Genomic DNA, 54,810 nt, shown 5'->3' on the forward strand with positions numbered 1-54,810 from the left:
GGTGCGCGCCGCCACGCACCGCTACGAGACCCACGGCCACGGCGAGCCGACCATGCTGGTCCACGCGGCGACGGCGCCCAACGCGGTGCTGCGCACCCTGCCCGCCCTCCCCGGCGGGCTGTGGGCGCCGAGCCTGGACGCGGCCTGGGCGGCGAGCGCGGCGGTGACGGCGGCCTATGCCCCGGAGCGGCCCCGGGAACCGGTCCCCGACGGGGTGGTGCCGACGGCGGAGGAGCTGTTCGCCCGAGCGGCCGCCCACGGCGACGACCACACGATCAAGTTCACCGACACGGCGCTGGACGTCGGTGACCCGCGCGCCCTGGCCGCCGCGCTCCGCTCGGTGGAGATGAACCCGCCGACCCTGTGATCCGCGGAAACCGCCCCGCCCCCGGCCCACCGGCCGGGGGCGGGGCGCGTGCGCGCCGTCCGTCAGCCGTACTGGAGCGAGCGCTTGGCCAGGCCCATCCAGAAGCCGTCGATCACGCTGCGCCCCTGATCCAGTTCCTGTTCGGCGGCGCCCAGGGTGACGAAGAGCGGGGCGAAGTGCTCGGTGCGGGGGTGGGCGAGCCGGCCCGCCGGGGACTTGTTCTCGAAGTCCAGCAGGGCGTCGATGTTCTGCTCCCGGAGCGCCCGGTGGCCCCAGTCGTCGAACTCCGCCGACCAGCCGGGGGTGCCGCCGGCGTGCCGCAGCGCGGCCAGGTTGTGGGTGAAGAAGCCGCTGCCGACGATCAGGACGCCCTCGTCGCGCAGGGGCGCGAGCTTGCGCCCGATGTCCATCAGCTTCTGGGGGTCCAACGTCGGCATGGAGATCTGGAGGACCGGGACGTCGGCCCCGGGGAACATCTCGACGAGCGGGACGTACGCCCCGTGGTCCAGGCCGCGGTCCGGAATGTCCTGGACGGGCGTACCGGCGCCGCGCAGCAGCTTGCGGACGCTCTCGGCGAGGGCGGGGGCACCCGGGGCGGCGTACCGCACCCGGTAGTAGTGCTCGGGGAAGCCCCAGAAGTCGTAGACCAGCGGAACGGTCTCCGTGGCGCCCAGGGCGAGCGGCGCCTCCTCCCAGTGGGCGGAGACCATGAGGATCGCGGTGGGGCGCGGCAGCCCGGCCGACCAGGCGGCCAGCTCGCCGGGCCAGACCGGGTCGTCGGCCAGCGGTGGGGCGCCGTGCGAGAGATAGAGGGCGGGCATGCGCTCCGCGGTGACTGTCATGACACTCCCCATCCGCTGCTGGTCAAGGTAAGTCTTCTTCTGGGCGTCGAGGTTCAGAAGGAAGCCTTCGGAAGGAACTGTTCTTTAATCTTCAAGTTCCCACCTTCGGAGACCTTAGCTCTATCTAGTTCAACTTTCAAGAAAAGGTCGTACAGTGGAGCACATGACCACGGCATCCACCGATGAGCAGCCTCGTTGGCTCACCGACGAAGAGCAGGGCGTCTGGAGTGCGTACCTCCACGCCACCACGCTGCTGGAGGATCACCTCGACCGCCAGTTGCAGCGCGATGCCGGCATGCCGCACATCTACTACGGCCTGCTGGTCCAGCTCTCCCGGGCGCCGCGTCACCAGAAGCGGATGACGGAGCTGGCCAAGGACGCCAAGATCACCCGTTCCCGGCTCTCGCACGCCGTCGCCCGGCTGGAGAAGAGCGGCTGGGTCCGCCGGGAGGACTGTCCGTCCGACAAGCGCGGCCAGAACGCCGTTCTCACCCAGGAGGGGTACGAGATGCTGCGCCGCTCGGCCCCGGGGCACGTCGGCGCCGTACGCCAGGCCCTGTTCGACCGGCTCAGCCCCGAGCAGGTCGCGTCGCTCGGGGAGATCATGCGCGTCGTGGCCTCCGGACTGGAACCGGAGGGCACGGACGCAGACCTGCCCTGGCTGCGCTGACCCCCTCCGCCCGCGGATCCCCTCCGCCCGTGGATCCGCTCCGCCCGTGGATCCGCTCCGCCCGTGGATCCCCTCCGCCCGTGGATCCCCTCCGCCCGTGGATCCCCTCCGCCCGCGGACAGACCGCCGCCCCGGCCCCGTTCGTACGGGACCGGGGCGGCGTCGCGTCCGGGCGGCATCGCGTCCTGGCGGGTGCCCGGGTCAGTGGGCGACGACCGGGACCCTGACCTCGTCCTCGGCGCCCTCGGCGGTGCCGGAACCCGCGGGGGTGACCGAGGCCTCCGGGCGGCCGGCGTTGACGAAGGTCACCGCGATGGCGGCGGAGGCCACCAGGATGCCGACGGCCCACCAGATGGCTCCGGTGAAGCCGTGCACCATCGACTGGAGCTTCAGCAGCTCCGGGTCGGTGGCCCCGAGCGCGGCGTGCGAGGTGGCGTACGCCGTGGCGGCGGAGGCGGCGATGGTGTTCAGCAGGGCCGTACCGATGGCTCCGCCGACCTGCTGCGAGGTGTTGACCATCGCGGAGGCCACACCGGCGTCACGCGCCTCGACCCCGTGGGTGGCCAGCGACATGGCCGGCATGAACGCCGTACCCATGCCCAGACCCATCAGCAGCTGACCCGGCAGGATGACCGCCGCGTACGAGGAGTCGACCTGCAGCTGGGTGAGGATCAGCATGCCGACGGCGGCGGTGAGGAAGCCGGGGCCCATCAGCAGCCGGGCCGGGACCCGGGTCATCAGCCGGGCGCCTATCTGCGTCGACCCGGTGATCATGCCGACGATCATCGGCATGAAGGCGAAGCCCGTCCGGATCGGCGAGTAGCCCTTGACGACCTGGAGGTAGTACGTGAGGAACAGGAACAGGCCGAACATCGCGATGACGGCCAGACCCAGCGAGAGGTAGACCCCGCCCCGGTTGCGGTCCATGACCACGCGCAGCGGCAGCAGCGGGGACTTCACCCGGGACTCGGTGAGGACGAAGGCGAGCAGCAGCACGGCGGAGGCGACGAACGTGCCGATCGTCAGCGGGTCCGACCAGCCGCTGGACTCGGCGCGGGTGAACCCGTACACCAGCGAGACCAGACCCAGCGCCGAGAGGACGACGCCCGGGATGTCGAGGGAGGAGCGGTTGCGACTGCCGGCGGGCTCACGGATCACGAAGTACGCGCCGAGCGCGGCGACGATCGCGAACGGGATGTTGACGAAGAACGTCCAGCGCCAGTTCAGCGCCTGCGTGAGGAAGCCGCCCAGGATGAGGCCGACGGCGCCGCCGCCACCGGCGATCGCACCGTAGATGCCGAACGCCTTGGCGCGCTCCTTGGCGTCGGTGAACATCACGGCCAGCAGCGAGAGCGCGGCCGGGGCCAGCAGGGCGCCGAACACGCCCTGGAGGGCGCGGGAGCCGAAGAGCATGGCCTGGTTCTGCGCGGCACCGCCGAGCGCGGAGGCCAGCGCGAAGCCGACCAGTCCGACGACGAAGGTGCGCTTGCGGCCCCAGAGGTCGGCGATGCGGCCGCCGAAGAGCAGCAGCCCGCCGAAGGCGAGGGCGTAGGCCGTGATGACCCACTGCTTGTTGGCGTCGGTGATGCCGAGGTCCGTCTGGGCGTGCGGCAGCGCGATGTTCACGATGGTGGCGTCGAGCACGACCATCAACTGGGCGAGGGCGATGAACGCCAGCGCCTTCCAGCGACTGGGGTCCGGGAGTCGGGTATCAGCTGTTTTTGACATGGGGGTAGCCACCTAAGGACGCGCGGAGGCGCGCGGGATCGTGAACCGTGGTCCGGTGCGGACGCGAGGGGCCCGGGGCATGGCCGGGTGAGGGCTCGGGACGGACGCCCGTCAGGAAGCGGGCGCGGGAACGGGAAGAGCGGGAAGAACGGCAGGAACGGGAAGCGGGAGGGTGGGTCGGAAAAGGGTGCGCAGGTGGTCGAGGCGGTGCGGGCGCGCGGCCGGATCCGGTCGGGATCCCGGCGCGGGCGTCAGGTCCGTCGCCTCAGGTCCTCCAAGGTCGCCGCCGTTCCGGGCAGTTCGGACCGGGCCGGAGCCTCCAGTCCGTCCAGGAACAGCTGGATGTGGCGGTGGGTGAACCGGTCGATGTTCGGGCAGGCGATGCCCGGCAGCGGCCGGGTGAGCTGGGAGAGGACGACCAGGACGTCACCGACGGCGATGTCGGCGCGCAGGCGTCCCGCGGACTGGGCTCGCTCGACGAGCCCTTCGACGGCCTCTTCGAGGCGCCGGCGCTCGGCGAGCAGTTCGGGGTGGTCCTTGTCGAAGCCGCCGGACAGCATGGGGCACAGGGCCCCGATGCGTTCGTCGGCCGCCGCGTGCACGAAGCGACTGAGCGCGGCGAAGGGGTCCCGCTCCTGACGCGCGGCCTCGTCGGCGCGGTCGGTGGTGCGTGAGGTGACCGCGAGGACGACCTCGTGCGTCAGGGCGGCCCGGTCGGGGAAGTTCCGGTAGAGCGTCGCGTTGCCGACACCCGCGCGGCGGGCGACCTCGTCGAGCGGCACGTCCGGCCCGAACTCGACGAACATCTCCCGCGCCGCCGTCACGATCCGTTCCCGGTTGCGCAGCGCGTCGGCCCTCGGTCGGGGCGTACGCGGCCGCGCGCTCCCGGACGCGGTACGTGCGACGGTCTCCACGGCGATGCTCCCTCTCTTCCCGTTCTCCGGACCGGGCCGGAACCCCGGCTCCGGCTGCGGACCTCGTGGCCGGGTGGACCACGGTGGTCGTATGGACGGCCCGTCCGGCTAACCGGGGACCGCCTCCCCGTTTCGCGGGGACACCGATGCAAACGGGGAAAGGATCCCCGGTTATTTCACCTCTCGATGTGACCTGGGTCACACATCATGACTGCCCCGCACACCACGCCCCCCACCGCTGAAAAACCACCGAACGGCGCACCCAACGCGCGCCGCCGCACCACCCGCCCGAGGCTGATCGACAGAGCGCAGTCAGGGGTCGGCCGACTGCCGCGGACCCGAAGGCGCCTCTATGCAGCAGCCCCGCCACCGGATACGCAGACACCGCCACCCGCTTACTCTCGGGGCGGCAACAGCCCTGGTCATCGCCACACTGGCCTCGGCCAGCAGCACCCTCCCGCTGCCGAGCCACGCCTCCGCCGGCCCTCTGACGAGCGCCCAGGCCGCGGGTCTCGGACCGTGCCGGATATCGGCGGCGACAGGTGTCCAGATGTCCGAGGGCATGCCCACCCAGCCGGGCTACGCCCGCTCCACCGGCCGCGTCCACGCACTGAACCTGATGATCGACTTCCCGGACGCCCCGGGCACGGAACCGGCCCTGGACCGGCTCGCGGAGTTCTTCCCCCAGACCACCGACTGGTTCCGCACCAGCTCCTACGGGCGGCTCACCTATGTGCCCGAGGCCCCGGTGAAGAGCTGGCTGCGGATGCCGCTGCCCTTCGCCGAGTACGGCATCGAGCGCGGCTCACCGTACGAACCGGGCTACCGCCACCTCGTCCAGGACATCGTCGCCGCCGCCGATCCGAAGGTGGACTTCCGCGCCTACGACCTGGTCAACATCCTGGTCACCCCGAACGCCGGCCCCTCCGCGCTGGACACCGTCCTGTCGGTGACGTTCTCCGGCAACGGCGACGCCCCGTACGCCGACGGCGTCCCGCTCGCGAACACGTCCTTCGTCTACAGCCGCCAGGACGACGGCTCGGGCTCCTTCCCGCAGACCGGCTTCCGCGTCCTGCCGCACGAGAACGGCCATGTCTTCGGTCTGCCCGACCTCTACACCATGGAGGGCGGCGGCTCCGTCGGGCACTGGGACATCATGTCGGAGGACTGGGGCGCCAACAACGACCTCCTGGGCTGGCACAAGTGGAAGCTCGGCTGGCTCGACAACGACCAGATCAGCTGCTCCGCCCGGCCCGGCACCAGCGAACACGTCCTGGAACCGCTGGCCACGCGCGGCGGAACGAAGCTCGCCTTCGTCCCGCTGACCGCCGAGTCCGGTTACGCGGTCGAGGTGCGCACCCAGGCCGGGAACGACCAGGAGGTCTGCCGGCCCGGCGTGCTGATCTACAAGGTCAACTCGGACGTCGACACCGGGCAGGGCCCCGTCTCCGTCGCGGACAGCACCAAGGACAGCGGAGGCTGCACCCGGCTGCCCAACGTCCACGCCGAACTCTCCGACGCCCCGTTCCAGCCCGGCCAGACCTTCACCGACCGGACCAACGGCATCCGGATAGCGGTGGTCGACAAGAACGGAAAGGGCGACTACCGAGTGCGCGTCACCCGCTCTTGACGGCAGAGCCCGCCCGAGGCGGGCAGGACGGGGCCCTGCGCCGCTACACGCGGTCGACGCCCGGCACCTCCTTCATCGTGTCGACGACGGACCGCTCGGTGATCGCCGTACGCGCGGTGACCGTCCCGGCGGCTATGCCGTGGGCCGCCCGCACCTGCACGGTGCGCTCACCGAGGTAGGTGAAGGACGTGCGGTCGAAGATCCACTCCGTGCGCTCCCCGCTCTTCTCGTCGACCCGTGCGATGGCGACGCCGCTCCTGCCCACCGCGTCCTTGGCCTCGTCGACCAGAACGACACCGGGGATCTTCGCGGCGGCGCGGTAGAGCGCCGAGGTCAGCTCGGGCGTCATCAACTGCTCGCGCACCAGGTCGCCTATGGTCGTGAACGCCTCCTGGTACGTCCCGTTGCCCTGGCCTCTCGTCTCGTCGTAGATCTTCTTCAGCAGCACGTCCGGGTCGGCCGGCAGGGCCTTCAGATAGTCGTAGCTCGGGGCGGCCAGATGCGGGGGCGTGTCGCTGTCGAGGTCCATGCCCGCCTTGGACGTCGTCCCGTTGCCCGGCTCGATCAGCCAGCCCTTGCGGCCGTCCGGCGAGAGCCACACCTCGCGCGGGTGCAGCTTCTGCACCCAGGTACGGGTCTTCTTCGTCGTCATATCGGTCTCGACGGAGAGCCACGAGACCTGGCTGCGGATGTAGACGAACTGACCCGGGCCCGGCACGGGCTGCTTCTCCTTGCCGGCGGCCCCCGAGATCCGGTCCACCGCGCTGCCCAGCCCCCGGGTCGTCCCGGGCACCACCCGCACCACGGGCGCGGGCACCATCGCCTGCACCGTGGTGTCGCCCTCCGGCACCTGACCGAGGTGCCCGAGGCCCACCACCCCGGCGATCACCGTCATCGTGGCCGCGGCGGCCACGCCGATCAGCACGGCCCGGCGGCGCGGCCGGCGCGCGGGGCGCGGCTCCCCGGCCATGTCCCCCGCCCACTCCTCGGACTCCGGGGACTCCGGGGACTCCTGGGATCCCTGGGCCTTCTGGGACTTCTGGAACTCCTGCCGCCGGTGCTGCCGGATCTCGTTCATCATGTGCTCCTCCAGGGCCGTCATGCGGCCGTGAGGAAGCACGGGGTCCCCCGGACCCGGCAGCAGTCCGGACAGCTCCACATGGTCGATCGGCTCCTGCCGTCGCCAGGGGGTGCGCATCATCGGCCACTCTCCTCGTTCGACCGGACCGCGGCGATGCGGTCACCCCGTACTTGTCCGGGCAGCACTGCCGGTTCCCACCTTCTTCGCGCGCTCCGCAGCTCCCCGTCCGTGAGCTTGCGCAGCCGTGCCCGCGCCCGCGACAGCCGCGAGCGCACCGTCCCGACGGGCACGCCCAGCGCCTCGGCCGCCTCCGCGTACCCCAGTCCCGACCAGACGCACAGCGTGAACACCTCACGCTCGGAGCGGCGCAGCGCGCCCAGCGCCTTCTTCGCGGCAGCCAGTTGCTCCGCGTCCGCCATCCGCCCGACCAGTTCGTCGGCGAAATCGGGCAGCACGTCCCCGCGCGGTATCCCGGCCAGCGCCCGGTCGTGCCGCCGGGCCGCGCGTGCGGTGTTGCGCAGCACGTTGACCGCGATGCCCATGAGCCACGGTCTCGGTGTCTCGCCCTCGTCCCGCAGCTTCTCCCTCAGCCGCCAGGCCTCCAGGAAGGTCAGGGACACGACGTCCTCCGCCATGACCCAGTCCCCCGAACTCCGCACGGCATGCCGGTAGACGAGCTGCGCGTAGTCACGGAAGAGCTCCCTGAAGGCTTCCGGATCCCCCGCGCGGATGCGGGCGTGCATCGAGTAGTTCACATCCTGTCTTGTCCGCGCGACCGACCCGGTTCCCGTGACCCGCGTCACATCACACCCGCCGTCGGACGCGGTCCGCTCCCCGCCCGGAAGCGGTCAGGAATCGAGAAGCCCCGGTGGCCGCCGCCTCATTAGCGTGAAGCACATGACCTCCATCGCAGCCCTCGTCCTCGAGGTGGCCGACACCGCCGCCGCCCACCGCTTCTACACCGCCCTCGGTCTCGCCGACCGTGTCCAGCTCCGCGAATCCACCGCCCCCACCAGCGGATTCCGCGGATTCTCGCTCTCCCTCACGGTGTCCTCCCCGGCCGACGTCCGGCACTTCGTCGACACCGCGGTCGAGGCCGGGGCCACCACCCTGAAGCCCGCGACCAAGTCCTTCTGGGGCTACGGCGGGGTGTTCCGGGCCCCCGACGGCACCATCTGGAAGATCGCCACGTCGAACAAGAAGGACAACGTCCCCGCCACCGGCGAGATCGACCAGATGGTGCTCCTGCTCGGCGCCTCGAACGTGACCGAGACGAAGAAGTTCTACCTCGCGCACGGCCTGACCGTCGCCAAGAGCTTCGGCAGCAAGTACGTCGAGTTCGACACCCAGGACGGCCCCCTGAAGCTGGCCCTGTACGGGCGCCGCGCCCTGGCCAAGGACGTGGGCGTCCCCGTCGACGGCACCGGTTCCCACCGCATCGCGCTGACCTCCGACGGGGGTCCGTTCACCGACCCGGACGGGTTCGGCTGGGAGACCGCGTCCGTGACGGCGGCCTCCTGAGCGGAACGTCGCCGCGGAGGCGTACGCCCGCTCCGGCTCCTCCACGAACCCGCCCCCGCCCGCCGCGAACGGGGGCGACCTCTCCAACCTCTATCCGCTAGGCTGTCTGCGGTTGCGCCTCCGTAGCTCAGGGGATAGAGCACCGCTCTCCTAAAGCGGGTGTCGCAGGTTCGAATCCTGCCGGGGGCACCGGTTCGGAAGGGCCCCTTCGGGATTTCGGAGGGGCCCTTCGGCGTGCTCCACGACAGACGGCAGGGGCCCGAGGGGCCGAGAAGGGCCGGTGTCGGGGGCATCTGGTGCAAGGGCGTGGGCGACCGTGCGGTAGCCGACTAGAGTCGGACCATCACATTTGGTCATGGGTCCAGGACGTGGCGCGCCTCTGTCATGTCGCTGGTGGGGAGGGCCTGTAGAGCATGAACCGTCGCTCCAATGGGTTGGTCGGTGACTGGGCCGAGGCGCAGCGCCGGGAACAGCGTCAGCGTGAGGCGCAGGCCGGGTACCTGCGGGATCAGGAATGGCAGCAGCGCGCGCTTCAGCGGGATCTCAGTCGCAGCCGGTACGAGCAGAAGGCGGCGCGGCGGGAGCAGCGGGAGGCGGCGGCGCGGCGGCGTACGGAGGAACTGGACGCGCGGGTCGAGGCGTTGGAGGGGCTGCTGGCCTCGGGGTGCCGGGCGCCGGCGTTCCGGGCGGGGCAGTTGAGGCGGTCGGAGACGATCGAGCCGTTCGCTCCGGGGCAGCTCGCGTACCCGGTGGCGATGCCGGATCCGCAGCATCCGCAGTACCAGCCGCAGGGCGGATGGACCCCGCACGGGCGGGCCCAGGCGGAGGCGGAGGCGCGGTCGCGGTTCGAGCGGGACCGGCAGGCCGCGCAGGCCGCCGAGGCGGAGCGGCTGCGGCAGCTGGCGGGGTATCAGCAGCAGTACCAGCAGTGGGCGGATGCGCGGATGCGGGAGATCCGGCAGCACAACGCGGGCATCGAGGAGATGGGCCGCGGGCTGCGGGACGGGGACCCCGGGGCCGTGGTCGACTACTTCTCCGCCGCCCTGTACGCCTCGGCCGGGTGGCCGGACGGCTTCCCCCGGCAGGTGGCGGCGTCGTACGACGCGGGGGCGCGGCAGCTGGTGCTGAACTGGGAGCTGCCGAAGTACGACACCGTCCCGGCGGCCAAATCCGTGCGCTACATGATCAACGCCGACCAGGAGAAGGAGTCGCCGCGGCCGGTCACCCAGCGCCGTGCGCTCTACCGGGACCTGCTCGCGCAGTGTCTGCTGCTCGTGCTGCGGGATCTGTTCGCGGCCGACGAGTTCGGCGCGCTGGACTCCGTCGCCCTGAACGGATTCGTCGACGACCACGATCCGACGACCGGCCGGCGGACATCCATGGTCCTCGGCACGGTCATGGCCGAACGGGCGACGTTCGCCGGGTTCCACCTGGAGCAGGTGAACGCCCTCACCTGCCTGACGGACGGGTTGCGGGGCCAGTTGTCCTCGCGTCCGGACCAGTACGCGACCGTACGCCCCGGCCGGGTTCCCGAGGACGTCGGGCAGGGGGTCGTCACGCACGGCGGGGACGAGGAGCCCGACCTCTACGCCATGGACCCGCTGGCCTTCGAGGCGTTGGTGGCCGAGCTGTTCCGGGCCATGGGCATGCAGGCCGTCACCACCCAGCGTTCGAACGACGGCGGCGTGGACGTCGACGCGCTCGACCCCACACCCATCCGCGGCGGCAAGATCGTCGTCCAGGTCAAGCGCTACAGCGCCACCGTGCCGCCGACCGCCGTGCGCGACCTGTACGGCACCGTCCAGGACACCGGCGCCAACAAGGGCGTCCTGGTCACCACCTCCGGCTTCGGACCCGGGTCGCACACCTTCGCCCACGGCAAACCGCTGGAACTCGTCTCGGGCCCCGAACTCGTCGACCTGCTGCGCCGGCACGGGCTGCGGGGGCGGCTGGGGGACGGCCGAACACCGGGAGCCGGCGGGAGGCCCGGAGGCGGCGGAACCCCGGTACCCGGTCCGCGCACGGCCCCGGAGAGCGCGGACGGACCCGACGACGACCACAACGTGCTGGGCATGTACTGGTCGGGCGAGGTCGCGCTCGACGTCTGCGCCCTCGTCTGCCACGGCAACCGGGTCCTGGACGACGACCACTTCGTCTTCTACAACAACCCCGCCACCCCCGGCGGCACGGTCCGCGCGCTCGTCCCCGTCGCCCCGGACCGGGCCGCCGTGCAGGTCTCCTTCGACGCCCTGCCGGACCGGGCCGACCGGCTCGTCATCATCGCCGCGATCGACCCGGTCACCGATCCGGACGCGGACCTCGCCGGATTCACCGACGCCGGGATCCGGCTCCTGGACTCCGAGGGCGGCCCGCTCGACCAGCTCGCCGTCTCCGACGGCCGCCCCGGAGAGACCGCCCTCGTACTGGGCTCCTTCCGCCGCCGCGCGAACGGGGACTGGGACTTCGTCACAGGCGGCAAGGGGTACCGCGGGGGTCTGGAGGAACTGGTCCAGGACTTCGGGATCGACGTGGAGTAGGGCGTCCGCCCCCCGTCGCCCCCCGTCGCCGCGAGGCCGCCGTCCTGCACGGCGGCGGCCCCGCGAGCTGACCCCCGGCCTCGGCCACGCCCCCGTGACCTGGCCCCGGCCTCGGCCCGGCCACGGCCACGTAACCTATCCCCGGCCCCGGCCTCGCCCCCCGTCCCAGCCCCGGCCCCGGCCTCGTCCCGCCCCGCCCCGCCCCGCCCCGCCCCGCCCCCGCCCCGCCCTCCAGCGTTCACGACAGGTCGACCACCCCCTCCACGTCGGGGAACCAGGGCCGGCCCGCCGCCCAGTGGGTCACCCAGCCGGCGAAGCCGCGGGGGCCGGGCATCTGGCCGTGTTCGCCGCCGAACGGGAGGGCGGACTCGCCGTCGAGCAGCCATATCGCGCCGCGCTGCGGGCCGGAGACGATCAGGTGCCAGTCCATGCCGCAGCCCTCGGTGCCGAGGTGGAGTGAGCCGTCGAAGGTGATGTCGTCGAGGCGTTCCCAGTAGAGGTCGTCGTCGGAGTCGACGCCGTCGTCCCACTCACCGAGCCATTCCTCGGTCAGGGGGAAGGGGCGGGCCAGGAGGCCCGGTTCGGTGCGCTCGGACAGGGCGTCGAGGGAGAGGAGCCCGTGCTTGGGCGGGCCCGGGGGCGATCCGTCGGTGATCTCCGCGACGCAGGTGCGGTACGGCTCGGGCAGCACGACGCCGTACTCGGACTCGAAGGCGCGGACGGCGGCCCAGCCGATCGGGGACGCACGGTCGGGGGCCGCGAAGGCGGTGCGCAGGGCGGCCAGTTCGGCGGGGTCCGGATGCTCGCTGTTCATGGGCCAAGGGAAGCATCGGCCTCGGACACCCTCATTTGACCCCCGCCCCCACCTCAATGCATCATTCCACTAGTTCATTAGTTGAATGGGGTCGACGGGTGACGTTCACCTTCCGCATCGATCGGCGCAGCGGGGTGCCCAGCTACGTGCAGATCGTTCAACAGGTCCAGCAGGGCCTGCGGCTCGGGCTGCTCGTGGAGGGGGACCGGCTGCCGACGGCGAGGGCGGTGGTGGAAGCCACCGCGCTCAATCCGAACACCGTGCTGAAGGCGTATCGCGAGCTGGAGTCCCAGGGGCTCGTGCAGACGCGGCGACGGCACGGAACGTTCGTGACGGGGACGCTCGGGGCGACCTCGGCCGAGTCGCCCTGGCGGGCGGAGCTGGCCGACGTGGCCGGGCGGGCACGTGACGCCGGACTGGAGCGGGACGATCTCGCCGCGCTGTTCGGGGACGTACTCGACGACCTCTACCCGCCGCCGTCCCATCCGTCCCATCCGTCCCACCCGTCCCCTCCCTCCTCCTCTCCCTCCTCCCTCCGTCCTCCCGCCTCCCCCTCGACGTCCCCGAAGGAACCGGAATCCGATGCTGTACCCCACTCCTCCTGACGCGCCGCTCGTCGCCTCGGGTGTCACGCAGTCGTACCGGCGACGGGGGCCCGCCGTGCTCGCCGGCTGTTCGTTCGCGGTTCCGGCGGGCGTCGTCTGCGGGCTGGCCGGTCCGAACGGGGCCGGGAAGTCGACGGTGCTGGAGCTGGCGGCCGGGCTGCGCCGCGTCACCTCCGGGACGGTCGAGGTGTTCGGCGGTCCGGCGCGCGCCGGGCATCCGCGGGTCTCGTACCTCGCCCAGCACCGGCCGCTCCACCAGCGGCTCACCGTTGAGGAAACGCTTCGTCTGGGCGCCCGGCTGAACGCCGGGAACTGGGACGCGGCGCTCGCCGAACGCGTCGCCGGCCCCGGGCGCTTCCACCGGCGCGACCGGATCGCCGAGCTGTCGGGCGGTGAGCGCACCCGGATCGCCCTGGCGCTCGCGCTCGGCAAGCGGGCCGATCTGCTGCTGCTCGACGAGCCGATGGCGGACCTGGACGTACTGGCCCGTCAGGAGCTGATGGGGCTGCTGATGGCCCATGTCGCCGACACCGGTACGACGGTGGTGATGTCCTCGCACATCGTCGCCGAACTCGCCGACGCCTGCGACCACCTGCTCCTCCTCGACGACGGCGCCGTACGGCTGTGCGGAGACATCGACGAGCTCGTCGAGGACCACGCCGTGGTCACCCTCCCCGGCGGCCCCGGCCGGCTCTCCGGCCACACCGTGATCGAGAGCCGTCCGGCCGGGCGCGGCACCAGCGCGCTCATCCGCCCCGCCGGGCCGCTGCCCGGGGACTGGGAGGTCCGCCGGCCCTCGCTGGAGGAGCTGGCCCTCGCCCATCTCACCGCCCCCCGGCACCCCGTACTCAGCAAGGAACCGGCCGCATGAAGACCCTCGCCCCCCACCGCCCGGACCTCTCCCGGGAGGGCCGCTCCGGCGGCCCGCGTCTTCCGCTGGCGCGCTTCTTCGTACGGCAGTTCCGGGTCCCGATCGCCCTGATGGGGGTCTTCGTCCTGCTGACCTGTCTGCGCCTGGCGTACCACTACCAGGGCTGGGCCGACGCCGTGGCGCTGCGCGAGCACGTCGGCGCGCACGCCTACCACTTCGGGCGTTACGTGGACGACGCCCACAACAAGACCGACAAGCTGCTGGCCGACGGCGCGCCCCTCGCCTTCCGCCCCGCGCTGTACGCCGCGGCCCTCACCGCCGTGGTGACCGCACGCGAGTGGGAGAGCCGGCGCACCTCGCTCACCCTGGCCCAGTCGGTCGCGCCGCGGCGGTGGTTCGCCGCCCGCTGGGCCACCCTCGCGGCCCTCCTCGCCGTGCTCGTGCTGCCCATGGTGGTCCTCCAGCGGATCAGCGCCTCCCACGCCTTCGGGCTCGACCTGCTCGTGCACGGCGCCTCCCGCCAGACCGCCCTCCTCACCGTCGGGCCCGTCACCGTCGCGTACGTCCTGCTCGGCGTCGCCGCCGGCGCGTACACCGGGACCCTGCTGCGCCGCACACTGCCCGCGCTCGTCGCCGCGCCCGTCCTGACCTGGCTCGTCGCCGCCGTCCTGGTGCGCTCCCGCGCGGCCCTGCTGCTCGACTTCCCCGCGTTCTCGAAGGTCGAGGGCTACCACCCCGGCGGTGTCCTGGGCCTCCAGTTCTACGACGTCCTCCCGCAGGACTCCTATCTGCTCAACTCCCTGGACGCCGGGGACTACTGGGGCTACCAGCTCGCCTCCGCCGTTCTCGTTCTCGCCGTCGCCGCCCTGCTCGTCCACGGGGCCTTCCGCGTACTGCGCCGCCGGACGGCTTGACGCACCGGGGCGGGAACGGACGCACCGCCCCGCCTCACGTACTACATCCCCCGGGGGAGCGACCGTCCGTGTCGTTCCCCCGTCGGACGTTCCCGGTCGCCTGCTACGGGGACGACCCCGCCCCGGGCCCCCGCCTAGCGTGAGACGCGTTCCCCTCGCCCTCTCACCCCGGTCGGGTTCTTCGTCATGCCCAGAGTGAAGTTGGTTCCGGCCGGTGCGGCCGTCCCCGTCTGTCCTGCCGTGTTCGGACTGCTGCTGGGGCTGTGGGGGCTCACGCGCGGGACGAGCATGTGGCGGGACGAGGCGGCGACCTGGCAGGCGGCGCACCGGTCGGTGCCGGAGATCTGCCGGCTGCTGGAGCGGGCGGACGTGGTGCACGGTCTGTACTACCTGTTCATGCACGGCGTCTTCGCGCTCTTCGGCGACAGCCTCGTCGCGCTGCGGCTGCCGTCCGTCCTGGCCATGTCGGGCGCCGCCGCCCTCGTCGCGGTGCTCGGCACCCGGCTGACCGGCGGCACCGTGACCGGGCTCGCCGCCGGGCTGGCCTTCTGCCTGATACCGGCGGTTCAGGAGTACGCGCAGGAGGGGCGGCCGTACGCCCTGGTCATGGCCTTCTCCGCGCTCTCCTGCCTGCTGTTCGTCCGCGCCCTCGACCGGCCCGGGACGGCGCGGCGCTGGGTGGCGTACGGGGCCGCGGTCCTCCTGGCCGCCCTGCTCAACTGGTTCGCGCTCCTCGTCCTCACCGCCCACGCGGGCACCCTCGCCCTCGTCCGCCCGCCGCGCGCCAGCGTGCTCCGCTGGGCCGCCGCCTCGGGCGCCGCCGTCGCCGGGACCCTGCCGCTGATCGTCGCCAGCGCCGGGCAGACCGCCCAGGTCGACTGGATACGCCCGGCCGGTCCCGGCACCCTCCTGGCGCTGCTGCTGACCTTCGCCGGGGGCGCGGTCTGCGCCCGGACGGCCGCGAAGGCCATACGCGAACCGGCGGGCCCGGCAAGCGCAACGGGGCATCCGCCCGCCCCCGGCCGTCCCCACCCGCACCGCCCCCGTCTCCTCCTCTCCCACCTGTACCGCCCCCGTCTCTCCCTCCCCCACTCGCACCGCCCCCGTCTCTCCCTCCCCCATCACTCCCTCTCCCGCCTCGCCCTCCCCCTCCTCGTCCTGCCCCCGCTCGTCCTGCTCGCCGGCTCGCTCCTCCGCCCCGTCTACCTCACCCGGTACGTGCTCTTCGGCCATCTCGGGCTCGCCCTGCTCGTCGGCGGTGCCTGCCACGCCCTGGCGCACCGGCTGCGGACCCCGCCGCACCGCACGGTCGCCGCCGTCGCCGGTCTCGCCTTCCTCGGCCTGCTCCCGGTCCAGCTCTCGCTGCGCGGCGCGGACGGACGGATCGACGACGTCCTGGTGACGGCGGCGCACGTGGCCGCCGTGAGCGAGCCGGGCGACGCGGTGCTGTACATCCCCTCCGCGCGCCGGGACACCGCCCTCGTCTCGCCCGCCGGATTCACCGGGCTGCGGGATCTGGCGCTGGCCCGGGGCCCGCTGGAGTCGGGCACGCTGAACGGGGTCGAGGCCGGGCCGGAGCGGATCGCCGGGGCCGTGCTGTCCGCGCGGCGGATCGTGGTCGTCAGCGACGCGGGGCCGCCGGCCGCCCCCACCGCCCGCGACCGCGCCAAGCGGCGCGTCCTGGAGGACCGTTTCGTACGCCGCGCGCAGACGACGGCGCGCGGGCGCACGGTCACGGTGTACGAACGGCGCGGCGGCTGACGGCGGCCGGAGGCTCAGCGCCCCCGGTTGCGGGGGTGGTTGCGGGCCGTGCGCTCGTTGCCGAACTTGTACGCGCCCGTCCAGCGGGCCATCACGGCCTGGGCGTCCCCGGACTCGACCTCGGCCGTGAACTTCGCCGCCCGGTCACCGCGCAGCGTCGTGGCCTTGCGGTCGCGGTGGGTGATGACCACCGTGCCGTCCGCGCGCGTCTCGTAGCTGAATCCCGAAGGTGCCGGCATCCCCCGACCGCCCTCCCTCTCTCCGTCGGAACACGTGGTCCTGCGCGACCGCCGGTTCACCGGTTCCGCGGTCCCCGGCGGTCGTCCACCTCCACGGTCAGCCACGGCCAGCCGGCCGTCCAGTGCGCCAGGTCGGCGGCCGTGGGGCCCGCCGCGTCCCGCAGCGGGGCGGCCGGGCGGTAGTGGACCAGGGTGCCCGTGGTGCCGTCGTCGGCGACCGGGTCCAGGCCGGTCTCGGGCACGCCGTACGCGTACCGCTGGGTCCACGCGCCGCCGAGACGGCGGTTGGTGTGGACGAGGTGCTCGCTGAGGGCCGCGACGACGGACATGCCCCGGCGCGGGTGGCCGTCCGGCAGGGTCTGCGCGCCGGGGGTGTCGAAGAAGCGGAGGTCCTTCGTGGCCATGACGGGCTTCTTCACGGTCCGGCCGTCCGCGTCGCGGCGGGTGTCGGTGCCCCGGCCGTCGTCCGCCACGGCCACCGAACCGTCGGCGTACAGGGTGACGCGGGCGCGTCCCCCGCCGGTGCACTCCGCCTCGTCGGCCGCGTAGGCGAGGACCTCCAGGACCAGGTGCCCGGGGCCCGAGGGTGCGAAGGCGGCCGGGTCGCGGCGGATGCCCGCCAGGTGGTCACGGTCGACCGCGGCCGCCCAGTCGTGCGTCGTATTGCGCCAGGCGGGTTTCAGCGCAGCTCCTCCGGGCAGGGCGTGCCGGGCGACAGCTGGTAGGGCGCGCCCAGGCGGTAGACACCGGCGCGCGGTGCCAGGAGCTCCGTCCACTCGTCGCCGTGCTCGTCCTCGTCCAGCTTGTTCAGGCAGCCGTTCTCGTTGACGAAGGACCTGGGGGTGTTGTCCTTGTCGGGCCGCTCCTTGGACGCCTCGGTCTCCCTCGGCCGCTCCAGGCTCTTGCCGTCGGCGTCGACGAGGGCCAGCCAGCGCGAGTACGGGATCCGGATCAGCACCCGGCCCGCCTTCTTCACGTGGATGGTCAGCTCCCCGGCGCCCGCCTCGTCCACGGTGGCCGGCGGGTCGGCCATCGGGACCGGGCTGTCGACGGCGAAGAGCCGCCAGTTGGCGTCCGACCAGATCGCCTTGAGGTAGGGCTGCCCCTTGGCGACCAGCTCCGCCTCCTGGACCGCCCCGCTGGAGTCCGGGTCGCCCTTGGGCAGCACCACGTAGTGCACGGCCCAGCGATCGAGCCACTGCCGGTAGTTGACCGCGTCCAGGGTGTCGTCGTAGAAGAGCGGGTTGCGCTCCATGTCGGCCTGGCGGTTCCAGCCGCGGGCCAGGTTGACGTACGGCAGCATCGCGGCGGCCTCGCGGTGGCTGCTGGCCGGGACGACCTCGACGCGTCCCCGGTCGGCGCCCACCCGCTGGAGCTGGTCGACGAGCGGGGCCAGCTCGCGGGCCCAGGACGCGGTGGGGGCCGTGCGGACGATGTCGTCGATGCCCTTGAAGCCGATCCAGAAGTTCAGCCCGGCGAACGCGAGGACCAGCGCGTACCACTTCCGCGAGCGCGGTGCGACGTACGGCAGCGCGGCGAGCAGCACCACCCCGGCGAAGAGCATCGCCATCCGCGAGACGTTCGAGCCGATCTGCGAGTCCACGATGTACGTGAGCAGCGTGCCGATCCCGTACACGGCCGCCGCCGTCCGCACCGTCTTCCAGTCCTCGGGCACGAGGAGGAAGACCAGCACGGAGAAGATGAACGGCCCCGAGAGCGTCGCGACCGACATCGGCTGGGTGCCGGAGAAGGGGAACAGCCACGCCGAGAGCGCCACCACCACGACCGGGGCCAGGCCGAGCGCGTACGCGCCGGGGCGCCGCTTGTTCAGGAACAGGGCCGCGGCGACCACGCCGAGGAACAGCCCGGCGACCGGGCTGCCCGCCGTGGCGAGCGCGGCGAGGGGGGCGGCGACGGCCGCCTTGGCCCAGCGCTTGTAGCGCCAGCGGTAGGGCCAGCAGAAGACGGCGGCGGCCGCGCCGACGGCGAACATCATGCCGAGCCCGAAGGTCACCCGGCCCGACAGCGCGTTGCACAGGTACGCGAAGACACCGGCCATCGAGCAGGCCAGCGGATTGCGGACCGCCTTGACCCGGTACAGGATCAGCGAGGTCAGCCCGGCCGAGACCGTTCCGGCGATCATCATCGTCGTACGGACGCCGAGCAGCGACATCAGATACGGCGAGACCACGCTGTACGAGACGGGGTGCATGCCCCCGTACCAGGCCAGGTTGTACGCCGTGCCCGGATGGCGGCCGACGAACTCCGCCCAGGCGTCCTGGGCCGCGATGTCACCGCCGCTGTTGGCGAAGAACAGGAACCAGATCAGGTGCGCGACCGCCGCGACGGCGGTCGTGAAGAGGACCGGGTGGCCGAGACAGCGCTCCTTGACGGCTCCGTAGAGCCTCCGCACTCCGGAGGAACGGCCGGACGACCCACCGGGGGGCGTGGGGCCGGGTGCGGCTCCCGTCGCTTCCTCGGACTGCCCGGAGGGCGTGCTGTCCGCCCGCGTCGGCTCGGCAGTGGTCACTGCGATTCTCCCCGTCCCTCCCCGGACGCGTCGCAACCGCCGGCTTTCCCGTTCGGGTCTCATGGGCCAAAAGACGCGTTCCAGGGTCCACGCGTTGCCCCCGGGACGCTAGCACGCACCGCACTCACGCTGCCCGGAAAGGGCCCGTGAAGTGCCTCGCACCCCGGGGGCTGCCGCGGTATCAGCCGAGGCGGCTCAGCTTCTGGCCGAAGGTCGGGTCCTTCAGGTCCTGCTGGAGCGCGACCGGGGCACTGACCCGGCCGGTGCCGGTCCCCACGGTCACCACGCCGACCTTCGTCCCCGCCTTCATGCTGCGCGAGATCTCCTTGCCGCCGTCCGTCACGGAGAGCTCGATCCTGAGCCCCTGCCAGCCCTTCGCCTTCAGGTCGGCGGTGGCGACCAGCGGCGTCCGGCCGCCGAAGCCGTCGTCCACGTAGCCGACGACATCGCCCTTCTTGACGACCTTGGCGGAGACCACCGCCTTCTGCGCCTCCTTGATCAGCTTCAGGCTGTTGTTCAGGGACATGACCAGGCTGTCGTACGGCTGCCCGGTGCCCGCCTGCTGCCCCATGACCGCGCCGTAGATCCAGAGCTTCTTGCCGTCCACGACCGTGTTGGCCGACCAGACCAGGTTGCCGCCCGCCGGGGTGGAGGAACCGGTCTTGATGCCGCTGACGCCGGGCTCCAGCAGGATCGTGTTGTTGTTGTAGATCGTCGTGTCGATGCCGTCGATCTTGATCTGCGGGGTGTCGACGATCTCCCGGAACACCTCGTTCTGCATGACGGCCTTCGCCAGCTTCAGCTGGTCGTCCGCGGTGGACACGGTCGTCTTCTTCAGACCGCTCGGGTCCGTGTACGTGGTGCGGGTCATGCCGAGCTCCTTGGCCGCGGCGTTCATCTTCGCCACGAACTCGGTCTCGGAGGAGTCCCAGCGGGCGAAGAGCCGGGCGGCGTTGTTGCCCGAGGGGATCATCAGCAGCTGGAGCAGCTCCTTCTCGGAGAACTGCTGGCCCTTGCTGATCGGCGCGGTCGACTCGTCGCCCAGCTTGGACTCGTCCTCGGCCTGCTGGTCGACGGTGATCTGCTCGCCCTCCTCCTTGCCGGTGAGGGGGTGACCCTTCAGCACCACGTACGCCGTCATGATCTTGGCGACGCTCGCGATCGGCGCCGGCTTCTGCGCCCCGGACGAGCCCATCGTGCCGACCCCGTCCACGGTGACGGCCGACTGCCCCTGCTCGGGCCAGGGCAGCTTCAGGTCAGCGCCCCCGAACGTGTACGACGGCTCCGCCGTCATCGTCAGCACCGGCTCCGGCAGCGGGCGCACCATCTGCACGATCGCAAACACGAGCAGCAGCAGGAGGACCAGCGGGGTCCAGATCTTGACCCGGCGCACGGCCGTCCGCACCGGGGTCTCCGGCGGCGGCGGGGTGTTCGTCAGCTCGGCCAGCAGGTCCAGCGGGGGACGCGGCGGCATCGGCTGCTGCCGGGTCCGCTCGGCGCCGCTGAGCGAGGCGGCGGGCGGCTGCTGCCCGGCACCGGGCCCGGGAGCCGGGACCTCGGGGGTACGGGGGGCGGGGGCCGGCCGTACGTCGTCGGAGCGCAGCGGGACGAACCGGCTGGTCCGCTCGGCCGCCGCCGGGTCCGCCGGCGCGCCGTCGCCCTCGGCCGGCTCGGCCGCGGGCTGCCGCTTGACCGGCGGCGGGGTGATCTTCAGCGCCGTCGTCGGCTGGTCGACCCGGGGCAGCCGGGGCGTCTTGAACACCGCCGTCGCCTGGTCGATCCCCGTCCTGTCCCCGGCGGCCGTCGCCTCGGCGGCCCCCGACTCGGCGGGCGCCTGGTCCGAGGACGTCTTCTCGGCGGACGCCTTGTCCGCGGACTTCCCCGGAGCGTTCTCGGCTTCGGCGGACTTCTCGGCGGACTCTTCGCGGGTACGGGGGATGCGGGGCTCGGGGTCCGTGTCGGTGTCGGTGTCGGTGTCGGAGCCTTCGGGCTCGGCCTCGGGCTCCGGCGCGACCTTGGCTTCGGGCTCCGGCGCGACCTTGGCCTCGGGCTCCGGCTCGGCCTCGGGCTTGGCCGCCGGCTCTGTCCTGACCTCGGGCTTGGCCTCCGGCTCCGGCTCCGGCTCGCCATCGGTCTTGGCCTCGGGCTCGGACTTCACCTCGGGCTCGTCCTCGGCCGCCGCCTCCGGGGCGTCACCGGCTTCGGATCCGCCCTCGGCCCGAGCCTCGTCCCCGTCGCCCTCGTCCCCGTCGCTCTCGGCCCCGTCGCCCTCGTCCCCGTCCTTGGACACCCACGCCGCAACGGCGGCACGCAGCCGCGCGTCACCGTCCTCGGCCGCTGCCGGACCGTCCGCGCCGTCGGAGGCTTCCGGGGCTTCCGGAGCCTCAGAGGCCTCCGGGCCTCCGGAGCCCTCCCCGCCGCTCCCCACGCCCTTGGCAGCGCTCTCAGCGCCCTCGGGGCTCTCAGCGCCCTCAGGGCTCCCAGAACCCCCTGCCGCACCCTCCGCCGCCCCACGCTCGCCGTCGGCGCCTTCCGCGCCTTCGGGGCGGTCCGTGGCGTCCACCGGCCCCTCGGGGGCCGTGACGGCCGCCCCGGAACCATCGGCGGCCCCGTCGACGTCCGTCTTCTCGGAAGTCGCGGAAGTCGCGGAAGTCGCGGGGGCCGCGGAGTCCGCCGGGGTCTCGGAGGAGTCGGACGGCTCGGAGGCCTCGGACTCCTCCCGGCCGTCCAGCTCCTCCCGGCTCGGGGTGCGGAAGACGGCCGTGGCCGTGTCCGGGCGCTCTCCGGTCTCCACCGGAGAGGCCGGTTCACGGAAGACGGCAAGACGCGGATCGGCCTCGCTCCGAGTCGTTCCCGACGACTTCTGCTGCTCCGACTTGTCGGGGGACTCGCCCGCCACCGATGCCTCCTCCATGCGGCGCGGGGACATCCCCGCGCTGTCCGAACCATCTACCAGTGTCCCGTGTGAACCCCTGTGCGAGCTGCTAGACGAGAACGACATACCTACTGGTTCCCGTACATAGCGCCCAGGCGCTCTCGACAGACAGATGTGAGAGGGGTCACCCTGTCATTCATCCACGCGGGGAGGCATGGATGGGCAGGAGCCGCAGAACAATTCCGGAGGAGCTTCTGCTGCTCGCTCTGGACCCGGCCACGGGTACCACAGCGCAGCCGCAGTCGCTCGACCTCGGCCTTGCCGGGGCGCAGCTAGTAGAGCTGGCTCTGGCAGGACGGATAGCCCCTGATGGGGATCGTATCGCCGTGGTGATGCCACGGCCGACAGGAGATCCGACCCTGGACTCCGCACTGGAACTGCTGCGCAGGCGCGGCAGCCCGGTCCGGGCCGTCCACTGGATCGGCGGACCCCGGCTGGGGCTCCGCCAGATTTACCTCGCTCATCTGGAGCGGTGCGGCATGGTGCATGCCGTGGCGGGCCAGATGTGCGGAGTGCTGCCGACGACTCGCTACCAGGCGACGGACACGGCGATCAGCCGGGACATCAGAGCCCGGCTGGACAGTGCGATCCGCACCGGTGTACCGCCGGACCCGCGGACCGCGGCGCTCGCCGCGCTGGCCCACGCGGTCGGACTCGGCAAGCACCTGTACCCCGGGAACGAGGGGCGCTCCTCGCGCTCCCGGCTCCGGGACCTGATCCGGCACGACCCGATGGGCGGTCTCGTGGCGCACGCCGTCATGGACGTCCAGAACGGGGCGGTGGCCCAGCCACGCCGCAACCAGGCGGCCGGTGTTCCGTTGCAACAGCAAGTGCAGTCGCAGTCACGCCGCGACAGCATGGCCCACACCGCGGTCCACTGAGGCCGTAACGCACCGTCAGCATCACGCGTACACCGCCGCACCGTCGTCCCCAAAGACCCGGTTCGGGAGCCGCACCAAGCGCGGGGCAGCCAGTACCACCGGCTGCCCCGCGCCGCTGTGTGTGGCCGTTTCCCAGCGCGGCCGGGGGCGGGGGTGGCAATCTGCTCAGCAGTAGATACGCACAGCTACACAGCGGAGGTGCCGTTTCCGTGCCGTCCAACGTCAATCCCACCGTCCGGCGACGTCGGCTGGGTCAGGAACTGCGCAGACTGCGCGAGATCAAGGGCATGACAGCCGAGGAGGTCGCCGAGCGTCTGCTCGTCTCGCAGTCCAAGATCAGCCGCCTGGAGAACGGCCGCCGCTCGATCAGCCAGCGCGACGTCCGCGATCTCTGCGGGGTGTACGAGGTCGCGGACCACCGCGTCGTCGACTCGCTCATGCAGATGGCCAAGGACTCCCGCCAGCAGGGCTGGTGGCACGCCTTCGGCGACATCCCGTACAGCGTCTACATCGGTCTGGAGACCGACGCCGACTCGCTGCGGGTGTACGAACCCCAGGTCGTTCCGGGCCTGCTGCAGACCCGGAGTTACGCCGAGGCCGTGATCAAGGGCGCGTTGCCGGAGGCGCCGCAGTCCGACATCGACAAGCGCGTCAGCGTCCGGCTGCGGCGCCAGGACCGGATCAGCGCGCCCGAGACCCCGCTGCGGCTCTGGGCGGTCATCGACGAGTCCGCGCTGCGCCGCCGGGTCGGCGGCCGGCAGGTGATGATCGAGCAGCTGGAACACCTGGTGGAGCTGTCGCACCTGCCGCATGTGACGGTCCAGGTGCTGCCGTTCGCCATGGGCGCGCACCCGGGCATCAACGGGCAGTACGCCATTCTCGAATTCCCGGACGCCGCGGATTCCAGCGTCGTCTATATCGAGGGCGTCACCAGCGACCTGTACCTGGAAAAGGGCAACGACGTCCAGCGGTACAGCGTCATGTACGAGCACCTGCGCGCCCAGTCGCTGAATGTGGAACAGACACGGGATTTCATCGACGGCATCGCGAAGGAGTACACCCGCGAGGACGCGGAGTGATTTCCTCCCGGGCGGCCGTGTAAACCGATCGGCCCCCAACGTCCGGTATGCACGGATTGAAGTGATGTGACGAGTGAGGCGACGGCACGGTACACCGTCGCCACCTCGCAGCGGAAGAGTTGCCTGGTGCATACCATCCGGTCGAGTGAACGGCCCCTTCACTCAGGGAGCTTGGCGAGTAGCGTCGATCACGCCAACGGAATTCCGCTGGCGCTCACACCAACTCTTCGAACCGGAGTGAACATGGCTATTCGTCAGGGTGCTACGGACAACTGGACGAAGTCGTCCTATTCCGGGGGCAACGGCGCCTGCGTCGAAGTCAGGTCCCCCCTTGTGCAGGCCATCGCCGTGCGTGACTCGAAGGCGCCCGAGGGCCCCTCGCTCACCTTCGTTCCCGGCAGCTGGAACGCGTTCGTGCGCGACGTCGCCAAGGACGCCGTCGACGCCTGACCGATGCGTGTCCGAAGAAACGACGCCGCACTGATTCAGTGCTGCCGGCAGCCCTCTCGTCCGGCCCGCCGTCCTGGCCGAGGGGGCTTCCCGCGTCTCCGGGGCCGATCGCCCCGCAGACGACCGGAGTCAGCGCAGCCGATGCGCCCACCGGCCGGAGTCAGCGCAGCTGATCCACGTACCGGTCCGTGCCCGGCACGGTCGGGACGAACGGCGCGACCAGCTCCACCCGCCCCAGCCCCCCTTCCGCCACCGCCGTGTCGAGTCCGGTGAAGTGCTCCGCCCAGCACGCCCTCGGGTCCTCCTGGAGGAACCAGAGCAGGGTCAGCCGGGTGTCGACGCCCTCGACCTGCTTCACATAGGTCATCCGGTCCCCCGGCAGCGGGGTCGGGCGGAAGACGGTGACCATCGCGGCGGGTGAGCCGTGCAGCCGCTTCGGCAGGTGCCGGGAGCGCAGCCACTCCAGCAGTCCGGCCCGCTGCTCGGGCCCTTCCGCGTCGATCACCTCCAGGACCAGTCCCCGGTACGGGTGATCGAGCGCGTGGAAGTCGCGGGGCCCGGCGGCCCCGTCGCGGTAGACGGTCGCCTCGTGGTCCTGGAACGAGGTGAAGACATGGGTGCGGTCCTGGTAGACCCGCCCGTCCCGGTTCAGCCGCTTGTTGATGGCGACGGTCCACTTCATGTGGTCGTCGTAACGCCCGTCCGTCACCCAGTACGTGGACAGATAGCAGCCGGCCCCGACCGGCTGCGCGATCGCGGACGTGGCGGGGTAGCGCAGCTCCTGGAGGTCGCGGGTGGCCACCCAGCGGCGTCCGGCCGCCATCCAGGGCATCGCCATCGCGCCCGCGTAGTAGTGGTCGTCCTCGTACCAGCGGTTGTACGCGTACTCGTGGCCCGGATGCGGTTCCACCATGGTGATCAGCGCGTGCCCGGGGTGCACCCCGTACGGGCCCAGTGCGGCCAGTTCGGCGTACGTGTCGCTGCGTGTTCCTTCGCCCATGCCGTTCGCTCCCCTTCCGTCCTCCGCCGGAGGGACCTACTCTGACGCCCCGTCAGAAGAACTGCCAGAGCCGGGAGGCACCGATGTTGCTCACGGGGAGGACCGTCGTCGTGTCGGGGGTCGGCGCCGGACTCGGCCATCAGATCGCGGCGGCGGTCGTCCGGGACGGCGGCAACGCGGTCCTGGGGGCGCGCACCGAGGCGCATCTCGCGAAGTCGGCGTCGGAGATCGACCCTTCGGGGCGTCGCACCGCGTACCGGGCGACCGACATCACGGACGCGGACCGGTGCGAGGCGCTGGCGGCCCTGGCGGTCGAGCGGTTCGGACGGATCGACGCGGTGGTCCATGTGGCGGCCTGGGACAGCTACTTCGGGGGCGTCGAGGACGCGGACCTGGACACCTGGAAGGGGGTCGTGGACGTGAACCTCCTCGGCACCCTGCGGATGACCCGGGCCTGTCTGCCCGCACTCAAGGAGCGGGGCGGCTCGGTCGTCGTGATCGGGACGCAGTCGGCCGTGGCCGCGCCGACGCAGGTGCGGCAGGCGGCGTACGCGGCGTCCAAGGGGGCGCTGACCTCGGCGATGTACTCGATGGCCCAGGAGTTCGGCCCGCACCGGATCCGGGTGAACACGGTGCTGCCGGGGTGGATGTGGGGACCGCCGGTGGAGGCGTTCGTCCGGTTCACCGCGCACACGGAAGGGGTGCCCGAGGCCGAGGTGCTGGGGAGGCTGACGGAGCGCACGGCGCTTCCGGAGCTGGCCACGGACGGGGATGTGGCGGAGGCCGTCGTCTTCCTGGCCTCCGACCGGGCGCGGGCGATCACCGGGCAGTCCCTGCTGGTCAACGCCGGTGAGCTGATGCGCTGACCCGGGGGTTCGAACAGCAGCGCCTCTCCTCCTTCTCGGCCGCACGGGACCCGCATCCCGTGCGGTCTTCTCTGTGTCATCGGCGTACTCGGGCAGCCTGACGAAGTGCCCGCTCATCGTGTGGCCGCCGTCACGTTCACGACAACGCCCCCGAAGGTCAAGAACAAGTAAAATCGTTCGCCTTGCTGATCGTCGTTCACATCTCTGACCAATAGGTCTCTTGACCGAGGACCCGGACAGACGGTTCAATCCCCGATGTCCCCGCTCCCGCACGGGGGCCCCGCTGAGCGGTCGTACTGACGAAGTGCATACCCGTTCACAAGGCGGACCCCAGGAGGGGACACATGAACAGTCTCGACTGGGTCGTGCTCATCGGCTACTTCGGCGTGATGATCGCGATCGGGCTCTGGTCCCACAAACGAGTCGACAACGTCAGCGACTTCTTCACCGCGGGCGGCAGGATGCCGTGGTGGCTGTCCGGCATCTCGCACCACATGTCCGGTTACAGCGCGGTCATGTTCACCGGCTACGCCGGCATCGCGTACCAGTACGGCGTCACCTCGTTCGTGACGTGGTCGCTGCCGATCGCCATCGGCATCGGGATCGGCGCCCAGCTCTTCGCACCCCGGCTCAACCGGCTGCGCTCGCGGCTGGCCGTCGCCTCACCGCTCGAATACCTCAAGAACCGCTACAACGTGCCGACCCAGCAGGCGCTCGCCTGGTCCGGTCTGCTGCTGAAGATCGTGGACGTCGGCGCCAAGTGGGCGGCCATCGCCACCCTGCTGTCCGTCTTCACCGGCATCACGCTCACCCAGGGCATCTTCATCACCGGCATCATCACCGCCGTCTACTGCACGGTCGGCGGGCTGTGGGCGGACGCGCTGACCGAACTGGGCCAGTTCGTCATCCAGCTGCTCGCCGGTCTGGCGATGCTCGTCGCCGTGATGGGCAAGCTCGACGGCTTCAGCACCCTGTGGACGGTCTGGGACAAGCTGCCCGAGGGCCACGCGAACCCGACGGCCGGCCCGTACACCACGACCTTCCTGCTGGCGTACCTGTTCATCAAGACCTTCGAGTACAACGGCGGCATGTGGAACCAGGCCCAGCGCTACATGGCCACGGACAGCGCCGCCTCCGCGACCCGTTCCGCGCGGCTCTCCGCCGTGCTGTGGCTGGTCTGGCCGACGGTCCTGTTCTTCCCGATGTGGTGCGCCCCGCTGCTGGTCGACGCGCAGAAGCCGGACGCCTCCGACAGCTACGCCCTGATGACCGAACAGCTGCTGCCGCACGGGCTGCTGGGCCTGGTCGTCGTCGGCTTCTTCTCGCACACGATGGCCATGTGCTCCTCGGACGCCAACGCCATCTCCGCGGTCTTCACCCGGGACATCGCACCGGTCCTCTCCAAGGCCGCCCGCACCTGGAGCGACCGCGCCGGACTGCTGGCCGCGCGGCTGTCGACGCTCGGCTTCCTGGGCCTGTCCATGGCGCTGGCGACCCAGATCAACTCGCCGACGTTCAAGGACATCATCTCGGTCGTCATCAAGTGGGTCGCCGGACTCATGGGCCCGATCGCGATCCCGTTCATGCTGGGGCTGCTCCGCGGCTTCCGGAAGTCCGGCCCGACGGCGGCCCTCACCAGCTGGGCGGCCGGGCTGCTGGCCTTCTACTTCACCAACTACGACCTGGACGGTTCGGTGAAGACGGATGTGGCGCTCCAGTACCAGGTGGCGCTGCCGCTGGCGATCTCGCTGGTGCTCTACATCGTCGTCGGCCTGATCAAGCCCGAGGACACCCCGGAGCGCGACGCGATCATCGAGCGGATCAACGCGGACGGCGACGGCCCCTCCGGTGCGGCCGCGGCCGTGTCCGTACCCTCCCAGGGCGGCGCGGACGCGACGGAGAAGGCGCGCACCACGACGGAATGAGGGACAGGGGTACGCGCGGTACGGGCCCGCCCCGTCGCGCGTACCCCGTTCAGCCGCGCGGGTAGCGGGCCAGCCAGCCCGGGGCGGCGGCGGACGGACCGTGCAGGGCGGCCCCCTGGGTCATCTCCATCGCGAAGTCGTCGGCGAGCTCCAGGAGGGTGGGGCGCCCCTCCAGTTCGGCCAGCCAGGCCGGGGGCAGGGCGGTCTCGCCGTGGAGCGCCCCGAGCAGCGCCCCGCACAGGGACGCCGTGGCGGAGGACGGTCCGCCGTGGTTCACCGCGAGGCGCAGTCCGTGCCGGACGTCCTCGCCGACGAGCGCGCAGTACACCGCGATGGCCAGGACCGTCTCGGCGGAGTCCTCGGTGCCCAGCGACTCGATGAGCGCGGGGCCGGGGATGCCCTGGCGCACCAGGCCCAGGGCCTGCTGGAGCGCCTCGGTGACGGGCTCGTGGCCGGGCCGCTCGGCGAGCAGCCCGAGCGCGTGCTGCACCGAACCGTCGAGGGTCTCGCCCCGGGCCAGCCCGTGCACGATGACGGCGAGGGCCCCGGAGGCGAGCAGCGCGGTGGGATGCCCATGGGTCTGGGCCGCGCATTCGACGGCCAGTTGGAAGACGAGCTGCGGCTCCCAGCCGACCAGCAGCCCGAACGGCGCGGAGCGGGTGAGCGCGGCGGAGTCGTGGGCGGCGGGGTGCTTGGGCTGGTCCAGCGTGCCCATGACGGTGTCGCCGAAGCCGTTCAGGCACTCCCGGGTGGGCGCGCGCCGGCAGTACAGCCACTCCTGCCCGGCCAGCCAGCCGTTCTCCGTGCGCCGCTCGTCGGGCCCCCAGTCGTGCTGGGTGGCCGCCCAGCGCAGATACGCGTGGTGCACATCGGTCGGCGGATGCCACGCCCCGGTGTCGCGGCGGACCTGGGCGCGGATCAGCCCGTCGACCGTGAACAGGGTGAGCTGGGTGACCGCGGTGACCGAGCCCCGCCCCCCGTGCACGGGAACGAAGTCGCTCACGGCGTCCGGCCCGTGGGCCTCCCGTATCTCCTCCAGCGTCAGCCCGCCCACCGCCGCTCCGAGCGCGTCCCCGACCGCGCCGCCGAGCAGCGTCCCCCGTACCCGGCTGCGGAAGTCCTGCTGCTCCGCGCGCCCCCAGACGGCCGCACCCGCTGAGCCCACCGTGCGCCTCCCCGTCGGCCGGTTCCGTGGACGTCCGCCGCGCGCACACCGACCGCGCGCCGACTGCCCAGCACTGTAATCGAACAGGGACGCCCGGTCGGGGGCGGAGCGGGTACGCGTAGGAATGTGGGCGGACGTCCCCGGGGTCGCGTTTGACGGGGTGCGGGGGTCGTCCCGCGTCGGCGAACCCGTGCCTGCGGCGCGCGGTCGCGGGTGACGGAGGGGGGGCCGTCGCCCCGTGACGGCCCGCGCGTCAGCGGCCGGCCTCACCCGGCAGGTCGAGCCGGTAGCCGGTGCGGGCGTCACCGCGCAGGGATTCCGCCAGCCCGGCGAGATGCCGGGCCTGCGACGCGGACAGCCGCCGGGCCTCCCACAGCAGGGCCGCCGCGTCCTCGGTCTCCGGAGAAGGCGGCCGGGGTGTCCCGGGCGGGGTGGTGCCGGTCAGGGCGGCCAGTTCGCGGACGTCGATCCCCAGGAGGGCGGCGAAGTCCGTCACCAGGCGCGGCGTCAGTTCCTTGCGCCCCGCGCCGATCATTCCGTACGTGGACGCCGACAGGTACGAGGGCGTGAGGACGGCCAGCGTGCGCGCCAGTCCCGTCAGGCTCAGATTGCGGTACCGGCACATCCGGATCAGCCGGCCGCCGGGACCCGCTCCGGGGTCGGCCGGGTGCTCCGCGAAGGAGGAGCGGCGCTCCTCCTGGGGAAGGGAGCCCGCGTACTCCAGCAGCCGGCGGCGCTCCCCGGGCGGAAGGTGCGCCGCGTCCATCACGAGGGACGGGACCCACCGCGCGGCCGAGGCGTCCAGCGGTGCCAGGCCGTCCGGAACCGCCAGTCCCCCGAGGACGAGACGGTCGACGGCGTGCAGCCCCGCTCCGGGCGCGCACCACCGCGCCCCCTCCCCCGTCGCTCCGTCCTCCGCCGGCACGCTCGCGCCTCCCCTACTCCCCCTCCGGCGCGTCCCCCGCGAAGACGTCCTCCACGGACGTGGCCGTCGGGGCGCGCAGGAGCCAGCGGTTCAGGGTATCGATGTCGGGGCAGCCGGTGATCCGTTCGCGGGCGGCGTCGGGGACGTCGACCCCGGCGTGGGCGAGGAAGAGCAGGATGCTCTGGGCGACGCCCTCCGTGCGGCCCTCGTCCCGGATCTCCTCGGAGAGGGCGGACTTGTAGAAGGAGAGGTCCACGGCCACCAGGTTCCTCCACTGTTGCGCGGCCGGGCGGGTGCCCAGGCCCTGTGCGGTGAGTTCGACGAGGGGATCGGCGATGACTTCGGGGGTGTCTCGCAGAGCGGTCGAGAGCGTCTTCAGTATGGCACCGATGTCCGGATCGGCCGCGTGTGTGATCGCGGCCAGGGTGGTCAGGACGGGGTCCTTGCGGGCCTCGGCGACGTCGGTGATCACCGGCATGTTGTGCGGGCCGGCGACCAGGGGGCGCAGGGTGAGGGCGGGCCACTGGCGGGGGCCGATGGGCATGGCCCGTGAGGCCCACTCGGCGGTTCTCCGGTCCTGGCAGACGACCAGGAGGAGCGGCGGAGTCCGGTACTTCGTGTACAGGTACGAGAGGTAGTACGCCCAGCTCGCGGGCTTGTCGTCGTCCCTCTTCCCCTGGGCCTCGACGGCCAGGAGGAAGGACTCACCGCCCTTCGCGTCGAACCGCAGCAGCGTGTCCACGCGCCGTTCCAACGGGCGGTTCTCGGTGAGGTCCGTCGGTATGACCGAGACGGAGGTGGGGGTGGCGAGGGTGAGGCCCAGTAACTCGGAGACGCGGGAGAAGAGTCCCGGGTACTCCTGGAAGATGCGGTGCATCGCCTCGTGGGGCGAGCTGACCATGCGGATTCCTCCGGCGGATCGAGCCCCGGGGCGCGTCCTGCGCACCCCGGGCCGGTTCATGCCGGGAGCATATGCCGGAGCCTGTCGCGTCACGGGCGTTCGCCGCCTCCTTCACCCGGGTGAGTGAAGGAGGCGGCGAACGGGACGGGGCGCGGCCGCTACTGCGGGAGGACCGGGAGGAGTTCGGGGAGGTGGCCGTCGGAGGCGGTGGCCGCGGCGACGCGTTCCTCGGGGACCTCGCCGTAGAGGGTCGTGCGGGGCTTCGCCGGGCGTCCGGCGAGGTCGGCGATGGCGATCAGGTCCTGGACGGAGCGGTAGGAGCCGTAACCGGAGCCGGCCATGCGGGAGATGGTCTCCTCCATGAGGGTGCCGCCCAGGTCGTTGGCGCCCGAGCGGAGCATCTCGGCGGCGCCCTCGGTGCCGAGCTTCACCCAGCTGGTCTGGATGTTGGTGATGTGGGGGTGGAGGAGGAGGCGGGCCATGGCGGTGACGGCGCGGTTGTCTCGGTCGGTGGGGCCGGGGCGGGCGATGCCCGCGAGGTAGACGGGGGCGTTGGTGTGGATGAAGGGGAGCGTCACGAACTCCGTGAAGCCGCCGGTCTCCTGCTGGAGCGCCGCCAGGGTGCGCAGATGGCCGAGCCAGTGGCGGGGCTGGTCGACATGCCCGTACATCATCGTGGACGAGGAGCGCAGCCCCACCTCGTGGGCGGTCCTGACGACCTCCAGCCAGGTGGCGGTGGGGAGTTTGCCCTTGGTGAGGACCCAGCGGACCTCGTCGTCCAGGATCTCCGCCGCCGTCCCGGGGATCGAGCCGAGCCCGGCCTCCTTCGCGGCGAGCAGCCAGTCGCGGATCGACAGGCCGGTGCGGGTGGCTCCGTTGACGACCTCCATCGGGGAGAACGCGTGGACGTGGATGCCGGGGACGCGCTCCTTCACCGCCCGTGCGATGTCGAAGTACGCGGTGCCGGGCAGGTCCGGGTGGATGCCGCCCTGCATGCAGACCTCGACCGCGCCGACGTCCCACGCCTGCGCGGCCCGGTCCGCGACCTGGTCCAGGGAGAGGGTGTACGCGTCGGCGTCGGTGCGCCGCTGGGCGAAGGCGCAGAAGCGGCAGCCGGTGTAGCAGACGTTGGTGAAGTTGATGTTGCGCGTCACGATGTACGTGACGTCGTCGCCGACCACGTCACGGCGGAGCGTGTCCGCGATCCGGCACAGCTCGTCCAGCGCCGGCCCGTCCGCGTGGAGCAGGGTGAGCGCCTGGTCGTCGGTGAGCCGGGTCGGGTCGTCCGCGGCCCGGCTCAGCGCGGCCCTGACGTCACCGTCGATCCGGGACGGCACCATCCCGGGCGCCGCGGCCTCGCGCAGCGCCTCCCAGTCCCCGTACACCTCGTCGAAGTCCTCGCGGCGGTCGCCGGTGCGGCCCTCGGTGTCGATGGTGCGGTGCAGATCGGTGCGGCCGGAGGCGCCGAACTCCTCGTCCGGCTCCTGCCACGGCAGCCCGGCCGGGATCGCGTCCTCCTTCGCCAGTCCGGTCTCCGGGTCCGCGAGCGCCCGCACGTGCGGCAGGAGGCGCGGGTCGAGCCAGGGCTCGCCGCGCCGGATGAACTCCGGGTAGATGGTGAGGCGTTCCCGCAGCGCGAAGCCGGACTCGGCCGTGCGGGCGGCGAGTTCGTCGATGTGCGGCCAGGGGCGCTCGGGGTTCACATGGTCCGGGGTGAGCGGCGAGACCCCGCCCCAGTCGTCGATGCCGGCGCCGACGATCAGCGCGTACTCGGAGTCGACCAGGTTCGGCGGGGCCTGGATGCGCGCGGACGGGCCGAGGATGTGCCGGGCCACGGCGATGGCCGCGGCCAGCTCCTCCAGCTCCGCGTCCGGCATGGCCCGCATCGCGGTGTCCGGCTTGGCGCGGAAGTTCTGGACGATGACTTCCTGGATGCCGTGGTAGGCGCGGGCGGTGCGGCGCAGCTCGAAGAGGGAGTCGGCGCGCTCCTCGTACGTCTCGCCGATCCCGATGAGGATGCCGGTGGTGAACGGGACGTTGGACCGCCCCGCGTCCTCCAGCACCCGCAGCCGCACGGCGGGCTCCTTGTCCGGTGAGCCGTGGTGCGGCCCGCCCTTCTCGGACCAGAGCCGGGTCGCCGTGGTCTCCAGCATCATGCCCATGGACGGGGCGACGGGCTTCAGCCGCTGGAGGTCGGTCCAGGTCAGCACCCCGGGGTTGAGGTGCGGCAGCAGCCCGGTCTCCTCCAGCACCCGGATCGCCATGGCCCGTACGTACGCGAGGGTGTCGTCGTACCCCTCGGCCTCCAGCCACTCCCGCGCCTCCGGCCAGCGGTCCTCCGGCCGGTCCCCGAGCGTGAACAGCGCTTCCTTGCATCCCAGGGCCGCGCCCTTCCGCGCGATGTCCAGGACCTCGTCGGGCGACAGGAACATCCCGTGGCCGTCGCGCCGCAGCTTGCCGGGGACGGTGACGAAGGTGCAGTAGTGGCACGTGTCGCGGCAGAGCCGGGTCAGCGGGATGAAGACCTTGCGGGAGTACGTGATGACGCCGGGCCGGCCCGCCGCTTCGAGGCCCGCGTCGCGGACCCGGGCGGCCGACGCGGTGAGATCCGTCAGGTCGTCGCCGCGCGCCCGGAGGAGCACGGCGGCCTCGGCCACATCGAGGGCGACACCGTCTCTGGCGCGCTTGAGGGCACGTCGCATGGAGTTGGTCGTGGGACGTCCGGGCTGGGGATCGGTCATGAACCGAGCATACGAGCGGGTAGCCGGCCGCTGACCGGCCGGATGTCCCCGCTGGTCACGGGGGCGCCGGACGAGGGGCGTTCGGCCCCCGCCGGCCACGGGCGCCGGACGAGGGGCGTACGGCGTACGGCCCGTACGTCACCGCAGCCCGTTCAGCAAACCCCTGTCACACACGCCACACGCCGCACACCGCCGGGTCCCCGCCACGCGCCCTCCGCCGTACGGCTCGCGCGCCACCGCGCCCCCTGGCGCCTCGGCCGTTCGGCGGCGGCGGCGCCGTAGGGTCGGTCCGGTGATGGAAACGATCGTCTTCGACATCGGTGAGACCCTCGTCCGCGACGACCGCTACTGGGCGTCCTGGGCCGACTGGCTCGGCGTCCCCCCGCACACGCTGAGCGCCCTCGTCGGCGCCTCGGTCGTCCGGGGCGGGGACGGCGCCGACGCGCTGGGGCTGCTGCGCCCCGGGATGGACGTCGCGGAGGCCGCCCGGGCCAGGGCGGCGGCCGGCCGCGGTGAGTATCTGGACGAGTCCGACCTCTACCCCGACGTCCGCCCCGCCCTGGCCGAACTCCGTTCGCTGGGCGTGCGCGTGGTCGTCGCGGCCAACGGAACGGCCCGCGCGGGGGACCTGCTGCGCGCCCTCGACCTCCCCGCGGATCTCGTCGTCACCTCGGAGGAATGGGGCGTCACCAAACCGGACCCGGAGTTCTTCGCCCGCGTCCTGGAGGTGTCCGGCGCCGCACCCTCCGCGACGCTGTACGTGGGCGACCACCCGGCGGACGACCTGTTCCCGGCCCGTTCCTGCGGCCTGCTCGCCGCCCATCTGCGCCGGGGCCCGTACGGCCACTGGTGGGCGGACCACCCCGACGTACGGGAGAGCGCGGACTTCCGGATCACCGCGCTCACGGACCTGCCCGCCCTCGTGGGCGACCGCCCCGATCCGGAAGGGCCCCGGGCGCTGCGGGCGGTGTGACCGGTACGCCGCCCGGCTCACCGGTCCGTGTGGCCGACCGCCTCCACGCGCCGGGCCAGCGCCTCGTTCATCGCGCGGAACTGCGGAAGCGTGTCGGACCGGAGCTTCCCCTTGGCGAACGGCACGGCCACTCCGGTGAAGCTCTCGCTCTGTGTGAGGCGGACCCGGTGGTCGCCGATCTCCTCGATGACGAAGCTGTGTTCCCCGTCCGCGATCCAGCCGGGCCCCATCTTCCCGAGCCAGCGCAGCTCCCGCCCCGGTTCGACGGCCAGGACCTCCGGGGTGAAGACGGAATCGCCGGTCCGGTCGCGCAGAACGTTGCGCAGGGTGGCGCCCTCTTCGAGGGTGCCCCCGGACGAGGTGACCCGGGAGGAGACCACGAACGGGTTCCAGCTCGGATAGGCGGGCAGGTCGGTGAGCACCTTCCAGACCTCGTCCGGGGAGGCCTCGATCTCGATGGAGGCGGTCAGCCGGACGGGGTCGTTCACGCTCCACGTGGTGTACCCGGCGAGGAGGACGAGGAACGCGGCGCCGCTCCCGAGAAGCAGCCGCCGCCTTCTGCGCGGCCGGGCGGAGCGGGGGGCGGGGCCGGGGCCGGCGTCCGCCGCGAGGTACGTGGGCGCCGGGTCGAGGTCTGCGGTCATGGTGCTTCCTCTCGTCGTGAAGGGAGGCGGAGCACGCACCCGGGCTCTCCGGACGCGGTGGTTCGGGCGGAGGCGGTGGTTCGGGCGGAGGCGAGGGGCCGGCCCGACCCGGTGGTTCAGGCGGACGCGCCGCCCAGGACGCTCTCCACCAGGAGATCGACGTACGGGGGATCGAGGGGCTGCCCGGTGATGAGCAGCCGGTAGTACAGCGCGCCGGCCAGCTGGTCGAAGACCACGTCGGGCCGGACGTCGGGCCCCAACTCGCCCTTCTCCTTGGCCTCTTCGAGAAGCCTCAGAACGAGCGCGTTGCGCCGCGCGAAGAGCTCGTGCACGGCCGTCCCGAGGTCCGCGTGCCGGGCGGCCGCCGCGGCGACCTCCGCGACGAGCCCGGCGGACCGGTCCCCGGAACCCTCGGGCCGGCCCGCGAGCCGCATCCGGTGGAGGCCGTCGACGATCGCGTTGAGGTAGCGGGTGAGATCGGCGCGCACGTCCCCCCGGTAGACGACGGGAACCTCGTCCTGCAGCCGGGCGACGACCGCGACGACCAGGTGGTCCTTCGTCGGCCACCGCCGGTAGAGCGTCGTCTTGGCGACCCCCGCCCGCACCGCCACCTCATCGACCGAGAAGCGGTCGTATCCACGGTCGAGCAGCAGGGCCAACGCGGCCTCACCGATCCGCGCGTCCGCCGCCTCGCTGCGCGGTCGCCCCCGCCGTGCACCGGGTTCCATGCGCCACTCCCTTTTCCGCTACGGCCGTTTCGTAAATCAGGTTAGCGGCAGGGCGAAGATTTACGCAACCGGCGTAGCGAATAAGCCTGTTCGGCCGCGCCACAGGGGGCAGAACCCGCCCGGCAGCGTTTTGGGTACGCGCACGGCCGTTCGTGAGTACGCCTACTCAGTCGGGCTCGCCCGGTCGGCGGCGAGAGTGAAGGCCGACCGAACGACTTGGAGTTGACCATGAGGACCGCCAGCACCCCCCGCCCCACCCCCGCCCTCCGGCGGCGTCGGGTTCGTGTCGCCGCCGCCGTGTTCACGGGGGCGGCGGCCCTGATGACCGTGACCGGGTGCGCGGGTCTGGAGTACAGCGAGGCGGTGTGCAGCAACGGTGAGTACCCCGTGCTGTACGTGGGGAGCACGGGCTCGGCGTGTGTGCCGGACAAGGAGGAGCCTCCGGCGGGGTACAGCCGGTACCCGGAGGGCAAGGTGCCGAAGAAGGTCGACGACACGTGGGACGTGTACTGGAGGACCCACACGCTCGACAAGAACGGCAAGATCATCGACGCGGAGTGAGCGGCGCCCCGGCCGCGCGCCGGGGCTCCGGGTCAGCCGAGGACGAACGGCAGCCGGGCGGCGAGGGGGCCCAGGGCGGCGCGTTCCTGTGGGGTGGGGGTGCGGCGGCCGGTGCCGAGGAGCAGGGCGTCCTTGTCGGAGAACGGGGCGGGGAAGGGCGCGCCGGCGATGGCTTCCAGGAGGCGGCGGGCCTCGGCCAGGCAGTCGGCGGGCGGGCCGTCGGGGCCGGAGAGGCGGGCGACGAGGTCCAGGTGGTGCAGGGTCCATTCCAGGACGTACGCGGTGAGGTAGTCCGCGACCGTGAGGACCTGGCCCTGGGTGCCGACGCGGGCCGCGGGATCGGCGAGGGCGGCGGCGCGGCCCGCCGCCGCGCCGACGTCGTCGAGGTGGAAGGTCAGCAGGGCCGGGTCCTCGTACGCCGCCGCCAGCCGCACCGTCAGCGCGTCGAGCGGGTCCTCGCCGGTGGGCGGGGTGGCGGACACCTCCCAGTACGTCACGGCGTCACGCGTCGGCTCCGTGTCGGCGGGGGTGGCGAGGGTGATCAGGACGTCCTGGGCATCGATGACCAGGTGGCACACGAGATCGCGTACGAGCCAGCCGGTGCAGCCGGAGGGCCGGGCGAAGTCCTCGGGCGGAAGACCGGCGACCACCTCGCGCAGGGCGGCCCAGGAACGGGTGAAGAGGTCCACCCCGGCATGCTAGGGCCTGTCCGACCGTTCCCGTCGTCCGGCAGACGGGAATGGGCAGACAGGCCCCAGCGGCTCAGGCCGGCGCGGAAGCGGCCGTTCTCGGCGTCAGCGCGAACACCAGCCAGGCCAGCGCGCACAGTCCGCCCGACAGGACCAGGGACCAGCCCGTCCCGGCGTGGGTGGCCGCGCCCATGAGCGCGACGCCGAGGGTGGCCCCGACCTGGCGGACCGCGTTCAGGAGGCCGCCGACGGAGCCCGCCGTACCGGGCGGCGCGGCGCCGATGACCGCGGCGACGAGGGCCGGCAGGACGAAGGAGATGCCGAAGCCGGTGAGGAGCAGGCCCGCAGCGAGCCAGAGGTAGGGGCCCTCGGCGAGGACGGCGGCGGCGAGCACGGCCCCTCCGGCGGTGAGCAGGGCGAGGCCCGTGAGGATCGGGGCGCGCGGGCCGGTGCGGGCGACGATCCGGCCGGTCAGGGGCGGGTTCGCCGCGAACGGCACGGTGAGCGGGAGGAAGGCGAGCCCGGTCTCCAGAGCCGTCAGGTGCCGTTCGCGGTGCAGGAGCAGCGGCAGGACGAACAGGGCGCCGGACAGTGCGAAGTTGGTGACCGCTCCCGCCAGGAGTCCGGCGCGTACGGGGGCCGAGCGCAGCAGGGCGCGGTTCAGGACGGGGGCGTCGCTGCGCCGCTCCAGCACCGTGAAGACGGTGAGCGCGGCACCGAGGCCGCAGGCCGCCACCACCGTGTGGGTCCGGGCACCGGAGCCCGCGGCGATCAGGGTGTCCGTGAGCAGGGCCAGGACCGCGACGGCCGCCGCCTGGGCCGGCCAGTCGATACGGGTGCCGCCGCGCGGGCCGCGTACCCGGTCACCGTGGACCAGGGCCAGCACGAGGGCCCCGAGCGGCACGTTGACCAGGAAGACGGCCCGCCATCCGGCCGCCCCCACCAGCGCGCCGCCCACGATCGGGCCCGCCGCCACGGCCGCGCCGCTGACGGCGGCCCAGACGGAGATGGCGCGGGCCCTGGACGCGGGCTGCGGATAGAGGCGGGCGATCAGGGCCATCGAGGCGGGGACGCAGGCGGCTGCCGCGGCTCCCGACACGGCACGCAGGGCGAGCAGCACCCCCAGGTTCGGGGCCACGGCGCTGAGCAGGGAGGCCGCGGCGAACACAGCCGTCCCGGCCCGGAACAGCCGCTCCGCACCGTACCGGTCGGCCGCCGCCCCCGCGGAGAGCAGCAGCGCGGCGAACACCACGGTGTAGCCGGTGGTGGCCCACTGGAGCCCGGCCGTCGAGGTCCGCAGCGACGCGGCCAGGTCGGGTTCGGCGACCGCCAGCACGGTGGTGTCCAGCAGCACCATGAAGTAACCCAGCGAGATACCGGCCAGCGCGGCAGCGCGCCGCCGGGGGGTGGGGGCGTCGGAGGAGCCGGGTGCGCCCCGCGGCTCGACGGCCTCGGCGGGAGCGGGGCTTCTGGGCGTGGATCGTTCGGACATGCCGCCCACCCTCGGGCCGAGCGGGTGCGGGGCTCCACCGGGACGGCCGCACGCCGCGTTCGGAATTTCCGTACGCGGGGCGCGTGTTGGGGCGTACGTGGATCTACGTCAGCTCGCCACCTTCGAGGCCGTGCTCCGGCACCGCACCGTCACGGACGCCGCCGTCGCGCTGGGCCTGGCCCCGTCCTCCGTATCGCAGCAGATCCGGACGCTGGAAGCGTCTCTCGGGGTGGCCCTGTTCGCGCGGGGGCCGCGCGGGATGGAGCCGACGGATGCCGGGGAGCGGCTGCGCGGCTGGGCCCGGACGCTGCTCGACACGGCCGAGCGGGCGGCGCGCGAGGTGCGCGGTGAGCCGGCGCGGCTGCGGCTCGGGGCCCTGGAGACGCTGGCGGGTTCGCATGTGCCGCTCGTCCTGGCACGGCTGGCCGCGCGCCGCCCGGATCTGGCGGTGGACGTGCGCTCCGACCGTACGCGGCGGGGGCTGTTCACCGATGTGGCGGACGGGCGGCTCGACGCGGCGCTGCTGCTGGACGTCGGGGACGCGATCGGCGGGCTGGGCTTCCCCGCACCGGCCGGCGCGCTCGCCTTCCTCGACCTCGACCCCGTCCCCCTGGCCCTCGTCGCCGCCCCGGACCACCCGCTCGCCGGCCGACCCACCCTCTCCCCCGCCGACCTCGACGACCGGCCGCTCCTGGTCAACGTCCCCGAGTGCTCCTTCTGGCTGGCCGGCCACCACGTCCTGGGCACCGGCCCCCGCCGCGTCCGCGCGGGCGGGGTCCCCGTGATGCGCGCCTGGGCCGAACACGGCCTCGGCATGACCCTGTTGCCGCACTTCGCCGTCGCCGACAGCCTCCGCGCCGGCACCCTCGTGCCCCTCGCCCTGCCCGTACCCGACCTCAGCCTGCGCCTGGTCTGGCGCCGCGACCGCGAGACGGACCCGGAACTGCGGGACGTCCTCTACGCGGCGGCGGGCTGAGAGAAATCCGGCCCCGGCCACGGCGTCTCTCCGTCCGGCCCGGTCCTACGTGAAGTAGTCCAGGATCAGCGGCAGGTCCTGGAGCCACTCCCGCAGCCGGGCCCGTCGGCGGGCCGCGACGACCCAGGTGTGGACGGTCCCCGCGCGGAGGTGGACGGTGACGCAGAGGTGCTTGGGGCCCGTGGTGGTGTAGTCGATCCGGCCGATCTGGGGCCAGGTGAACTGGAGGTCGACGCCGTTGGCCGCCAGGAACTCGACGCCCAGCGCGTCGACCACCAGGGAGCTGTCCGTTCCCACCGCCACCAGCCCGATGTCGCCGTCCGGGGTGGCCGGAGCGGTCCCCGCGCCGTACGGCACACGGTCCGCGGGAAACACCCCGGGGTCCGCACCGGCCGCCACGGTCGGCGCCTGATACCAGGGGACGGCCTGGGCAGGGGTCTGGCCGGCCTGGGCCGGGAGATGTCCGTACGGCGTCGGAGCCGCCTGGGCCGGCGGGTGGGCCGGGCGGGCCGCGGGCGGGGTGGCGTCGGCCGGCGGGTGCGGGGGCTGGGGCGGTACGGCCACGGTCGGGGCGTGGGCGGCCGGTGGTACGTGTGGCTGCGCGCCAGGGACGAACCGGTCCAACAGGTCGTCCGGGGTGGGGCGTTGGTCGGGTTCCTTCTCCAGGCAGGCGGCCACGACGTCCCGGACCCCCGCCGGCACCGCGCCGAGGTCCGGCGCCTCGTGCACCGAGCGGTACATGAGCCCCATGGGCGTGCCCGCCCCGAACGCGCTGCCGCCCGCCGCCGCGACGAGCACCGCGCCGAGGGCGAACACATCGGCGGCGCCGCCGACTTCGAGCCCCTGGGCCTGTTCGGGTGCGAGGAAGCCGGGCGTGCCGAAGGCCACTCCGGTGGCCGTGAGCCGGGTCGATTCCAGGGCGCGGGCGATCCCGAAGTCCAGGACGCGCGGCCCGTCGGAGGCCATGATGATGTTGCCGGGCTTGAGGTCGCGGTGGACCAGCCCGCAGGCGTGGATGGCCGCCAGGGCCTCGGCGAGCGCGGCGCCGAGCTGCCGCAGCCGGGCCTCGTCCATCGGCCCCTCGGCGTCGACGAGGGCGGCGAGCGTGGGGCCGGGGATGTACGCGGTCGCCAGCCAGGGGGCCGTGGCGTCCGGGTCCGCGTCGACGACCGGTGCCGTATGGAAGCCGCCGACGCTCCGCGCCGCCTCGACCTCGGCCCGGAACCGCTCGCGGAAGTGCGGATCGGCGGCCAGCTCCGGCCGCGCCACCTTCACGGCCACGGCGCGTCCGCCCCGCGACCGGGCGAGATAGACGACGCCCATCCCTCCCGCGCCCAGTTCCCGCTCGACGGCGTACCCGCCGACCCGTTCGGGCAGTCCCGCGCCACCCGCTCCGTACGCCATGCGCCGGGCACCTCCCCCGTGATCCGGCGCCCAGTATGACGCAGCGGCGGCAGGCGTTCCGTACCGCATCACGCGCGGAGCGGAAGGGAGTTGGAGGAGAACGCGAACCGGCCGAACTCTCCCGTACGCCCCCGCGCGGCGCGCTTCCAGGGCACAGTGGATCTCGCGGCAGGACGGGTAGGAACAGCTGGGAACGTTTCACGGACGCGGCCGGGGAACGGCGGCGGGGAGAAGGGGCGCGCATGCGGGCGGCGGAGCTGGCGACGGCGGCGGTCGGGGTGGTGACCGGTGGCACCCCGGTCACGGCCGAGCAGAGGGCGGAGGTCCAGGAGCTGGTCTGGGGCCGCCTCGGGCGCACCACGCTGGGCGCGTCGGCACTGGCCCGGCTGCACGAACGCCCCGGCGAGGGCTCGGCGTCCATCGTGACCTCCGTGCTCAGCGACGAACTGCGCGCCGACCCGGCCTTCGCGGACACACTGGCCAGGAGCCTCGGCGCGGCTGCCGGTGCTCCCGGTGTCGAAGCGGGCGGTGCCACACCGCCGCCCCAGGCCGCCGTCGCGCCGCCGCCGGTACCGGGCCACCCGGGTCCGTACGCGCCCGGACCCCCGCCCCCGCCCCGCCCGGTGGCGGCCCCGGCCCCGCAGGTGCCGGACGCGGCGGTCGTGCGGAACATCCTGCTGCTCGGCCTCCCGCAGTTCGTCGTGGTGTCGGTCCTCATCTACATCCTGGACCGGGGGCCGGCCGCCGGCCTCCTCCTGCTCGTGACCGCCGGGCTCTCCGGGTACGGCCTGTACCTCGGCGCCGACCTGCTCCGGCGCAACATCCGCAGCGGGGTACTCGTGACGGCGGTGGTGCTCTGCGGTCTGGTGCTGCTGCGGGCACTGCTCTACGTGGTGATCCGCTGACCCCGCCACCCCGTCGCCCCGCGAGCTGACGCCCCCGCCCCCTACTCCGCCGCCGCGATCCGCTCCACGGCCGCCGTCACCAGCGCCTCGCGTTCCGCCTCCGTGAAGACGTCGGGCAGGGTGAGCTGTTCGACGATGAGCCAGTTCAGGGCCAGGATGAGCAGTTTGACGCCCATGGCGTCGCCGGGGAGGCCCGAGGCCTCGTGGTACGCGACGTTGGCGTCGATGTCGGCGCGGACGCGTTCGGTGAGGACCGTGCGGAGTTCGGGGCGGCGGGTGGCCTCCAGACGGAGTTCGAGCAGGGCCAGGTAGCCGGTGCGGAAACCGGCGACGCGGCCGACGACTCCGCGCATCAGTTCCGTGTACGTCGCGCGGTCGCGACCGGCTGCGCGCTGGCGTGCGTACTCCGCCTCGTCGGGCTGAAGCCGCTGGTAGACGCGGGATCCGGCCTGCGTCAGCAGATCGTCGCGGTTGGCGAAGTAGTTCGACGCCGTGCCCGCCGGCACGCCCGCCTCCGTATCCACCGCGCGGAAGGTCAGCCCGCGCGCGCCCTCCCGTGCCAGCACCTCGATCGCCGCGTCGACGAGGGACGAGCGCCGTTCGTCGTTCCGCCTCACCATTGACACCACTCCAGTCGTAGTACTACGGTCAAACCACTTCAACCAGAGTACTACGAATGAGGAACCAGATGCGAAAGCTTGTGTACTACGTCGGAGTCTCGCTCGACGGCCGCATCGCCGGACCCGGTGGCGAATTCGATTTCTATCCGCAGGGCGACGCACAGCAGGCCGCCGCCTACCAGGCCTGGGTGAACGCGCTCTACCCGGAGACCATCCCGACCGCCTTCCGTGCCGCCGTCGGTGTGACGGACGCGCCCAACCGCCGCTTCGACACCGTCCTCATGGGGCTCGGCACCTACCGGCCGGGGCTCGACAGCGGGGTCACCAGCCCGTACGCGCATCTGCGGCAGTACGTGGTGTCCAGCACGCTCGCGCCGGACACCGATCCGGCGGTCACCGTCGTGCCGGACGATCCCCTGACCCTCGTACGGGCCCTCAAGGCGGAGGAGGACACCGACCGGGACGTCTGGCTCTGCGGCGGCGGCCGGCTGGCGGGCGCGCTGCTGCCCGAGATCGACGAACTGCTGATCAAGACCTATCCGGTCCTGGCCGGAAGCGGCATCCCCGTCATCGACGGCGGCTTCGACCCCACGGTCTTCGACGTCGCCGAGCGCACGTCCTTCGCCAACGGGGTCACGCTGACCCATCTCGTACGGCGCTGAGGGGGTGAGGGAAGCACGGAACGGGTCCGGCCGGATTCGAACCGGCGTCCTCCCACATGCCGTGAGGGCGCGACGACCTCTGCGCTACGGGCCCCGCCCCGCGCCCGCGATCCTACGGGCCTCCCGCACCCGGCACCCGGGGCGGGAGGCCCGAACCCCGGCCGTCCTGGGGCGGAGGCCGGGACCCCGGTCACCAGGAGGTGCCGGCGGGCTCCTCGATGGTGGTGTTGATGCGGTTGAAGAGGTTGGTGAGGCCGATCATCAGGATGATCGCGGAAAGCTGCTCCTCGGTGAAGTGGTCCGCCGCCTCGTTCCACACCTCGTCGGAGACCGCCTTGCCGGAACGGTCGGCGATCCGGGTGGCCGCCTCGGTCAGGGCGAGGGCGGCGCGCTCCTCCTCCGTGAAGAAGGGGGCCTCGCGCCAGGCGACCACGGCGTGCAGCCGTTCGTCCGTCTCGCCGTGCTTCTTCGCCCCGGCCACCCCGGCGAAGACACAGGCGCTGCACCCGTTGATCTGGCTGGCCCGCAGGTGCACCAGCTCCAGGATCTGCGGGGAGACCCCGCCCTGGTACATGGCCTTGTAGATGTTCTGGATGCCCTTCATGGCGTCCGGCAGAACCGCTGCGGGGTTCTTCATCCGGGCCGAAGGAGCGGTGGTGGCGGTGGTGTTGGTGATGTTGGTGGTGCTCTCGGTGCTCATGTGGTGATCTCCTGTGATCCGTTAGCGTGTGTCACTGGATCGACGGATCCGGACACGGGGGTGTGACAGTGAACGAGAACTTTTCTGCGACCGACCGCTTCGAGGCCGAACGGCCGGCCCTGCGGGCCGTCGCCTACCGGATGCTCGGCTCGCTCGCCGAGGCGGAGGACGCCGTCCAGGAGGCGTGGCTCAGGCTGAACCGCAGTGAGGTGGGCGAGGTGCGGAACCTCGGGGCCTGGCTCACGACCGTCGTCGGCCGGATCTGCCTGGACATGCTCCGTACGCGGACGGCGCGGCGCGAGGAGCCGATGCCCGAGCAGGACGGATCGGTGCGGCTGCCGGACCCGGTGGTCACCCGGCTCCGGCGGGTGGACCCGGAGCAGGAGGTCCTGATCGCCGACTCGGTGGGGATCGCCCTCATGATCGTCCTGGAGACGCTGTCCCCGGCCGAGCGCCTGGCCTTCGTCCTGCACGACATGTTCGACGTGCCCTTCGACGACATCGCGCCCGTCCTGGGCCGGACCGCGGCCTCCACCCGGCAGCTCGCCAGCCGGGCCCGCCGCCGGGTCCAGGGCGCCGCCCCGTCCGCCGACACGGACAACGCCCGCAAGCACGACGTGGTCGACGCCTTTCTGACCGCCTCGCGCGGCGGCGACTTCGACGCGCTGCTGACCGTCCTCGACCCGGACGTGGTCGCCCGTTCCGACGGCGGCACCCTCGTCCCGAGCGTGCTGCGGCGCGGCGCCACCGATGTGGCCTCCCAGGCCATCACCTTCGCCCGCTTCGCGGCCGACGCGCGGATCGTCCTGGTCAACGGCACCCCGGGCGTCGTCTCGTACGCCGACGGCAGGCCCCTGTCCGTCATGTCGTTCACCATCCGCGACGGCCGCATCACCGGTCTCGACATCCTCACCGACCCCGACCGCCTCGCCGGTCTCGGCCTGGCGGTCTGACCGCCCGGCCCGGGTCCGGGTGGCCCACCGGCCCCGGGCGGCGGCCAGGGACCACGGGTCGCGGGTCGCCGTAAGACGGCCACCGCGGCCCTGCGGGACATGCTCATGAACGCGCTCCTCCGTCGCCGCCCCGCGCGCCGGGGCCGTGGTCCGGGCGGCCCTCACCGCCCCGCCCGGCTCCCGGACGGGGCCGTCACCGGCCCGTGAACCAGCATGCCGCCGCGGTGTCGTACCCGAGTTGCCGTTGCGTGCACGGTCCGTTGGCACTGCGTGCAGAGGCGGAACGGGGGTGCCGGATGGGGGAACGGGGGGGGGCGGTCACGGGCGTGAGCCCGGTCGTGGCCCCGTCCCCGCCCCGCCTCACCCCGTCCCGAACCGCCGCCGGTACGCCGACGGTGTGATGCCGGTCTCGCGGCGCATCAGGGTGCGCAGGTTGGCGGCGGTCCCGAGGCCGCTGCGCCGGGCGACCACCTCGAAACGGGACTCGCCGCGCTCGATCAACCGGCAGGCCAGGGCGAGCCGTTCACCGGTGAGCCAGGCCAGCGGCGTCGTCCCCATCTGGGCCTGGAAGCGGCGGTGGAGGGTCGCCGGGCTGACCGCCGCCCGCACCGCGAGGTCCGCGACGGTGAGCGGGGCGTCCAGCCGTTCCTGGGCCCAGGCGAGGACCGGGGCCAGGGAATCGTCGGGGACGTCGGGCATGGGACGCTCGACGAACTGCCGTTGCCCGCCGTCCCGGTGGGCCGCGAAGACGAGCCGCCGGCTCACGGAGTTGGCGATCTCCGCGCCGTGGTCGCGGCGGACCACGTGGAGCCCGAGGTCGAGCGCCGCCGCGCTCCCGGCGGCCGTCAGGATGTCGCCGTCGTCCACGAAGAGCACGTCCGCTTCGAGCCGTACGGAGGGGAAGCGCGCCCGGAACTCGTCCGCCCACTGCCAGTGCGCGGTGGCCCGCCGCCCGTCCAGAACCCCGGCCTCGGCCAGCGTGAACGCACCGCTGCAGAATCCGAGCAGCCGCGCGCCCCGGGCGTGCGCCCGGCGGATGGCGTCGAGGACCGCAGGACGCCGGGGCACCTCGGTGTCCGGCCGGTTGGGCACGATCAGGGTGTCCGCCGCCTCGGCCGCCTCCAGCCCCGCGACCCCCGTCAGCGTGAAGAACCCGTCCCGCATCAGGGTCCGGGGCTCGGGCGAGCAGAGCCGGAAGTCGTACAGCTCCCGCCCGATCTCCGGTCTCCGCAGCCCGAAGACCTCGGTCGCGCAGCCCAGCTCGAACGGGTTCGAGTTCTCGTCCACGATCACCACGACCCGGTGCACGCGCGCACTCGCCGCTTCCTGCGAGGATTCTTTCGCCATATGCGATTCCTAGCACTCACGGGAGCGGCACGAAACCGCCCAGGATGGGTCCCATGAGCACCGGCGAACCCCTCTCCCTGGCCACGGCCCTGGCCTCCTTCGACGCCCTGTGGAGCCCCCGCATCGTCACCCGCGTCAACGACTACGACGTACGCGTCGCCAAGGTCCACGGCGAACACCTCTGGCACGTCCACGACGACACCGACGAGTTCTTCCTCGTCCTCGACGGCGAACTGAACATCTCCCTGCGCGAGCCCGCCGGCGAACGCACCGTCCACCTCCCCCGGGGCTCCGTCTTCACCGTCCCCAAGGGCACCGAACACAAGCCCACCGCCCCCACCGGCGCGTCGATCCTCCTCTTCGAACCCACCGGCACCCCGACGGTGGGCGACCGCCACGACGAGATCCCGGACCATGTGGACGCGACGACGGGGCACGAACTGGGCAGCTGAGGCTCCGGCCCCTCCGGGAGCGTCGGCGTCAGCGTCCTGCGAACTTCGCGGCGGCCTGCGCGGTGACGGGCGTGAAGAAGTTGACGAGGTTGCCGTCGGGGTCGCGGAACAGCAACGACCGGTTGCCCCAGGGCATCGTGGTCGGCTCGTTGACGAAGTCCGGGACGAGGCCGGTCAGGTTCCGGTGCACGCGGTCCACGTCATCGACCAGGAACTCGGTGATCACGCTGTGGTTGTCCGCCGGGCGGGCGGAGCCCGGGGCGAACAACGGGACGGTGCGGGTACTGGCGATGGCGAGGGTGGCGCCCGAGGTCCGGATCTCCGCGAAGTCCTCGGTGGCCCACTCCGCCCGTACCTCCGTGACCCGCTCGTAGAAGTCGACCAGGCGGGCGACGTCACCGGTGATGATGCGGATCGAGACGAACTCCACGGGATTCTCCTTGGCTGCGCTTCGTGCTGAGACGTACGCGTCGCAGGCTAGGAGAGATAGAGGACAGGCCGCTGGAGCTTGTGGGTGCAGGGTGGGTCAGGCTTCGGGGATGTCGCGGCCGAAGGCTTCGAGGGTGATGGCGTCGGGTTCGGGACCACCGCGGGTGCCGGTGTCGAGAGCATCGAGGGCTGCGAGTTCGGCGGGGGTGAGCTGGAAGTCGAAGACATCGATGTTCTCTTCGATGCGCTGGGGGCGGACGGACTTGGGGATGGCGGAGCGGCCTTGCTGGAGGTGCCAGCGCAGCATGACCTGGGCGGGGGTCTTGCCGTGGGCGGTGGCGATGGCGGTGATCGCGGGGTCGTCGAAGGTGCTGGTGCCGGTGCCGCGGTAGCTGGTGATGCCGCCGATGGGGGACCACGCCTGGGTGAGGATGCCGTGGGCGGCGTCGGCGGCCTGGACGGCGGGCTGGGTGAAGTAGGGGTGGACCTCGACCTGGTTGACGGCTGGGACCACGGACGTCTGCTTGAGGAGGGCGTCGAGGTGGTCGGGCATGAAGTTGCTGACTCCGATCGCGCGCACCTTGCCGTCGGCGAGCAGGGTCTCCAGCGCCCTGTACGCGTCAAGGGTCAGGTCGAAGCGGCCGGGCAGGGCCTGGTGGAGGATGAACAGGTCGATGGTCTCGACGCCGAGTTTGCCGGCGCTCTTGTCGAAGGCGTGCAGGGTCGGGGCGTAGCCGTAGTCGCTGATCCAGACCTTCGTCTCGATGAAGACCTCGTCGCGGGGCAGGCCGGAGTTGCGGATCGCGTCGCCGACTCCGCGTTCGTTGGCATAGGCGGCGGCGGTGTCGATGTGCCGGTAGCCGCTCTCCAGTGCGGTGGTTACGGCTTGTTCGGTGACATCGGGCGGGGTCTGGAAGACGCCGAAGCCGAGGGCGGGCATGGTCACGCCGTTGTTCAGGGTCAGGTGCTGCATGGGGTGCTCCTCAGCTCGGCTGTTCGGCTGCTCGGTTGCCCGCCGGTGGCGGTGGCGGTGTCGGTGTCGGTGATCTGGGCCAGGAGGGTGCGGGGCGCCGCGGCCCGGCGCTGCGAGGGGGGCGACGCCGATCAGCGCTCCATCATCTTCATCTGCGCCGGGTTGTGGGTGTCTCCCGCGGCCGGGGGCAGGGCGCTGAGCCGGGCGAGCTGGTCGGCGGTCAGGTGCAGGGCGTCGGCGGCGGTGTTCTCCTGGACGCGCTCGACGCGGCGGGTGCCGGGGATCGGGGCGATGAAGTCCCCCTGGGCGAGCAGCCATGCGAGGGCGACCTGTCCGGGGGTGGCGTCGATCTCGGCGGCGATGGCGGCGACCTGGTCGGCGAGGTCCAGATTGTGCTGGAAGTTGGTCCCGGTGAAGCGGGGGTTGTCGGCACGGAAGTCCGTGGTGTCGAAGTCCGCGCGGGAGCGGATGGCGCCGGTCAGGAAGCCGCGGCCGAGCGGGGAGAACGGCACGAAGCCGATGCCGAGTTCGCGCAGGACCGGCAGGACGTGGGCTTCGGGGTCGCGGGTGAACAGGCTGTATTCGGACTGCACGGCAGTGACCGGGTGGACGGCGTGGGCGCGGCGGATGGTGTCGGGTCCGGCCTCGGACAGTCCGATGTGCCGGATCTTGCCCTCCGCGACCAGCTGGCCCAGTGCCCCGACGGTCTCCTCGATCGGGGTGCCGGGGTCGACGCGGTGCTGGTAGTACAGGTCGATGCAGTCGGTGCCCAGACGGCTCAGGGAGCCCTCGACGGCGGTGCGGATGTTGGCGGGGCTGCTGTCGGTGCCGCCCTCGCGACCGGTGTGGGAGATCAGGCCGAACTTGGTGGCCAGCACCACCTGGTCCCGGCGGCCCCTGAGCGCGCGGCCGACCAGTTCCTCGTTGGTGTAGGGGCCGTAGACCTCAGCGGTGTCGATGAGGGTGACGCCCAGCTCCAGGGCTCGGTGGATGGTGCGCACGGACTGGGCGTCGTCGGTGCCGGCCCCGGTGTAGCCGTGGGACATGCCCATGGCTCCCAGGCCGATACGGGAGACGTCCAGGTCACGCAGCCGGATGTGCTTCACGAGAATTCCCGTCCTTCGATCAGGCAAGTGGTGGAGGTGGATACGGGCAGGTGGTGGTGGGTGCGCAGGTGGTGGAGGTGGGTACGGGGGTGCCCAGGGTCAGGGGCGGACGATGACCTTGAGGGCTTCGCGGTCGTTCATCAGCCGGTAGCCCTCGGCGACGTCCTCCAGGGCCACGGTGCGGTCGAACACCCGGCCGGGGTGGATGGTGCCGTCCAGGATGCGCGGCATCAGCTCTCCGATGTAGGCGCGGGCGGGGGCGACGCCGCCGGTCAGGGTGATGTTGCGCAGGAACTCGGGGAACCCGAGCGGGACCTCGGGGTACTGCGGTGCGCCGACGCGGCTGATGGTGCCGCCGTCGCGGACCACACCGGCAGCCTGGACGAGAGCGTCCTTGAGGCCCACGCACTCCAGCACCCGCGGTGTGCCGCGCCCGCCGGTCAGCTCCCGCACAGCGGCCACGCCCTCCTCACCGCGGTCGGCGACCACGTCGGTGGCGCCGAAGGCGCGCCCCAGGTCCGTGCGGGCGGTGTGGCGGCCCATGAGGACGATCCGCTCCGCGCCCAGCAGCTTGGCGGCGATGACCGCGGACAGGCCCACCGCGCCGTCGCCGATGACCGTCACGCTGTCGCCCGCCCGGACACCGGCGGTGCGGGCGGCGTGGTAGCCGGTGCACAGCACGTCCGACAGGGTCAGCAGGTCCGGCAGCAGTGCGGAGTCCTCGCCGACGGGCAGCTTGACCAGGGTGCCGTCCGCGTAGGGGACGCGGGCGGCCTGGCCCTGGCCGCCGTCCACGCCGTCCACACCCCACGGGCCGCCGTGCTCGCAGGAGGTGTGCAGCCCGGCACGGCAGTACGCGCAGGTACCGTCCGAGTAGGTGAACGGCGCAACCACCAGGTCTCCCACCTTGACGGTGGTCACCTGCGGGCCGGTCTCCTCGACCACGCCCAGGAACTCGTGGCCCATCTGCCGCGGGCGATCGGTCAGCGGCTGGGACTTGTAGGGCCACAGGTCGCTGCCGCACACGCAGCCGAGCACGATCCGCACCACCGCATCGGTGGGCTGCTGGACCTTCGGATCGGCCACGTCCTCGACCCGCACGTCACCGGCCTGGTAGAGCAAGGTTGCACGCATGGATTCCACTCTCCCTGACAGGCGCAGGCCCGGCACCCGGGCCAGGCAGCCCTTCAGGCTGCCCGCTCCCCAGACAACACCGCCCACCCCCCGCCCGGGGCCGCCAGAGGGACCTTGACAAGGTCCCCCAGCGCCGTGTCCCGAAAGGTGTCCCGCCGTAGGCTCGGGGCATGGACCGACGCAGCGAGATCCGCGACTTCCTCACCACCCGCCGCGCCAGGATCACCCCCGAGCAGGCCGGCCTCACCCTCTCGCCGCTTGCCGGAGCCCGCCGTGTCCCGGGCCTGCGCCGCGAGGAGGTCGCCCGGCTCGCCGGCGTCAGCGTCCCTTACTACACCCGGCTGGAACGCGGTGACGCCCGCGGCGCCACCGACGCCGTACTCGACGCCGTCGCCGCCGCCCTTCTCCTGGACGACGCCGAACGCGCCCACCTGTTCGACCTGGTCCGCGCCGCCAACGCCACCACGGCCGCCGCCCGCACCCCACGCCACCCCGCCCGGCGCACCCTGCGCCCGGAACTGTGGAACATGCTCGACGCCATGACCGGCGTCCCCGCCTACATCCGCAACGGCCGCCTGGACCTCCTGGGCGGCAACGCCCTGGCCCGCGCCCTGTTCGCCCCGGTCTTCAACAGTCCGGCCCGCCCGGTCAACTCCGCCCGCTTCACGTTCCTGGACCCCGCCGCCGCCGAGTTCTACCCGGACTGGGACGCCGTCGCCGACCAGAGCGTCGCCACTCTGCGCGCCGAAGTCGGCCGCAACCCCCACGACAGGGCCCTGTCCGACCTCATCGGCGAACTTTCCACCCGCGGCAACACCTTCGACCGCCGCTGGGCCCGCCACGAAGTACGCCGCCACCGCGCCGGCGCCAAACGCATCACCCACCCCCTCGTCGGCGACATGACCTTCACCTACGAGACCATGCAGCTCACCGCCGACGAGGGCCTCTACCTCATCGTCTGCGGCGTCGCCCCCGGCAGCCGCGACGCCGACGCCCTCAGCCTTCTCACCAGCTGGGACACCCCCACCCAGGCAGCCGCTCCCGGGAGCGGCTGAGCCCCCGGGAGCTCTCTGTGGCCCGGCCTGCCCCGCTCCCGGCCGCCGAGAGAATCGGACACCGGGCCCCGCCGGATCAGGGCTGGTCCTCCCGCTGTCCCGGCGGGCCGGTCCGGGCCATGCGGAGGTTCGGCAGCTTGTCCCGCCACAGGAGCCGCTCGCCGGTGTCCTCGAAGCCGTAGCGCCGGTAGAAGCTGATGGCCCGCTCGTTGTAGGCGGTCACCCACAGGCGGATAGGTGCGTCGTCGGCCCAGGTGAGGAATGCCGTCATCAAGTCGCGTCCGATGCTTCGGCCCTGCGCCTGGGGCAGCAGGTACATCGGTCCGAGACTGACCCCTTCGTCGCGGCGCCCGCACAGGAAGCCGATGACCTCGTCCCCCTGGCGCACGACACGGCAGAAGAGCTGCACGGGCCGGCGCCCGGCCTCCTCGATGAACTCCCGCCACCGGGCGATGCCCTCGCTGGTGACCGCGTCGCCGCGCTGCGCCCGGATCCATGCCTCGTCGATCCCTGCGTCCTGGTTGGGGTAGGTCAGCAACCAGGCCGCCAGAAGGGTGTGGGCAAGGGCGGGGGCCCCGGGGAGTGTCGATCACGAAGTCCACCTGGGCATTGTTCAGCGTGGCCCTTCGGGCTGTCCTGCGATATTCGTCGTCCCACACGCCTACGGGGCCACTTCCTTGCGTCAGGGGGCGGGATCCGGCGTCACCCCCGCCCCCCCTCCACCCGACCTCCGCCCACACCGTCTTGCCGACCACCCGCTCGGCCACGCCCCACTTCTCCGCCAGGGCCTCCACCAGGCACAGCCCATAGCCGGTCTCGGCAACCGGCGCGTCCGGCCCACACGGCGCACACGGCGCACACGGCTCGGGACGGCGCTCGCCCCGCGCGTCCACCACCTCGATCCGGATTCCGTACGCGCCGGTCGTCAACCTCACCTCGAAAACGCGCCCCCGTACATGCCCGTGCGTCACCGCGTTCGCCGACCGGCTCGGCGTCGAGGGCCGCACGGTGCGCCGGTACGTGAACCATCTGATCGACCTCGACGTACCGGTGGAATCCGTGCGCGGCCGCTACGGCGGCTACCGCATGGCGCCCGGCTACCGCCTGCCGCCGCTCATGTTCAACGACGACGAGGCCCTGGCCGTCCTGCTCGGCCTGATCACCGGCCGGGCGGCGGGGCCGACGACGGCGGAGCACACCGCGAGCGAAACGGCGGCGGCGAAGATCCGGCGGGTCCTGCCCAAGCACCTCGCCCGCCGGCTCGACGCACTCCTGGAGACCCTGGCCTTCACCGATCGGTCCGGCGGCCCCGACACCCCCGCCCCGGACGCCGGGATCCTGCTGACCCTCGCCGACGCGGTACGCCACCACCGCCCCGTCTCGATCCGCTACACCGACCGCCACGGGCTGCCCAGCGAACGCACCCTGCACCCGTACGGAATCGTCGCCCACGCGGGCCGGTGGTACGTCACGGGCCAGGACCCCCGCATCGGCGAGGACCGCACCTTCCGGCTCGACCGCGTCACGGACGCGCGGACCCTGCCCGGCTCATTCGCAGCGCCTCAGGACCCGGCCCCGGCGGAGCGCCTGCTGTCGGGCTTCGCCACGGCCGACTACCGGCACGAGGTGACCGTCCGCATCCACGGCACGATCGAGCAGATCCGCGCCCGCCTCCCGGAGACCGTCGCACGCCTGGACGAGGACACCTCCCCGAACGACGAGCCGGCCGGCACGGCCGAGCGCTGGCGCCGCGTCGAGCTATGGGTGGACCGGCTCGACTGGCTGCCCCCGGTCCTCGCCTCCCTCGACCGGCCGTTCGCCATCGAGCGCCCCGACGAACTCCGCGACCTGACCACCGCGTTCGCCCGCCGTCTCACGTCCTACGCCGCAGCCGAGGACTGACCCGCCGCCCACGAGCCAACCGAGTCGCCACCGACGCCGGAACCAGTTCTGTACGCGCAGTCCGATGCTCAAGCCCACTCGCTGGAGACGGCCGCCCCGCCCAAAGCCTGCTTGTCACCGTCGGCGAAGAGGAGCGTGGGCTCGGCCAAGATGTCCCGGCCGGCCTCACTCTTGTAGATCTCATCGACGCTGCCGAAACGTGCCTCGGTGTAGTCGAGGTCCAGCAGGGCGGCGGCCCGGCGGACCGATGCCTCGTCGGGGCCTTCGATCTCGACGAAGGTGGGGAGGTCCGGCCAGGTGTCGAAGTCGAAGGCGACCTCGCCCAGGCGCCACTCCTCCCGGTAGTTCTCCTGGTAGCGCACCTCACGCAGGCCGACGTGGCGAAGGATCTCGGCCATGGCATGCAGGTCCGACACCTCGGTCTCGATCTCGGTGGTGCCGTCAATCGTCGTGGAGTCGGTGACCCGCTTCAGCGTGAGCGTGGACCGGGTGGCCTCCTCCCTCAGGCGGACCCAGGCGCCGCCTTCGAGGGCATCGTTCTCGAAGATCTTCCGGGTGAGGAGGGTGCGCGGAAATGCCTGGACGGCTCCGAGCGCCCGCAGTTTGGCCTGGAGACCGTCGACGTCGGCATCGAGGAACTTGGCTTCGTACTCGTGCTTCATCAGGTTCTTCTTTCCTTGGCTCTACGAGGGGGCGGACGCACGGGCCGCAAGCAGAAGGCCCATGCGGTGGTTGTGGTCCTGCGGCTGTCCGACGTGTCCCCGCTCGGTGAACTCGTCGGTCCGCAGGGTGAGCAGGACATCCCAGTCCCCGGTGAGGTAACGCCGGAGCCTCTCGGGAGATGTGTAGTGCTCCAGCACGTGGTGGCGTTGCGTGAGGGGCATCATGAACTCCGCGCCGAACAGCCCGCCGGGCCGGACCAAGCGCTGCATGCGGTCGACGAACTCGCCCAACGCCCGATGATGGTTGGCACTGTAATGCCACGAGCAGCTTGTCCAGACGGCATCACAGGGAGCGGTGACGGGTTCGGAGGCGAGGAAGTCGTCCTCCACGACCTGGACGCGGTCGTGAAGCCCTTCCTGGGTCAGGCGCTCGATCAGGCCCATCGCGTGACCGGCTCCGCCACCCGGAAGTTGGACGTCGCCACCGTGGAGAGCGAGCGGGTCGCGCTCGATGGCGATGACGCGGTAGCCGGCGTCGGCCAGTGGCACGA

At 72.5% G+C, this 54,810-nt stretch carries 53 protein-coding genes and 2 tRNA genes (2 of these 55 running past the window's edge); 24 read left to right on the forward strand and 31 right to left on the reverse strand.

The window, feature by feature from the left end:
• Positions 1-367, forward strand: partial view of a questin oxidase family protein gene (locus tag ACZ4FH_RS16380; protein WP_467305257.1) — the end only. 677 nt of this gene lie to the left of the window's left edge; the window shows 367 of its 1,044 coding nt (coding positions 678-1,044); its start codon lies beyond the left edge, outside the window; it ends in the stop codon at positions 365-367.
• A 62-nt stretch (positions 368-429) separates the two neighbouring features.
• On the opposite strand, the gene ACZ4FH_RS16385 is transcribed toward ACZ4FH_RS16380, so the two are convergent.
• Complete coding sequence (locus tag ACZ4FH_RS16385) at positions 430-1,209, reverse strand: dioxygenase family protein (protein WP_467305258.1); 780 nt, start codon at positions 1,207-1,209, stop codon at positions 430-432.
• A 154-nt stretch (positions 1,210-1,363) separates the two neighbouring features.
• Here ACZ4FH_RS16385 and ACZ4FH_RS16390 point away from each other — a divergent pair, with 154 nt between their 5' ends.
• Positions 1,364-1,879: a MarR family winged helix-turn-helix transcriptional regulator gene (locus ACZ4FH_RS16390; protein ID WP_467305259.1), complete on the forward strand. Its 516-nt coding sequence runs from the start codon at positions 1,364-1,366 to the stop codon at positions 1,877-1,879.
• Positions 1,880-2,080: 201 nt separating this feature from the next.
• Here ACZ4FH_RS16390 and ACZ4FH_RS16395 read toward each other — a convergent pair whose 3' ends face one another.
• Together ACZ4FH_RS16395 and ACZ4FH_RS16400 are read right to left on the reverse strand one after the other, a co-directional pair.
• Positions 2,081-3,607: an MFS transporter gene (locus ACZ4FH_RS16395; RefSeq protein WP_467305260.1), complete on the reverse strand. Its 1,527-nt coding sequence runs from the start codon at positions 3,605-3,607 to the stop codon at positions 2,081-2,083.
• Positions 3,608-3,858: 251 nt separating this feature from the next.
• The gene (locus ACZ4FH_RS16400; RefSeq protein WP_467305261.1) at positions 3,859-4,521 is read right to left on the reverse strand and encodes a TetR/AcrR family transcriptional regulator; all 663 of its coding nucleotides are present in this window, start codon (positions 4,519-4,521) and stop codon (positions 3,859-3,861) included.
• A gap of 352 nt (positions 4,522-4,873) precedes the next feature.
• Here ACZ4FH_RS16400 and ACZ4FH_RS16405 point away from each other — a divergent pair, with 352 nt between their 5' ends.
• The gene (locus ACZ4FH_RS16405; RefSeq protein ID WP_467305263.1) at positions 4,874-6,151 is read left to right on the forward strand and encodes a M6 family metalloprotease domain-containing protein; all 1,278 of its coding nucleotides are present in this window, start codon (positions 4,874-4,876) and stop codon (positions 6,149-6,151) included.
• 43 nt (positions 6,152-6,194) lie between these two features.
• Here ACZ4FH_RS16405 and ACZ4FH_RS16410 read toward each other — a convergent pair whose 3' ends face one another.
• A complete protein-coding gene (locus tag ACZ4FH_RS16410; protein WP_467305265.1) occupies positions 6,195-7,352 on the reverse strand; it encodes a CU044_5270 family protein in 1,158 nt (385 codons plus the stop codon).
• On the reverse strand, positions 7,349-7,975 hold the full coding sequence (locus ACZ4FH_RS16415) for an RNA polymerase sigma factor (RefSeq protein WP_467305386.1): 627 nt from the start codon (positions 7,973-7,975) through the stop codon (positions 7,349-7,351). The genes ACZ4FH_RS16410 and ACZ4FH_RS16415 overlap by 4 nt, the downstream gene beginning before the upstream one ends.
• Before the next feature lie 154 nt (positions 7,976-8,129).
• Here ACZ4FH_RS16415 and ACZ4FH_RS16420 point away from each other — a divergent pair, with 154 nt between their 5' ends.
• The 3 genes from ACZ4FH_RS16420 (at position 8,130) to ACZ4FH_RS16430 (ending at position 11,290) form a co-directional block, all read left to right on the forward strand.
• Complete coding sequence (locus ACZ4FH_RS16420; protein ID WP_467305266.1) at positions 8,130-8,753, forward strand: glyoxalase; 624 nt, start codon at positions 8,130-8,132, stop codon at positions 8,751-8,753.
• A 116-nt stretch (positions 8,754-8,869) separates the two neighbouring features.
• Positions 8,870-8,942, forward strand: a tRNA-Arg gene (locus ACZ4FH_RS16425).
• A 224-nt stretch (positions 8,943-9,166) separates the two neighbouring features.
• Positions 9,167-11,290, forward strand: coding sequence for a restriction endonuclease (locus ACZ4FH_RS16430; protein ID WP_467305268.1), 2,124 nt, complete (start codon positions 9,167-9,169; stop codon positions 11,288-11,290).
• A 238-nt stretch (positions 11,291-11,528) separates the two neighbouring features.
• Here ACZ4FH_RS16430 and ACZ4FH_RS16435 read toward each other — a convergent pair whose 3' ends face one another.
• Positions 11,529-12,104: an SMI1/KNR4 family protein gene (locus ACZ4FH_RS16435; protein ID WP_467305270.1), complete on the reverse strand. Its 576-nt coding sequence runs from the start codon at positions 12,102-12,104 to the stop codon at positions 11,529-11,531.
• Positions 12,105-12,160: 56 nt separating this feature from the next.
• Here ACZ4FH_RS16435 and ACZ4FH_RS16440 point away from each other — a divergent pair, with 56 nt between their 5' ends.
• The 4 genes from ACZ4FH_RS16440 (at position 12,161) to ACZ4FH_RS16455 (ending at position 16,255) form a co-directional block, all read left to right on the forward strand.
• Positions 12,161-12,709 carry a GntR family transcriptional regulator gene (locus ACZ4FH_RS16440; protein WP_467305271.1) on the forward strand — a complete coding sequence of 183 codons (549 nt, stop codon included), beginning with the start codon at positions 12,161-12,163 and terminating at the stop codon, positions 12,707-12,709.
• Positions 12,687-13,580, forward strand: coding sequence for an ABC transporter ATP-binding protein (locus tag ACZ4FH_RS16445; RefSeq protein ID WP_467305272.1), 894 nt, complete (start codon positions 12,687-12,689; stop codon positions 13,578-13,580). Before ACZ4FH_RS16440 ends, ACZ4FH_RS16445 begins: the two co-directional genes overlap by 23 nt.
• On the forward strand, positions 13,577-14,494 hold the full coding sequence (locus ACZ4FH_RS16450; RefSeq protein ID WP_467305273.1) for a hypothetical protein: 918 nt from the start codon (positions 13,577-13,579) through the stop codon (positions 14,492-14,494). The genes ACZ4FH_RS16445 and ACZ4FH_RS16450 overlap by 4 nt, the downstream gene beginning before the upstream one ends.
• Positions 14,495-14,680: 186 nt before the next feature.
• The gene (locus tag ACZ4FH_RS16455) at positions 14,681-16,255 is read left to right on the forward strand and encodes a glycosyltransferase family 39 protein (RefSeq protein WP_467305275.1); all 1,575 of its coding nucleotides are present in this window, start codon (positions 14,681-14,683) and stop codon (positions 16,253-16,255) included.
• Positions 16,256-16,269: 14 nt separating this feature from the next.
• Here ACZ4FH_RS16455 and ACZ4FH_RS16460 read toward each other — a convergent pair whose 3' ends face one another.
• From ACZ4FH_RS16460 to ACZ4FH_RS16475, 4 genes are all read right to left on the reverse strand, one after another.
• Positions 16,270-16,494, reverse strand: coding sequence for a hypothetical protein (locus tag ACZ4FH_RS16460; protein WP_383647290.1), 225 nt, complete (start codon positions 16,492-16,494; stop codon positions 16,270-16,272).
• Between the two features lie 56 nt (positions 16,495-16,550).
• Complete coding sequence (locus tag ACZ4FH_RS16465; protein WP_467305277.1) at positions 16,551-16,967, reverse strand: hypothetical protein; 417 nt, start codon at positions 16,965-16,967, stop codon at positions 16,551-16,553.
• Positions 16,968-17,173: 206 nt separating this feature from the next.
• Positions 17,174-19,087: an MFS transporter gene (locus ACZ4FH_RS16470; protein WP_467305279.1), complete on the reverse strand. Its 1,914-nt coding sequence runs from the start codon at positions 19,085-19,087 to the stop codon at positions 17,174-17,176.
• Positions 19,088-19,205: 118 nt separating this feature from the next.
• Positions 19,206-21,953 carry a serine hydrolase gene (locus ACZ4FH_RS16475; protein WP_467305281.1) on the reverse strand — a complete coding sequence of 916 codons (2,748 nt, stop codon included), beginning with the start codon at positions 21,951-21,953 and terminating at the stop codon, positions 19,206-19,208.
• A 164-nt stretch (positions 21,954-22,117) separates the two neighbouring features.
• Here ACZ4FH_RS16475 and ACZ4FH_RS16480 point away from each other — a divergent pair, with 164 nt between their 5' ends.
• From ACZ4FH_RS16480 to ACZ4FH_RS16490, 3 genes are all read left to right on the forward strand, one after another.
• Positions 22,118-22,840 (forward strand): GOLPH3/VPS74 family protein, encoded by a 723-nt coding sequence (locus ACZ4FH_RS16480; RefSeq protein WP_383647302.1) that lies wholly within the window; start codon positions 22,118-22,120, stop codon positions 22,838-22,840.
• Positions 22,841-23,049: 209 nt separating this feature from the next.
• The gene (locus ACZ4FH_RS16485; protein WP_467305282.1) at positions 23,050-23,919 is read left to right on the forward strand and encodes a helix-turn-helix domain-containing protein; all 870 of its coding nucleotides are present in this window, start codon (positions 23,050-23,052) and stop codon (positions 23,917-23,919) included.
• Positions 23,920-24,162: 243 nt separating this feature from the next.
• Positions 24,163-24,369, forward strand: coding sequence for a DUF397 domain-containing protein (locus ACZ4FH_RS16490; protein WP_383647308.1), 207 nt, complete (start codon positions 24,163-24,165; stop codon positions 24,367-24,369).
• A 160-nt stretch (positions 24,370-24,529) separates the two neighbouring features.
• Here ACZ4FH_RS16490 and ACZ4FH_RS16495 read toward each other — a convergent pair whose 3' ends face one another.
• Positions 24,530-25,369 (reverse strand): hypothetical protein, encoded by an 840-nt coding sequence (locus ACZ4FH_RS16495; RefSeq protein WP_467305283.1) that lies wholly within the window; start codon positions 25,367-25,369, stop codon positions 24,530-24,532.
• 83 nt (positions 25,370-25,452) lie between these two features.
• On the opposite strand from ACZ4FH_RS16495, the gene ACZ4FH_RS16500 reads away from it, so the two are divergent.
• Together ACZ4FH_RS16500 and ACZ4FH_RS16505 are read left to right on the forward strand one after the other, a co-directional pair.
• Positions 25,453-26,235, forward strand: a complete 783-nt coding sequence (locus ACZ4FH_RS16500) for an SDR family oxidoreductase (RefSeq protein ID WP_467305285.1) — start codon at positions 25,453-25,455, stop codon at positions 26,233-26,235.
• Positions 26,236-26,579: 344 nt separating this feature from the next.
• Positions 26,580-28,160 carry a sodium:solute symporter family protein gene (locus ACZ4FH_RS16505; RefSeq protein WP_467305286.1) on the forward strand — a complete coding sequence of 527 codons (1,581 nt, stop codon included), beginning with the start codon at positions 26,580-26,582 and terminating at the stop codon, positions 28,158-28,160.
• A gap of 49 nt (positions 28,161-28,209) precedes the next feature.
• Here ACZ4FH_RS16505 and ACZ4FH_RS16510 read toward each other — a convergent pair whose 3' ends face one another.
• From ACZ4FH_RS16510 to ACZ4FH_RS16525, 4 genes are all read right to left on the reverse strand, one after another.
• Positions 28,210-29,325 (reverse strand): ADP-ribosylglycohydrolase family protein, encoded by a 1,116-nt coding sequence (locus ACZ4FH_RS16510; RefSeq protein WP_467305288.1) that lies wholly within the window; start codon positions 29,323-29,325, stop codon positions 28,210-28,212.
• A 253-nt stretch (positions 29,326-29,578) separates the two neighbouring features.
• A complete protein-coding gene (locus ACZ4FH_RS16515) occupies positions 29,579-30,250 on the reverse strand; it encodes a hypothetical protein (RefSeq protein WP_467305289.1) in 672 nt (223 codons plus the stop codon).
• 13 nt (positions 30,251-30,263) lie between these two features.
• Positions 30,264-31,151, reverse strand: a complete 888-nt coding sequence (locus tag ACZ4FH_RS16520; protein WP_467305290.1) for an RpnC/YadD family protein — start codon at positions 31,149-31,151, stop codon at positions 30,264-30,266.
• Positions 31,152-31,309: 158 nt separating this feature from the next.
• Positions 31,310-33,892, reverse strand: coding sequence for a bifunctional FO biosynthesis protein CofGH (locus ACZ4FH_RS16525; RefSeq protein ID WP_467305292.1), 2,583 nt, complete (start codon positions 33,890-33,892; stop codon positions 31,310-31,312).
• 295 nt (positions 33,893-34,187) lie between these two features.
• Here ACZ4FH_RS16525 and ACZ4FH_RS16530 point away from each other — a divergent pair, with 295 nt between their 5' ends.
• Entirely contained in the window at positions 34,188-34,865 is a 678-nt protein-coding gene (locus tag ACZ4FH_RS16530; RefSeq protein WP_383647581.1) for an HAD family hydrolase, read from the forward strand.
• A 17-nt stretch (positions 34,866-34,882) separates the two neighbouring features.
• Here ACZ4FH_RS16530 and ACZ4FH_RS16535 read toward each other — a convergent pair whose 3' ends face one another.
• Together ACZ4FH_RS16535 and ACZ4FH_RS16540 are read right to left on the reverse strand one after the other, a co-directional pair.
• Positions 34,883-35,509: an SRPBCC family protein gene (locus ACZ4FH_RS16535; protein WP_467305294.1), complete on the reverse strand. Its 627-nt coding sequence runs from the start codon at positions 35,507-35,509 to the stop codon at positions 34,883-34,885.
• A gap of 116 nt (positions 35,510-35,625) precedes the next feature.
• Positions 35,626-36,237 (reverse strand): TetR/AcrR family transcriptional regulator, encoded by a 612-nt coding sequence (locus ACZ4FH_RS16540; protein WP_467305296.1) that lies wholly within the window; start codon positions 36,235-36,237, stop codon positions 35,626-35,628.
• A 228-nt stretch (positions 36,238-36,465) separates the two neighbouring features.
• Here ACZ4FH_RS16540 and ACZ4FH_RS16545 point away from each other — a divergent pair, with 228 nt between their 5' ends.
• Positions 36,466-36,798, forward strand: a complete 333-nt coding sequence (locus ACZ4FH_RS16545; protein WP_467305297.1) for an SCO0607 family lipoprotein — start codon at positions 36,466-36,468, stop codon at positions 36,796-36,798.
• A 32-nt stretch (positions 36,799-36,830) separates the two neighbouring features.
• Here ACZ4FH_RS16545 and ACZ4FH_RS16550 read toward each other — a convergent pair whose 3' ends face one another.
• Together ACZ4FH_RS16550 and ACZ4FH_RS16555 are read right to left on the reverse strand one after the other, a co-directional pair.
• Positions 36,831-37,487 (reverse strand): maleylpyruvate isomerase N-terminal domain-containing protein, encoded by a 657-nt coding sequence (locus ACZ4FH_RS16550; RefSeq protein WP_467305299.1) that lies wholly within the window; start codon positions 37,485-37,487, stop codon positions 36,831-36,833.
• Positions 37,488-37,560: 73 nt separating this feature from the next.
• The gene (locus tag ACZ4FH_RS16555; protein ID WP_467305300.1) at positions 37,561-38,979 is read right to left on the reverse strand and encodes an MFS transporter; all 1,419 of its coding nucleotides are present in this window, start codon (positions 38,977-38,979) and stop codon (positions 37,561-37,563) included.
• 97 nt (positions 38,980-39,076) lie between these two features.
• On the opposite strand from ACZ4FH_RS16555, the gene ACZ4FH_RS16560 reads away from it, so the two are divergent.
• Positions 39,077-39,955, forward strand: a complete 879-nt coding sequence (locus ACZ4FH_RS16560; protein WP_467305301.1) for a LysR family transcriptional regulator — start codon at positions 39,077-39,079, stop codon at positions 39,953-39,955.
• A gap of 45 nt (positions 39,956-40,000) precedes the next feature.
• Here the strand turns inward: ACZ4FH_RS16560 and ACZ4FH_RS16565 are convergent, their stop codons facing one another.
• The gene (locus tag ACZ4FH_RS16565; protein WP_467305302.1) at positions 40,001-41,359 is read right to left on the reverse strand and encodes a serine/threonine-protein kinase; all 1,359 of its coding nucleotides are present in this window, start codon (positions 41,357-41,359) and stop codon (positions 40,001-40,003) included.
• Positions 41,360-41,601: 242 nt separating this feature from the next.
• Between ACZ4FH_RS16565 and ACZ4FH_RS16570 the strand changes: the two genes are divergently transcribed.
• Positions 41,602-42,264, forward strand: a complete 663-nt coding sequence (locus tag ACZ4FH_RS16570) for a hypothetical protein (RefSeq protein WP_467305304.1) — start codon at positions 41,602-41,604, stop codon at positions 42,262-42,264.
• A gap of 41 nt (positions 42,265-42,305) precedes the next feature.
• Here the strand turns inward: ACZ4FH_RS16570 and ACZ4FH_RS16575 are convergent, their stop codons facing one another.
• Positions 42,306-42,884 carry a TetR/AcrR family transcriptional regulator gene (locus tag ACZ4FH_RS16575; protein WP_467305305.1) on the reverse strand — a complete coding sequence of 193 codons (579 nt, stop codon included), beginning with the start codon at positions 42,882-42,884 and terminating at the stop codon, positions 42,306-42,308.
• Positions 42,885-42,952: 68 nt separating this feature from the next.
• Here ACZ4FH_RS16575 and ACZ4FH_RS16580 point away from each other — a divergent pair, with 68 nt between their 5' ends.
• Positions 42,953-43,546: a dihydrofolate reductase family protein gene (locus tag ACZ4FH_RS16580; RefSeq protein ID WP_467305306.1), complete on the forward strand. Its 594-nt coding sequence runs from the start codon at positions 42,953-42,955 to the stop codon at positions 43,544-43,546.
• Positions 43,547-43,567: 21 nt separating this feature from the next.
• Here ACZ4FH_RS16580 and ACZ4FH_RS16585 read toward each other — a convergent pair.
• Positions 43,568-43,640 (reverse strand) — tRNA-Ala (locus tag ACZ4FH_RS16585).
• 96 nt (positions 43,641-43,736) lie between these two features.
• Entirely contained in the window at positions 43,737-44,246 is a 510-nt protein-coding gene (locus ACZ4FH_RS16590; protein WP_467305308.1) for a carboxymuconolactone decarboxylase family protein, read from the reverse strand.
• A gap of 68 nt (positions 44,247-44,314) precedes the next feature.
• Between ACZ4FH_RS16590 and sigJ the strand changes: the two genes are divergently transcribed.
• The gene (sigJ, locus tag ACZ4FH_RS16595) at positions 44,315-45,199 is read left to right on the forward strand and encodes an RNA polymerase sigma factor SigJ (protein WP_467305310.1); all 885 of its coding nucleotides are present in this window, start codon (positions 44,315-44,317) and stop codon (positions 45,197-45,199) included.
• Between the two features lie 360 nt (positions 45,200-45,559).
• Here sigJ and ACZ4FH_RS16600 read toward each other — a convergent pair whose 3' ends face one another.
• Positions 45,560-46,546 (reverse strand): GlxA family transcriptional regulator, encoded by a 987-nt coding sequence (locus ACZ4FH_RS16600; RefSeq protein ID WP_467305311.1) that lies wholly within the window; start codon positions 46,544-46,546, stop codon positions 45,560-45,562.
• Positions 46,547-46,599: 53 nt separating this feature from the next.
• Between ACZ4FH_RS16600 and ACZ4FH_RS16605 the strand changes: the two genes are divergently transcribed.
• Positions 46,600-46,998 carry a cupin domain-containing protein gene (locus ACZ4FH_RS16605; protein ID WP_467305312.1) on the forward strand — a complete coding sequence of 133 codons (399 nt, stop codon included), beginning with the start codon at positions 46,600-46,602 and terminating at the stop codon, positions 46,996-46,998.
• Positions 46,999-47,026: 28 nt separating this feature from the next.
• On the opposite strand, the gene ACZ4FH_RS16610 is transcribed toward ACZ4FH_RS16605, so the two are convergent.
• From ACZ4FH_RS16610 to ACZ4FH_RS16625, 4 genes are all read right to left on the reverse strand, one after another.
• Positions 47,027-47,428, reverse strand: coding sequence for a VOC family protein (locus ACZ4FH_RS16610; RefSeq protein ID WP_467305313.1), 402 nt, complete (start codon positions 47,426-47,428; stop codon positions 47,027-47,029).
• Positions 47,429-47,524: 96 nt separating this feature from the next.
• The gene (locus ACZ4FH_RS16615; protein WP_467305314.1) at positions 47,525-48,400 is read right to left on the reverse strand and encodes an aldo/keto reductase; all 876 of its coding nucleotides are present in this window, start codon (positions 48,398-48,400) and stop codon (positions 47,525-47,527) included.
• A gap of 131 nt (positions 48,401-48,531) precedes the next feature.
• Entirely contained in the window at positions 48,532-49,506 is a 975-nt protein-coding gene (locus ACZ4FH_RS16620; RefSeq protein WP_467305315.1) for an aldo/keto reductase, read from the reverse strand.
• A 99-nt stretch (positions 49,507-49,605) separates the two neighbouring features.
• The gene (locus tag ACZ4FH_RS16625) at positions 49,606-50,640 is read right to left on the reverse strand and encodes an alcohol dehydrogenase catalytic domain-containing protein (protein ID WP_467305316.1); all 1,035 of its coding nucleotides are present in this window, start codon (positions 50,638-50,640) and stop codon (positions 49,606-49,608) included.
• A gap of 170 nt (positions 50,641-50,810) precedes the next feature.
• On the opposite strand from ACZ4FH_RS16625, the gene ACZ4FH_RS16630 reads away from it, so the two are divergent.
• A complete protein-coding gene (locus ACZ4FH_RS16630) occupies positions 50,811-51,695 on the forward strand; it encodes a helix-turn-helix domain-containing protein (RefSeq protein WP_467305318.1) in 885 nt (294 codons plus the stop codon).
• A 76-nt stretch (positions 51,696-51,771) separates the two neighbouring features.
• On the opposite strand, the gene ACZ4FH_RS16635 is transcribed toward ACZ4FH_RS16630, so the two are convergent.
• A complete protein-coding gene (locus ACZ4FH_RS16635; RefSeq protein ID WP_467305320.1) occupies positions 51,772-52,233 on the reverse strand; it encodes a GNAT family N-acetyltransferase in 462 nt (153 codons plus the stop codon).
• Between the two features lie 368 nt (positions 52,234-52,601).
• Here ACZ4FH_RS16635 and ACZ4FH_RS16640 point away from each other — a divergent pair, with 368 nt between their 5' ends.
• Complete coding sequence (locus ACZ4FH_RS16640; RefSeq protein ID WP_467305389.1) at positions 52,602-53,597, forward strand: helix-turn-helix transcriptional regulator; 996 nt, start codon at positions 52,602-52,604, stop codon at positions 53,595-53,597.
• 68 nt (positions 53,598-53,665) lie between these two features.
• Here the strand turns inward: ACZ4FH_RS16640 and ACZ4FH_RS16645 are convergent, their stop codons facing one another.
• Together ACZ4FH_RS16645 and ACZ4FH_RS16650 are read right to left on the reverse strand one after the other, a co-directional pair.
• Positions 53,666-54,259 carry a class IV adenylate cyclase gene (locus ACZ4FH_RS16645; RefSeq protein ID WP_467305321.1) on the reverse strand — a complete coding sequence of 198 codons (594 nt, stop codon included), beginning with the start codon at positions 54,257-54,259 and terminating at the stop codon, positions 53,666-53,668.
• Between the two features lie 21 nt (positions 54,260-54,280).
• A protein-coding gene (locus ACZ4FH_RS16650) for a class I SAM-dependent methyltransferase (RefSeq protein ID WP_467305323.1) crosses the window boundary here: on the reverse strand, positions 54,281-54,810 show its 3' portion. It continues 124 nt past the right edge of the window; 530 of the gene's 654 nt are visible here — the last part of the coding sequence; its start codon lies beyond the right edge, outside the window; the stop codon is at positions 54,281-54,283.

This window comes from Streptomyces sp. NPDC024555, from assembly GCF_055559335.1.

Bases quoted from the DNA above. Each gene is read 5' to 3' on its own strand.
- ACZ4FH_RS16555 (WP_467305300.1), bottom strand. From the start codon at position 38,979: ATGTCCGAACGATCCACGCCCAGAAGCCCCGCTCCCGCCGAGGCCGTC.
- ACZ4FH_RS16500 (WP_467305285.1), top strand. From the start codon at position 25,453: ATGTTGCTCACGGGGAGGACCGTCGTCGTGTCGGGGGTCGGCGCCGGA.
- ACZ4FH_RS16625 (WP_467305316.1), bottom strand. From the start codon at position 50,640: ATGCGTGCAACCTTGCTCTACCAGGCCGGTGACGTGCGGGTCGAGGAC.
- ACZ4FH_RS16505 (WP_467305286.1), top strand. From the start codon at position 26,580: ATGAACAGTCTCGACTGGGTCGTGCTCATCGGCTACTTCGGCGTGATG.
- ACZ4FH_RS16415 (WP_467305386.1), bottom strand. From the start codon at position 7,975: ATGCACGCCCGCATCCGCGCGGGGGATCCGGAAGCCTTCAGGGAGCTC.
- ACZ4FH_RS16590 (WP_467305308.1), bottom strand. From the start codon at position 44,246: ATGAGCACCGAGAGCACCACCAACATCACCAACACCACCGCCACCACC.
- ACZ4FH_RS16605 (WP_467305312.1), top strand. From the start codon at position 46,600: ATGAGCACCGGCGAACCCCTCTCCCTGGCCACGGCCCTGGCCTCCTTC.
- ACZ4FH_RS16540 (WP_467305296.1), bottom strand. From the start codon at position 36,237: ATGGAACCCGGTGCACGGCGGGGGCGACCGCGCAGCGAGGCGGCGGAC.
- ACZ4FH_RS16545 (WP_467305297.1), top strand. From the start codon at position 36,466: ATGAGGACCGCCAGCACCCCCCGCCCCACCCCCGCCCTCCGGCGGCGT.
- ACZ4FH_RS16480 (WP_383647302.1), top strand. From the start codon at position 22,118: ATGGGCAGGAGCCGCAGAACAATTCCGGAGGAGCTTCTGCTGCTCGCT.
- ACZ4FH_RS16470 (WP_467305279.1), bottom strand. From the start codon at position 19,087: ATGAGACCCGAACGGGAAAGCCGGCGGTTGCGACGCGTCCGGGGAGGG.
- ACZ4FH_RS16450 (WP_467305273.1), top strand. From the start codon at position 13,577: ATGAAGACCCTCGCCCCCCACCGCCCGGACCTCTCCCGGGAGGGCCGC.
- ACZ4FH_RS16395 (WP_467305260.1), bottom strand. From the start codon at position 3,607: ATGTCAAAAACAGCTGATACCCGACTCCCGGACCCCAGTCGCTGGAAG.
- ACZ4FH_RS16495 (WP_467305283.1), bottom strand. From the start codon at position 25,369: ATGGGCGAAGGAACACGCAGCGACACGTACGCCGAACTGGCCGCACTG.
- ACZ4FH_RS16440 (WP_467305271.1), top strand. From the start codon at position 12,161: ATGCATCATTCCACTAGTTCATTAGTTGAATGGGGTCGACGGGTGACG.
- ACZ4FH_RS16405 (WP_467305263.1), top strand. From the start codon at position 4,874: ATGCAGCAGCCCCGCCACCGGATACGCAGACACCGCCACCCGCTTACT.
- ACZ4FH_RS16645 (WP_467305321.1), bottom strand. From the start codon at position 54,259: ATGAAGCACGAGTACGAAGCCAAGTTCCTCGATGCCGACGTCGACGGT.
- ACZ4FH_RS16575 (WP_467305305.1), bottom strand. From the start codon at position 42,884: ATGGTGAGGCGGAACGACGAACGGCGCTCGTCCCTCGTCGACGCGGCG.
- ACZ4FH_RS16420 (WP_467305266.1), top strand. From the start codon at position 8,130: ATGACCTCCATCGCAGCCCTCGTCCTCGAGGTGGCCGACACCGCCGCC.
- ACZ4FH_RS16565 (WP_467305302.1), bottom strand. From the start codon at position 41,359: ATGGCGTACGGAGCGGGTGGCGCGGGACTGCCCGAACGGGTCGGCGGG.
- ACZ4FH_RS16430 (WP_467305268.1), top strand. From the start codon at position 9,167: ATGAACCGTCGCTCCAATGGGTTGGTCGGTGACTGGGCCGAGGCGCAG.
- ACZ4FH_RS16435 (WP_467305270.1), bottom strand. From the start codon at position 12,104: ATGAACAGCGAGCATCCGGACCCCGCCGAACTGGCCGCCCTGCGCACC.
- ACZ4FH_RS16385 (WP_467305258.1), bottom strand. From the start codon at position 1,209: ATGACAGTCACCGCGGAGCGCATGCCCGCCCTCTATCTCTCGCACGGC.
- ACZ4FH_RS16410 (WP_467305265.1), bottom strand. From the start codon at position 7,352: ATGATGCGCACCCCCTGGCGACGGCAGGAGCCGATCGACCATGTGGAG.
- ACZ4FH_RS16460 (WP_383647290.1), bottom strand. From the start codon at position 16,494: ATGCCGGCACCTTCGGGATTCAGCTACGAGACGCGCGCGGACGGCACG.
- ACZ4FH_RS16455 (WP_467305275.1), top strand. From the start codon at position 14,681: ATGCCCAGAGTGAAGTTGGTTCCGGCCGGTGCGGCCGTCCCCGTCTGT.
- ACZ4FH_RS16570 (WP_467305304.1), top strand. From the start codon at position 41,602: ATGCGGGCGGCGGAGCTGGCGACGGCGGCGGTCGGGGTGGTGACCGGT.
- ACZ4FH_RS16490 (WP_383647308.1), top strand. From the start codon at position 24,163: ATGGCTATTCGTCAGGGTGCTACGGACAACTGGACGAAGTCGTCCTAT.
- ACZ4FH_RS16630 (WP_467305318.1), top strand. From the start codon at position 50,811: ATGGACCGACGCAGCGAGATCCGCGACTTCCTCACCACCCGCCGCGCC.
- ACZ4FH_RS16530 (WP_383647581.1), top strand. From the start codon at position 34,188: ATGGAAACGATCGTCTTCGACATCGGTGAGACCCTCGTCCGCGACGAC.
- ACZ4FH_RS16525 (WP_467305292.1), bottom strand. From the start codon at position 33,892: ATGACCGATCCCCAGCCCGGACGTCCCACGACCAACTCCATGCGACGT.
- ACZ4FH_RS16475 (WP_467305281.1), bottom strand. From the start codon at position 21,953: ATGTCCCCGCGCCGCATGGAGGAGGCATCGGTGGCGGGCGAGTCCCCC.
- ACZ4FH_RS16520 (WP_467305290.1), bottom strand. From the start codon at position 31,151: ATGGTCAGCTCGCCCCACGAGGCGATGCACCGCATCTTCCAGGAGTAC.
- ACZ4FH_RS16580 (WP_467305306.1), top strand. From the start codon at position 42,953: ATGCGAAAGCTTGTGTACTACGTCGGAGTCTCGCTCGACGGCCGCATC.
- ACZ4FH_RS16445 (WP_467305272.1), top strand. From the start codon at position 12,687: ATGCTGTACCCCACTCCTCCTGACGCGCCGCTCGTCGCCTCGGGTGTC.
- ACZ4FH_RS16535 (WP_467305294.1), bottom strand. From the start codon at position 35,509: ATGACCGCAGACCTCGACCCGGCGCCCACGTACCTCGCGGCGGACGCC.
- ACZ4FH_RS16615 (WP_467305314.1), bottom strand. From the start codon at position 48,400: ATGCAGCACCTGACCCTGAACAACGGCGTGACCATGCCCGCCCTCGGC.
- ACZ4FH_RS16600 (WP_467305311.1), bottom strand. From the start codon at position 46,546: ATGGCGAAAGAATCCTCGCAGGAAGCGGCGAGTGCGCGCGTGCACCGG.